Annotated in this window: 56 protein-coding genes and 1 riboswitch (1 of these 57 only partly in view); of the genes, 30 read left to right on the plus strand and 26 right to left on the minus strand. The window is 71.2% G+C overall.

From position 1 onward, the window contains the following. Nucleotides 1-134 precede the first annotated feature (134 nt). Genes ACYVJ3_RS12105 through ACYVJ3_RS12115 form a run of 3 tightly spaced genes read right to left on the minus strand, consistent with a single transcriptional unit; the run spans nt 135 to nt 1367 of the window. The gene (locus ACYVJ3_RS12105; protein WP_460853256.1) at nt 135-548 is read right to left on the minus strand and encodes a barstar family protein; all 414 of its coding nucleotides are present in this window, start codon (nt 546-548) and stop codon (nt 135-137) included. Continuing rightward, the gene (locus ACYVJ3_RS12110; RefSeq protein ID WP_460853257.1) at nt 545-988 is read right to left on the minus strand and encodes a guanyl-specific ribonuclease; all 444 of its coding nucleotides are present in this window, start codon (nt 986-988) and stop codon (nt 545-547) included. The genes ACYVJ3_RS12105 and ACYVJ3_RS12110 overlap by 4 nt, the downstream gene beginning before the upstream one ends. 1 nt (nt 989) lies before the next feature. Continuing rightward, nucleotides 990-1367, minus strand: coding sequence for an Rv2175c family DNA-binding protein (locus tag ACYVJ3_RS12115; protein WP_460853258.1), 378 nt, complete (start codon nt 1365-1367; stop codon nt 990-992). Nucleotides 1368-1496: 129 nt separating this feature from the next. Between ACYVJ3_RS12115 and pknB the strand changes: the two genes are divergently transcribed. The 4 genes from pknB to ACYVJ3_RS12135 all read left to right on the plus strand — a co-directional run bounded on the left by pknB (nt 1497) and on the right by ACYVJ3_RS12135 (nt 6046). After that, nucleotides 1497-3569, plus strand: a complete 2073-nt coding sequence (gene pknB, locus ACYVJ3_RS12120) for a Stk1 family PASTA domain-containing Ser/Thr kinase (RefSeq protein ID WP_460853259.1) — start codon at nt 1497-1499, stop codon at nt 3567-3569. Further along, nucleotides 3569-4453 (plus strand): deoxyribonuclease IV, encoded by an 885-nt coding sequence (locus ACYVJ3_RS12125; RefSeq protein ID WP_460853260.1) that lies wholly within the window; start codon nt 3569-3571, stop codon nt 4451-4453. The genes pknB and ACYVJ3_RS12125 overlap by 1 nt, the downstream gene beginning before the upstream one ends. 64 nt (nt 4454-4517) lie before the next feature. Continuing rightward, nucleotides 4518-4997, plus strand: coding sequence for an SRPBCC family protein (locus ACYVJ3_RS12130; protein WP_460853261.1), 480 nt, complete (start codon nt 4518-4520; stop codon nt 4995-4997). A gap of 47 nt (nt 4998-5044) precedes the next feature. Further along, entirely contained in the window at nt 5045-6046 is a 1002-nt protein-coding gene (locus tag ACYVJ3_RS12135) for a discoidin domain-containing protein (RefSeq protein ID WP_460853262.1), read from the plus strand. Here ACYVJ3_RS12135 and ACYVJ3_RS12140 read toward each other — a convergent pair. Then, nucleotides 6035-7372 carry a class II 3-deoxy-7-phosphoheptulonate synthase gene (locus ACYVJ3_RS12140; RefSeq protein WP_460853263.1) on the minus strand — a complete coding sequence of 446 codons (1338 nt, stop codon included), beginning with the start codon at nt 7370-7372 and terminating at the stop codon, nt 6035-6037. The genes ACYVJ3_RS12135 and ACYVJ3_RS12140 overlap by 12 nt on opposite strands. Before the next feature lie 253 nt (nt 7373-7625). On the opposite strand from ACYVJ3_RS12140, the gene ACYVJ3_RS12145 reads away from it, so the two are divergent. Beyond that, nucleotides 7626-8858 (plus strand): HNH endonuclease signature motif containing protein, encoded by a 1233-nt coding sequence (locus tag ACYVJ3_RS12145; RefSeq protein WP_460853265.1) that lies wholly within the window; start codon nt 7626-7628, stop codon nt 8856-8858. A 471-nt stretch (nt 8859-9329) separates the two neighbouring features. Here the strand turns inward: ACYVJ3_RS12145 and ACYVJ3_RS12150 are convergent, their stop codons facing one another. Next, nucleotides 9330-10220: a hypothetical protein gene (locus tag ACYVJ3_RS12150; RefSeq protein ID WP_460853266.1), complete on the minus strand. Its 891-nt coding sequence runs from the start codon at nt 10218-10220 to the stop codon at nt 9330-9332. 90 nt (nt 10221-10310) lie between these two features. On the opposite strand from ACYVJ3_RS12150, the gene ACYVJ3_RS12155 reads away from it, so the two are divergent. Continuing rightward, the gene (locus ACYVJ3_RS12155; protein WP_460853267.1) at nt 10311-11453 is read left to right on the plus strand and encodes an oxygenase MpaB family protein; all 1143 of its coding nucleotides are present in this window, start codon (nt 10311-10313) and stop codon (nt 11451-11453) included. Between the two features lie 77 nt (nt 11454-11530). Here the strand turns inward: ACYVJ3_RS12155 and ACYVJ3_RS12160 are convergent, their stop codons facing one another. Genes ACYVJ3_RS12160 through ACYVJ3_RS12175 form a run of 4 tightly spaced genes read right to left on the minus strand, consistent with a single transcriptional unit; the run spans nt 11531 to nt 14543 of the window. After that, on the minus strand, nt 11531-12187 hold the full coding sequence (locus ACYVJ3_RS12160) for a response regulator (protein ID WP_460853268.1): 657 nt from the start codon (nt 12185-12187) through the stop codon (nt 11531-11533). Between the two features lie 24 nt (nt 12188-12211). Then, nucleotides 12212-12724, minus strand: coding sequence for a flavin reductase family protein (locus tag ACYVJ3_RS12165; RefSeq protein ID WP_460853269.1), 513 nt, complete (start codon nt 12722-12724; stop codon nt 12212-12214). Continuing rightward, nucleotides 12721-13797 carry a MacS family sensor histidine kinase gene (macS, locus tag ACYVJ3_RS12170; protein ID WP_460853270.1) on the minus strand — a complete coding sequence of 359 codons (1077 nt, stop codon included), beginning with the start codon at nt 13795-13797 and terminating at the stop codon, nt 12721-12723. The genes ACYVJ3_RS12165 and macS overlap by 4 nt, the downstream gene beginning before the upstream one ends. Nucleotides 13798-13838: 41 nt before the next feature. Beyond that, nucleotides 13839-14543, minus strand: coding sequence for a lysophospholipid acyltransferase family protein (locus ACYVJ3_RS12175; protein WP_460853271.1), 705 nt, complete (start codon nt 14541-14543; stop codon nt 13839-13841). 56 nt (nt 14544-14599) lie between these two features. Here ACYVJ3_RS12175 and ACYVJ3_RS12180 point away from each other — a divergent pair, with 56 nt between their 5' ends. Both ACYVJ3_RS12180 and ACYVJ3_RS12185 read left to right on the plus strand, forming a co-directional pair. Further along, the gene (locus ACYVJ3_RS12180; protein WP_460853272.1) at nt 14600-15382 is read left to right on the plus strand and encodes an alpha/beta hydrolase; all 783 of its coding nucleotides are present in this window, start codon (nt 14600-14602) and stop codon (nt 15380-15382) included. Further along, the gene (locus ACYVJ3_RS12185) at nt 15379-15813 is read left to right on the plus strand and encodes a hypothetical protein (protein WP_460853274.1); all 435 of its coding nucleotides are present in this window, start codon (nt 15379-15381) and stop codon (nt 15811-15813) included. The genes ACYVJ3_RS12180 and ACYVJ3_RS12185 overlap by 4 nt, the downstream gene beginning before the upstream one ends. Here ACYVJ3_RS12185 and ACYVJ3_RS12190 read toward each other — a convergent pair. The 5 genes from ACYVJ3_RS12190 to ACYVJ3_RS12210 are packed head-to-tail and all read right to left on the minus strand — an operon-like array spanning nt 15810 to nt 19694. Then, the gene (locus tag ACYVJ3_RS12190) at nt 15810-16715 is read right to left on the minus strand and encodes an ROK family protein (RefSeq protein WP_460853275.1); all 906 of its coding nucleotides are present in this window, start codon (nt 16713-16715) and stop codon (nt 15810-15812) included. The genes ACYVJ3_RS12185 and ACYVJ3_RS12190 overlap by 4 nt on opposite strands. Next, nucleotides 16712-17617, minus strand: coding sequence for an ROK family glucokinase (locus ACYVJ3_RS12195; protein WP_460853277.1), 906 nt, complete (start codon nt 17615-17617; stop codon nt 16712-16714). The genes ACYVJ3_RS12190 and ACYVJ3_RS12195 overlap by 4 nt, the downstream gene beginning before the upstream one ends. 4 nt (nt 17618-17621) lie before the next feature. Continuing rightward, on the minus strand, nt 17622-18041 hold the full coding sequence (locus ACYVJ3_RS12200) for a hypothetical protein (RefSeq protein ID WP_460853278.1): 420 nt from the start codon (nt 18039-18041) through the stop codon (nt 17622-17624). Beyond that, nucleotides 18038-19228 carry an ArsA family ATPase gene (locus ACYVJ3_RS12205; RefSeq protein WP_460853279.1) on the minus strand — a complete coding sequence of 397 codons (1191 nt, stop codon included), beginning with the start codon at nt 19226-19228 and terminating at the stop codon, nt 18038-18040. The genes ACYVJ3_RS12200 and ACYVJ3_RS12205 overlap by 4 nt, the downstream gene beginning before the upstream one ends. Before the next feature lie 13 nt (nt 19229-19241). After that, the gene (locus ACYVJ3_RS12210) at nt 19242-19694 is read right to left on the minus strand and encodes an SRPBCC family protein (RefSeq protein ID WP_460853280.1); all 453 of its coding nucleotides are present in this window, start codon (nt 19692-19694) and stop codon (nt 19242-19244) included. Nucleotides 19695-19717: 23 nt separating this feature from the next. Between ACYVJ3_RS12210 and ACYVJ3_RS12215 the strand changes: the two genes are divergently transcribed. The 13 genes from ACYVJ3_RS12215 (at nt 19718) to ACYVJ3_RS12275 (ending at nt 33071) form a co-directional block, all read left to right on the plus strand. Continuing rightward, nucleotides 19718-21505, plus strand: coding sequence for an AMP-dependent synthetase/ligase (locus ACYVJ3_RS12215; protein WP_460853281.1), 1788 nt, complete (start codon nt 19718-19720; stop codon nt 21503-21505). Between the two features lie 283 nt (nt 21506-21788). Further along, entirely contained in the window at nt 21789-22820 is a 1032-nt protein-coding gene (locus tag ACYVJ3_RS12220; protein WP_460853282.1) for a hypothetical protein, read from the plus strand. A 376-nt stretch (nt 22821-23196) separates the two neighbouring features. Next, the gene (cpaB, locus tag ACYVJ3_RS12225; RefSeq protein ID WP_460853283.1) at nt 23197-23934 is read left to right on the plus strand and encodes a Flp pilus assembly protein CpaB; all 738 of its coding nucleotides are present in this window, start codon (nt 23197-23199) and stop codon (nt 23932-23934) included. Between the two features lie 2 nt (nt 23935-23936). Next, nucleotides 23937-25133: an AAA family ATPase gene (locus ACYVJ3_RS12230; protein ID WP_460853284.1), complete on the plus strand. Its 1197-nt coding sequence runs from the start codon at nt 23937-23939 to the stop codon at nt 25131-25133. A 1-nt stretch (nt 25134) separates the two neighbouring features. Continuing rightward, entirely contained in the window at nt 25135-26751 is a 1617-nt protein-coding gene (locus ACYVJ3_RS12235; RefSeq protein ID WP_460853285.1) for a CpaF family protein, read from the plus strand. Then, a complete protein-coding gene (locus ACYVJ3_RS12240) occupies nt 26751-28661 on the plus strand; it encodes a type II secretion system F family protein (RefSeq protein WP_460853286.1) in 1911 nt (636 codons plus the stop codon). Before ACYVJ3_RS12235 ends, ACYVJ3_RS12240 begins: the two co-directional genes overlap by 1 nt. Beyond that, nucleotides 28661-29587 carry a type II secretion system F family protein gene (locus ACYVJ3_RS12245; RefSeq protein WP_460853287.1) on the plus strand — a complete coding sequence of 309 codons (927 nt, stop codon included), beginning with the start codon at nt 28661-28663 and terminating at the stop codon, nt 29585-29587. The genes ACYVJ3_RS12240 and ACYVJ3_RS12245 overlap by 1 nt, the downstream gene beginning before the upstream one ends. Before the next feature lie 47 nt (nt 29588-29634). After that, entirely contained in the window at nt 29635-31164 is a 1530-nt protein-coding gene (locus ACYVJ3_RS12250) for a sensor histidine kinase (protein WP_460853288.1), read from the plus strand. A 61-nt stretch (nt 31165-31225) separates the two neighbouring features. Further along, nucleotides 31226-31879 carry a response regulator gene (locus ACYVJ3_RS12255; protein ID WP_460853289.1) on the plus strand — a complete coding sequence of 218 codons (654 nt, stop codon included), beginning with the start codon at nt 31226-31228 and terminating at the stop codon, nt 31877-31879. A gap of 137 nt (nt 31880-32016) precedes the next feature. Continuing rightward, nucleotides 32017-32196 carry a Flp family type IVb pilin gene (locus tag ACYVJ3_RS12260; protein WP_460853290.1) on the plus strand — a complete coding sequence of 60 codons (180 nt, stop codon included), beginning with the start codon at nt 32017-32019 and terminating at the stop codon, nt 32194-32196. Between the two features lie 111 nt (nt 32197-32307). Beyond that, entirely contained in the window at nt 32308-32451 is a 144-nt protein-coding gene (locus ACYVJ3_RS12265) for a Flp family type IVb pilin (RefSeq protein WP_460853293.1), read from the plus strand. A 185-nt stretch (nt 32452-32636) separates the two neighbouring features. Then, nucleotides 32637-32816, plus strand: a complete 180-nt coding sequence (locus ACYVJ3_RS12270) for a Flp family type IVb pilin (RefSeq protein ID WP_460853290.1) — start codon at nt 32637-32639, stop codon at nt 32814-32816. A 111-nt stretch (nt 32817-32927) separates the two neighbouring features. Next, a complete protein-coding gene (locus ACYVJ3_RS12275; protein WP_460853293.1) occupies nt 32928-33071 on the plus strand; it encodes a Flp family type IVb pilin in 144 nt (47 codons plus the stop codon). A gap of 3 nt (nt 33072-33074) precedes the next feature. Here the strand turns inward: ACYVJ3_RS12275 and ACYVJ3_RS12280 are convergent, their stop codons facing one another. From ACYVJ3_RS12280 to ACYVJ3_RS12300, 5 genes are all read right to left on the minus strand, one after another. Continuing rightward, entirely contained in the window at nt 33075-34337 is a 1263-nt protein-coding gene (locus ACYVJ3_RS12280) for a M48 family metallopeptidase (protein WP_460853294.1), read from the minus strand. Nucleotides 34338-34342: 5 nt separating this feature from the next. After that, the gene (locus ACYVJ3_RS12285) at nt 34343-35551 is read right to left on the minus strand and encodes a hypothetical protein (RefSeq protein WP_460853295.1); all 1209 of its coding nucleotides are present in this window, start codon (nt 35549-35551) and stop codon (nt 34343-34345) included. Between the two features lie 16 nt (nt 35552-35567). Continuing rightward, a complete protein-coding gene (locus tag ACYVJ3_RS12290) occupies nt 35568-36551 on the minus strand; it encodes a C40 family peptidase (protein WP_460853296.1) in 984 nt (327 codons plus the stop codon). A 13-nt stretch (nt 36552-36564) separates the two neighbouring features. Next, a riboswitch (cyclic di-AMP (ydaO/yuaA leader) is annotated at nt 36565-36721 on the minus strand. A gap of 109 nt (nt 36722-36830) precedes the next feature. Continuing rightward, entirely contained in the window at nt 36831-37037 is a 207-nt protein-coding gene (locus ACYVJ3_RS12295) for a hypothetical protein (RefSeq protein WP_460853298.1), read from the minus strand. Between the two features lie 38 nt (nt 37038-37075). Next, entirely contained in the window at nt 37076-37945 is an 870-nt protein-coding gene (locus ACYVJ3_RS12300) for a glycosyltransferase family 87 protein (RefSeq protein ID WP_460853390.1), read from the minus strand. A gap of 65 nt (nt 37946-38010) precedes the next feature. Between ACYVJ3_RS12300 and ACYVJ3_RS12305 the strand changes: the two genes are divergently transcribed. The 3 genes from ACYVJ3_RS12305 to ACYVJ3_RS12315 all read left to right on the plus strand — a co-directional run bounded on the left by ACYVJ3_RS12305 (nt 38011) and on the right by ACYVJ3_RS12315 (nt 44131). After that, entirely contained in the window at nt 38011-39750 is a 1740-nt protein-coding gene (locus tag ACYVJ3_RS12305) for a DEDD exonuclease domain-containing protein (RefSeq protein WP_460853299.1), read from the plus strand. A gap of 92 nt (nt 39751-39842) precedes the next feature. Continuing rightward, nucleotides 39843-40121 (plus strand): Lrp/AsnC family transcriptional regulator, encoded by a 279-nt coding sequence (locus ACYVJ3_RS12310; RefSeq protein ID WP_460853300.1) that lies wholly within the window; start codon nt 39843-39845, stop codon nt 40119-40121. Between the two features lie 128 nt (nt 40122-40249). Next, nucleotides 40250-44131: a phage tail protein gene (locus tag ACYVJ3_RS12315; RefSeq protein WP_460853301.1), complete on the plus strand. Its 3882-nt coding sequence runs from the start codon at nt 40250-40252 to the stop codon at nt 44129-44131. Between the two features lie 26 nt (nt 44132-44157). Here the strand turns inward: ACYVJ3_RS12315 and trpD are convergent, their stop codons facing one another. From trpD to ACYVJ3_RS12330, 3 genes are read right to left on the minus strand one after another with little or no spacing between them, the layout of a single operon-like run. After that, nucleotides 44158-45192, minus strand: coding sequence for an anthranilate phosphoribosyltransferase (trpD, locus tag ACYVJ3_RS12320; RefSeq protein ID WP_460853302.1), 1035 nt, complete (start codon nt 45190-45192; stop codon nt 44158-44160). Next, nucleotides 45189-45599 carry an Rv3143 family two-component system response regulator gene (locus ACYVJ3_RS12325; protein ID WP_460853303.1) on the minus strand — a complete coding sequence of 137 codons (411 nt, stop codon included), beginning with the start codon at nt 45597-45599 and terminating at the stop codon, nt 45189-45191. Before ACYVJ3_RS12325 ends, trpD begins: the two co-directional genes overlap by 4 nt. A gap of 10 nt (nt 45600-45609) precedes the next feature. Beyond that, complete coding sequence (locus ACYVJ3_RS12330; protein WP_460853304.1) at nt 45610-46602, minus strand: cytochrome c oxidase assembly protein; 993 nt, start codon at nt 46600-46602, stop codon at nt 45610-45612. 89 nt (nt 46603-46691) lie between these two features. On the opposite strand from ACYVJ3_RS12330, the gene ctaE reads away from it, so the two are divergent. The 5 genes from ctaE to ACYVJ3_RS12355 all read left to right on the plus strand — a co-directional run bounded on the left by ctaE (nt 46692) and on the right by ACYVJ3_RS12355 (nt 52369). Continuing rightward, complete coding sequence (ctaE, locus tag ACYVJ3_RS12335) at nt 46692-47345, plus strand: aa3-type cytochrome oxidase subunit III (protein ID WP_460853305.1); 654 nt, start codon at nt 46692-46694, stop codon at nt 47343-47345. A gap of 34 nt (nt 47346-47379) precedes the next feature. Further along, the gene (gene qcrC, locus ACYVJ3_RS12340) at nt 47380-48258 is read left to right on the plus strand and encodes a cytochrome bc1 complex diheme cytochrome c subunit (protein ID WP_460853306.1); all 879 of its coding nucleotides are present in this window, start codon (nt 47380-47382) and stop codon (nt 48256-48258) included. Beyond that, the gene (qcrA, locus tag ACYVJ3_RS12345) at nt 48255-49349 is read left to right on the plus strand and encodes a cytochrome bc1 complex Rieske iron-sulfur subunit (RefSeq protein WP_460853307.1); all 1095 of its coding nucleotides are present in this window, start codon (nt 48255-48257) and stop codon (nt 49347-49349) included. Before qcrC ends, qcrA begins: the two co-directional genes overlap by 4 nt. A gap of 1 nt (nt 49350) precedes the next feature. Beyond that, complete coding sequence (gene qcrB / locus ACYVJ3_RS12350; RefSeq protein ID WP_460853308.1) at nt 49351-51054, plus strand: cytochrome bc1 complex cytochrome b subunit; 1704 nt, start codon at nt 49351-49353, stop codon at nt 51052-51054. Nucleotides 51055-51133: 79 nt separating this feature from the next. Then, nucleotides 51134-52369, plus strand: a complete 1236-nt coding sequence (locus tag ACYVJ3_RS12355) for a CoA transferase (protein ID WP_460853309.1) — start codon at nt 51134-51136, stop codon at nt 52367-52369. 8 nt (nt 52370-52377) lie between these two features. Here the strand turns inward: ACYVJ3_RS12355 and ACYVJ3_RS12360 are convergent, their stop codons facing one another. The 3 genes from ACYVJ3_RS12360 to ACYVJ3_RS12370 form a co-directional block, all read right to left on the minus strand. Beyond that, entirely contained in the window at nt 52378-53562 is a 1185-nt protein-coding gene (locus ACYVJ3_RS12360) for a L,D-transpeptidase (protein ID WP_460853310.1), read from the minus strand. Nucleotides 53563-53709: 147 nt separating this feature from the next. Further along, nucleotides 53710-54144, minus strand: coding sequence for a cytochrome c oxidase subunit 4 (locus tag ACYVJ3_RS12365; RefSeq protein ID WP_460853311.1), 435 nt, complete (start codon nt 54142-54144; stop codon nt 53710-53712). Further along, nucleotides 54141-54452, minus strand: coding sequence for a DUF2249 domain-containing protein (locus ACYVJ3_RS12370; RefSeq protein ID WP_460853312.1), 312 nt, complete (start codon nt 54450-54452; stop codon nt 54141-54143). The genes ACYVJ3_RS12365 and ACYVJ3_RS12370 overlap by 4 nt, the downstream gene beginning before the upstream one ends. 70 nt (nt 54453-54522) lie before the next feature. Here ACYVJ3_RS12370 and ACYVJ3_RS12375 point away from each other — a divergent pair, with 70 nt between their 5' ends. Next, complete coding sequence (locus ACYVJ3_RS12375) at nt 54523-55224, plus strand: helix-turn-helix transcriptional regulator (protein WP_460853313.1); 702 nt, start codon at nt 54523-54525, stop codon at nt 55222-55224. 44 nt (nt 55225-55268) lie between these two features. Here ACYVJ3_RS12375 and ACYVJ3_RS12380 read toward each other — a convergent pair whose 3' ends face one another. Continuing rightward, a protein-coding gene (locus ACYVJ3_RS12380) for a cytochrome c oxidase subunit 4 (RefSeq protein WP_460853314.1) crosses the window boundary here: on the minus strand, nt 55269-55653 show its 3' portion. 68 nt of this gene lie beyond the right edge of the window; the window shows 385 of its 453 coding nt (coding positions 69-453); its start codon lies beyond the right edge, outside the window; the stop codon is at nt 55269-55271.

Consider the following 55653-nt stretch of genomic DNA (forward strand, 5'->3'; position numbering starts at 1 on the left):
TCTTGCTCGAGGCAAGACCCGACGCGACGCCCTCCGCCTCCTCAAACGAGCCATCATCCGCGAGCTCTACCCCGCCTTGACTCAATAGGAGCTTCGAGACCCCTCGTGGGTGGGCCTCGATACGCCTCGCTCGGCTACTCGACCAACGAAGGCGCTGCGTCCTCGGGTCCGTCGCCGAGGAGGACGACCTCGAACGCGGGCTGGTTGGCGGCCCGGCCGGCGAGGACCAGGAGGAGCCGGCGCAGGGCGGGCGGGTCGGAGTCGGCGAGCGCGTTCCAGCCGTCCCAGACCAGGACGGTCGGCGCGGACACGTCGCGCAGGCAGTCGTGCAGGCCGTCCAGGCTCCGCCCGGTGAAGTACGCCGGGAACGCGAGCGCCTCGCCGATCGCGAGCATCACCGCCGCGCGGGAGGTCAGGGTCGCGCCGTCGACGTACGCCGTGCTCCAGCCGGCGCCCGCGGCCTCGGCGCGGACGTCGTCGGCGGAGGCGTCGGCCAGACGATGCACGCCGCAGTCGGCGTCGCCGGCGAGGATCTCGCCGAGGGTCATCGGGAGATCACCGCGAAGCTCTCGTAGTGGTCGGCCGTCCAGTAGAGCGTGCCGTCCTCGCCCTTGATGATCCGTCGGGCGCCGCGATCCGACGAGCCAGGCGTGATGACGGTGTACTCGCGGTAGTAGCCGTCGTCGTGCGCCGGCAGCAGACCGTCGGAGTTGTGGAAGGTCTTGTCGTCGTGGTCGGGGTACGGGAACGGCCCGCCCTTGTCGATCAGCGCGACCGTGTCTGCCGCCTCGCGCGGCAGCGACGAGAGCGCCACGGTGCCGCTGCTGTGCTGCTCGCCGCCGTTGTCGTGCTGGGAGTACGACGGACCGGACGGGTGGTGCGAGGGCGTCGACGCGCCGCCGTGCTGGCTGATCCACCAGCCGGCGAGGGCGATGAGCGCCGCGACGACGGTGGACAGGGCGCTGTTGCGCCGCCCGAGACGAGCCATCTCAGAAGCCGGCCAGGACCTGGGCGCGACGCTTGACCTCGGAGCCGCGGTTCTCGCGCAGCGCGTCGATCGGACGACCGGGCAGGTCGTCGTCGAGGAAGATCCAGGCGATGCACTCGCGGTCGTCGAAGCCGTTGTCGTGCAGCATCGTCAGCAGCCCGGGCAGGCCCTTGACCGGCAGCCCCTCGTCGTCGATGAACAGCGCGGGGATGCCCTGTCGACGGCCCTTCGCAGGGACCGCGGCGGCGAGCTGGTGCTCGCGGACCATGGTGCGGACCGACGCAGGGGTCACGCCGAGCAGCTCGCCGGCCCGCTCCCAGTCGAGCCAGTCGGCCACCAGTTCGGACAGGTCCAGGTCGGCCAGGCGCTGTTCACTCATAGGCCCCATCCTGCCGCACGCCGACCCGCCAACGACGGCGTGGCTGCAGGTCGGCCCACCCGCCCGCCGTACCATGGCCTCTCCGGTCACTTCCCCGACCGGAGCCGTTGAGCACAGGAGGGTCGCGCCTTGAGCAAGCACGGCCCGAGCACCCCCGGCAACGGCGCGGACCACAACACCGGCCGCGTCCTCGACGGTCGCTACCGCATCGGCGGCCGCATCGCGCGCGGCGGCATGGCGGGGGTCTACGAGGCCACCGACCTGCGTCTGGACCGCACGGTCGCGGTCAAGATCATGCATGCCGGGCTCGGCGACGCGACCACCTCCGAGGACGAGTTCGCCGCCCGCTTCGTGCGCGAGGCACGGGCCGCCGCACGGCTGAACCACCCGAACATCGTCTCGGTCTTCGACCAGGGCACAGATCTGACCGGAACGGGACCGGTGATCTATCTCGCGATGGAGTACATCCCCGGGCACACGCTGCGCGACACGATCGCCAAGGAGGCGCCGATGGCGCCCGAGAAGGCGCTCACCCTGCTCGACCCGGTCCTCTCCGCGCTCGCCGCCGCCCACCGCGCCGGCCTGATCCACCGCGACGTCAAGCCCGAGAACGTGCTCATCGCCACCGATCCGCACTCCGGGACCAGCCGGATCAAGGTCGCCGACTTCGGCCTGGCCAAGGCCGTCAGCGCCGACACCCAGCACACGCTGACCCAGGGCGTGCTGATCGGCACCGTCTCCTACCTCGCGCCCGAGCTGGTCGTCGAGGGGATCGCCGACGCACGCGTCGACGTGTACGCCGCCGGCGTGATCCTCTACGAGCTCCTGACCGGCACCAAGCCGCACACCGGCGACACCCCGATCCAGGTCGCCTACGCGCACGCCCACAACGACGTCCCGCTGCCGAGCGAGAGCGTGCCCGGCATCCCGGCGTACGTCGACGCGCTCGTCGCCCGCGCCACCACCCGCGACCGTGGCCAGCGACCGGCCGACGCCGGCGTCCTCCTGCACCACGTGCGCCGCGTCCAGTCGGCCCTGCGCCAGGGCGTCGACGATCCCGAGCTGGTCGACGACCTGATGCCACGCGGCCGACTGGCTGCGGCCACCGGCACCGCCCACGAGCCGACGACCGAGATCTCCACCGACATCGCGGCGCCGGCGGCGTACCTCGACCAGCAGCACCAGCGCACCGAGGTGATCGAGCGTCCCGGCGACCTCGACCACCGCACCCTGGAGACCCCGCGACCCCGGCGGCTGCCCCCGCCGACGCCCGTCCAGCCCCAGGCGCCGCGCGAGCAGCGCGAACGCCGGTGGCGCGGGCCGCTCGTCTTCCTGCTGATCCTGCTGCTGGCCGCTGCGATCGGCGGGTTCGGCTACTGGTTCCTCTGGGCGCGCTACGAGACGACGCCCGACCTGCGCAGCGACACGCGAGCACAGGCGACGAGCGAGCTCGACCGCGCCCACCTCGACGCGACGTTCGGTGCCCCTGTCTACTCCGAGACCGTCCCGGCCGGCCGCGTCGTCACGACCGACCCCAGTGCGGGCAGCCGGATCCTCCCCCACCACACGGTCACGGTGACCCTGTCCAAGGGCCCCGAGCTTCACGACCTGCCAAACCTGCGCGGCAAGACGGTCGCCGAGGCGACCGACGCGCTGCGTGCGGTGAAGATGGTCGTCAGCCACCAGACCGGCAAGTGGTCGGAGACCGTCCCGGCCGGCCAGGTCCTGTGGACCGAGCCGCGGTTCGGCACCCCCGACGCCAAGAACCTGCCGATCAACACCGGTGTGGGCCTCGTGGTCAGCAAGGGCCGGCAGCCGATCAAGGTGACCAGCCGGGTCGGGCAGTCCGCCTCGGCGGCGGAGACGTACTGGACCAAGAAGGGCCTGAAGGTCGAGAAGTCGAGCGACTACTCCGACACCGTCAGCTCCGGCGACATCATCAGCCAGGACCCGACCTCGGCCACCCTGCACAAGGGCGACACGATCACGATCGTGGTGTCCAAGGGGCCGCCGTACGTCACGGTCCCCTCGGTCTGGGGCAAGACCACCTCCGACGCCACCAGCGTCCTCGAGCGGCTGGGGCTGCACGTCCGGGTCGCGCACTCGTCGTTCTGGGTCGGCGCCGGTCGGGCCGTGAACACCGACCCGGCCTCCGGCCAGTCGATCCGCAAGGGCTCCACCATCACCGTCTACATCGTCTGATGCAGGTCCCGGTCAGGCGTCCCGTGGGGACGCACGTCCCCGTGGGCAAGAACCTGGTCCAGGGCGCCTTCCGCAACGCCCTCGACCTCGGCTGCGAGGCGGTCCAGGTCTTCGTCGGCAACCCGCGCGGCTGGGCGCTGTCCGCGGGCGACCCGCGCATCGACGCGCAGTTCCGCGAGGCGACGGCCGAGGCGGGCATGCGGGTCCTCATCCACACGCCGTACCTCGTCAACCTCGGCAGCCCCACGCCGTCCACCTATGAGAACTCGGTCTCCGTGACCGCCCACAACCTGATGCGGGGCGTGCAGATCGGCGCCGAGGGCGTCGTCCTCCACACCGGCTCGTACGTCGACCCCGACGGCGGGCCCGATCGGCACGCGGCCGCGCTCAGGCAGGTCCGCGAGGGGCTCCTGCCGGTCCTCGACGCGCTCGACGAGGACTCCCCCTGGCTGCTCCTCGAGCCGACGGCCGGCCAGGGCCGCTCGCTGTGCGCGGGCGTCGAGGACCTGGTCGACTACCTCGCCGCGCTCGAGCACCACCCCAAGGTCGGCATCTGCCTGGACACCTGCCACGTGTTCGCGGCCGGCGCTCCGCTCGACGAGCCCGGCGGCGCGACCGCCACCGTCGACCGGATCGTCGAGATCGCCGGCGCCGACCGGCTGCGGCTGATCCACGCCAACGACTCCAAGGACGTCCGCGGTGCGTTCAAGGATCGCCACGAGAAGATCGGCGCCGGTCACATCGGCGTCGACGCGTTCCGTGAGCTGTTCGCCCATCCGGCCACCGACGGCGTGCCGTTCGTCCTCGAGACGCCCGGCTCGCGCGACGCCGACGACCCCGACCTCGAGCTGCTCAAGCAGCTGCGTGCAGAGGTCGCGGGATAGGTCTGGATTTCGGCTCTGCCGCGGCGCACCATGGAGACTTGGGGGTCACCCGAGGAGCCCAGCCATGGCAGGTCACATCATCTACACCCACAGCACCATCCCGGCCCCGCCGGAGACGGTCTGGGACGTCATCACCGACGTCGCCCACGCCGACACGGTCCTGCGCAGCGTCACCGACGCCGAGGTCGGTCCCGACGCGACGTACACCGTCGGCACCACCTGGCGCGAGAAGCGCAACGTCTTCGGCCACCACGGCGCCGAGGAGCTGCACGTCGTGGAGTGCGAGCCGCCGCGGCGCGCACTGGTCGAGGCGGAGGCCGGCACCGACGTCATCCGCACCGCCTACCGGCTCACCCCGGCCGACGAGAACGGCTCGACGACACGGCTGGCGATGACCACCACGATCGACATGAAGCGGCGCACCGGCGTCTCCCGCGCGATGTGGAAGATGTTCGGCAACCACACCTTCGAGCACACCCGCAAGGTGCTCGAGCACGACCTCGAGGACATCGAGGCGGAGGCCGTACGCCGTACCGCCCGCTGAGGCCCGTCTCGCATCCGACCGCGGACTCGGGCACACTGGCCCGCGTCATGAACTACTGCTCGAGCTGCGGACACGCCCTGGGGGTCGGTCGCTTCTGCACCAACTGCGGGACCCCGGTCCCCGGTCGCCACCCCGACGCCGCCGCGAGCACCCCCGCGCCGCCGGCCGCACCCCCGTCGCCGCCGGCCTCGCCGTCGCCGCCGGCGCCGCCGGCGAACGGCCTGCCGTCCGCACCGCGCTACCCGTTGTACGCCGACTCGCCACTCGGCCAGATCCCCACGGCGCCGCCCGCGCAGCCCGCCACCGCGCCCGTCCCGCCGGTGCTGCCTCCGCCGCCGGCACCGCAGCCGCCCGCCCCGGCGTACGCCTCGGAGCCCGGCCGCAACCGCCGCGGCCCGCTCGTCCTGGCGGCTCTGCTCGCGCTGGTCGTGGTCGTCGCCGCCATCGTCGCCGTCAAGCTGCTCAGCTCGGACGGCTCCGACAAGGTCGCCGACACCGCCCGGCCGAAGCACCACGCCACGGCGAGGACCGTCCACACCCCGTCCACGCGGCCGTCCGAGATCAACCGCGGCCCCGGCAGCGACCTGACCGGGGACATCGACGATATCCAGGTCCCCGGCACCGCCACCCCCAGCACCGACCTGCGCGGCCGGCCGGTCACCTTCGGCGCCGCCCACCTGATCGATGGCGACCCGCAGACCGCCTGGCGGATCGACGGCGACGCCGCCGGCAAGTCGCTGACCATCACGTTCCCGCAGCCGGTCCAACTGACCTCGGTCGGGCTGATCAACGGCTACGCCAAGAAGTACCCCGGCTACAACGGCTACCTGCGCAACCGTCGCATCACCGAGGTCCGCTGGACGTTCGAGGACGGCTCGACCATCACCCAGGACCTCGCGAAGACCACCGCCCTGCAGACCACGGACGTGCACCCGGGCCCGACGTCGAGCGTCAAGCTGGAGATCGTCTCGACCGAGGCCACCCCCGGCCCGAACTACCGGCCCTTCACGGCCATCAGCGAGCTGGCGCTCGTCGGCTCAACGAGCTGAGATGAACTCCGCGACCTGGAACGCCATCTCCAGGGACTGGACCCGGTTCAGGCGCGGGTCGACGACCGACTCGTAGCGGTGCGCGAGGCCGTGCTCGTCGAGCTCCTCGCCGCCGCCGATGACCTCGGTGACGTCGTCGCCGGTGTTCTCCACCAGGATCCCGCCGGGCACCGTGCCGAGGCCGCGGTGCACCTCGAAGAAGCCCCGCACCTCGTCGAGGACGTCCTCGAAGCGGCGGGTCTTGTAGCCGGTGGAGGCCTCGAAGGTGTTGCCATGCATCGGGTCGCAGATCCACGCGACGTCGACACCCTCGGCGGTCACCTTCTCGACCAGCGGCGGCAGGCCGTCACGGACCTTGCCCGCACCGAAGCGGGTGATGAACGTCAGCCGCCCGGGCTCGTTCTCCGGGTTCAGCTTGGCAGCCAGGTCGAGCGCATCGTCGGCGGTGGCGTTGGGGCCGAGCTTGCAGCCGATCGGGTTGCGGATCGAGCGGAAGTACTCGACGTGGGCACCGTCGAGCTGACGGGTCCGCTCGCCGATCCAGACGAAGTGGCCCGAGACGTTGTACGGCGAGTCGGTGCGCGAGTCGATCCGCGTCATCGCGTGCTCGTACTCGAGAATCAGCGCCTCGTGGCTGGAGTAGAAGTCGACGCGGTGGAACTCGTCGGGGTTGGCGCCGATGGCCTGCATGAAGGTCAGCGCGCGCTCGATCTCGCCGGCCATCGCCTCGTAGCGGGCGCCCGCCGGGCTGTTGCGCACGAACTCGGAGTTCCACGCGTGGACCTGGCGGAGGTCGGCGTACCCACCGGTGGTGAAGGCGCGCACCAGGTTCAGCGTGGAGGCGCTGTGGTGGTAGACCTCGAGCAGGCGCTGCGGGTCGGGGATGCGCGACTCGGGGGTGAACTCGAAGCCGTTGACGGCGTCGCCGCGGTAGGCCGGCAGGGTCACTCCGTCGCGGGTCTCCATGTCGGAGCTGCGCGGCTTGGCGTACTGGCCCGCCAGGCGGCCGATCTTCACGACCGGGACCGAGGCGGCGTAGGTCAGCACGACCGCCATCTGCAGCAGCACACGCAGCTTGTTGCGGGTGTTGTCGGCGGTCGCGTCGACGAACGTCTCGGCGCAGTCACCGCCCTGGAGGATGAACGCCTCGCCCCGCGCGGCGGCCGCGATCTTCGCCTTGAGCTCGTCGCACTCACCCGCAAAGACCAGCGGCGGAAGGGTCCGCAGACGCTCGACGACGGCGGCCAGGGCCGCGGGGTCGGCGTACGTCGGCTGCTGGAGCGCGCCGATGGCGTGCAGCTGCTCGAGGGTGGGGACGGAACTCACAGGTCAAGGCTACCTTCGGCGCCTGACCTTCTCGATCGTGGCTCGGTCCGCAGATGGCGCTCTGGCAGGTCGCTGCTGGCCGGTGCGCCGCGTCGTCGACTGGCGGCCGTGCTTGTCCGACCGACTCCGCCGGAGTCCGCCGACAGCGAAAAGGTCCTCTGACCTGCACGTTTGGTCGAATCTTGCATTGAGAAACCGTTCGAACACATGTATGATGAAGGTACGAATCAAGCCTCATCTCTCGGGAGTCACCATGGCGACAGCATCGGTGTCAGAGCACCCGATGCTGCGTGCCGTCAACAGCTCGAGGCGGGCCTTCGCCGACGTCGCGTCAGTCGAGCCGGTCTACATGACACCGGGCGACAAGGCCACGGCGTTGCGAGGGCTGGCGGCGTTGAAGGCCCAAGTCGAAGAGGCCGAGATGCGGGTCCTCGCCGCCTCCGGTGACCTCGCTCAGGACACCGGTGCCCGCGACGCCGGGATGTGGCTGGCCCACGAGGCCCACCTGGATCCCCAGAGCGTGCGTGCCGAGCTGAAGCTGGCGGAAGCGATCGACGAGAAGTGGCACGTTGTGGCTGCCGGCATGCGAGCCGGCACGGTCAACCGTGCCCAGGCACAGGTCATCGTCACCGCACTGGAGAAGCTGCCCCCTGAGATCGACCAGGTCACCCGCCGCCGCGCGGAGAAGCACCTCATCGAGCTGGCCGGCCAGTTCGGTCCGCGTGAGCTGCGGACCCTGGGCGACCGGATTCTTTCGGTGGTCGCCCCCGAGATCGCGGACGAAGCCGACGCCAAGGCGTTGGAACGCGAGGAACAACGCGCCCGGGTGAGGACCTCGCTGCGGTTCAAGCGCCTCGGCGACGGCCTGACGCGGATCGTGGCGTTGGTGCCGGATGCAGTCGCCGCCCGGCTGGAGACGTACCTCGACGCCTTCTCCTCCCCGCGGCAGGACGCCGAACACGCACCCCGATCGCAGAAGCTGGGCCACGCGTTCTGCTCGCTGCTCGAGCACCTCGACCCCAAGCAGTTGCCCGACCACGGCGGCGACTCCACCACCGTCATGGTCACCGTGACGCTCGACGAACTGCGTCGCGACCTCGCCACCGCCGGCATCATCGGCTCGATGGAGGGCGACCTCCGCATCAGCGCCAACGAGGCCCGCCGGCTGGCCTGCACCGCGAAGATCATCCCCGTCGTCCTCGGCGGCAAGGGCGAGATCCTCAACCTCGGCCGAGCACGACGCCTCTACTCACCGGCCCAGCACAAGGCCCTCCGCCTGCGTGACAAGCAGTGCCGCGCCGAAGGCTGCTCGATCCCCGCCACCTGGTGCGAAGCACATCATTCACAACCCTGGTCCCGCGGCGGGAAGACCGACCTCGCTGACGGCGTCCTGCTCTGCAGCCATCACCACCACGTCGCCCACGACCCCCACATGACTCACGAGCTCACGTCGACGGGTGCCTGGCGGTTCCACCGACGGCCCTAGACATCGTGTGGATCTGGAGCCACCACGTGGCCACGAATCCACACGATGTGGCCGCCGAAGGCGCCCGCATCGCGTCGGCGCGAGCCAGCGAGCCAGCGCCACGTCGCCCACGACGCCACCGACCGGCGCCTGGCGATTCCACCGATGGCCCTGGACCAAGATCGTGGAGTCCCAGAGCCACCTGGCGACCCCAGAACTCCACGATGTCGAGCCAAGGCCCAACCAGTTGCCGATGGGGCCGCCGAAGGCGGCCGCATCGCGTCGGCGCGAGCGAAGCGAGCCGCCGACAACCGCGCCACCAGCGCGCCGCCAGGGACCCGCAGTCAAGGACGCCGAAGGCGCCGCGAAGCGGGCCGAGCGCAGCGAGGATCCTTGACGGCGGGGAGCGGCGCGCTAAGCGCGGCCGCCACACCGACCCGACAGGACCAACCCGGCTGGACCAACCCGCCAGCACCAACCCGGCAGAAGGGTTCAGCCGAGCCGATCCAACGCCGCCTGGGCACTGTCACGATCGGCGGTGGCGGTCCGGAGAGCGGCGGCGGTGCCGTCGCGGACCTCCTCGGCCTCGGCGAGGTCCTCGTCGAGGCCGTCGGACTCCTCCTCCAGCTCGGACAGGCGGCGGCGGAGCTCGTCGATCTCGGCCTGCAGCTGCAGCGATCGGGCCGAGAGACGGTCGACCTCGCTAGAAGCCGACGCGTGCTCCTCGGCGGCCTCCTCGAACGCGTCGGTCGCGGCAGCGAGCCGCTGCTCGGCCAGTGCTCGTGCCTTGGCCGTGCGATCGGGGTCCGGCACCAGGTGCAGGTCGGGACGGTGCGGCTCGGGGGCGGCCTGCGGGCTGGCGGCGAAGCCGAGAGCGTCCGGCAGCGCGACCGCTGCGACGATGACGTCGGGCGCGAGCGGCTCGATCCCGGTGGTCCGCAGACCGCGGACCAGGAGGCCGCTGCGCACGGCCCGGCCGCACTCGGCGTCGATCATGGCAGCGGTCAGCGTGTCCTCGACCTCGGCGGCGACCGCCTCGGTGACGCGATATCCCTCGTCCAGGGCGAGGCGACGTACGTGCTGGGTGACGGCGGCGGTGACCTGGCGGCGCTGCTTGGTGAGGGCGCGCAGCTCGCCGGCCGACATCGCCTGCTGCGCCTCGCGCAGGGCCGCGCCGACGGCGAGGAGCTGGTCGACCTGACCGGGTTCGCGGCGTACGAGCAGGTTGACCAGCCAGGCCGCGGTCGACGGCTTGCGCAACGCCTTCAGCCCGGCGGCGAGGTCGGTGCCCTTGGCGGCCTTGACCCGCGCGTCCCGCGCCGGAGTGAACTCGGCGAGCGGTACGGCGTACAGCTCGTCGGCGGCCTCCAGCAGGGCGTTCATGGGGCGAGTCTGCCCGACGGCACCCCTCCTGCGGCGGGCGGCACAGAACGCGACTGGTAAGCGAATGCTGCTCGTACTTAGCCTCGAGGCGTGAGCGTCGACCAGTCCCGCCAGACCATCCCGACCAGCCTGCGGCGTCTCGACGAGGCGCGCGAGCGACATGGCGCGTTCACCGACGCCTACCTCGCCGGGATGTGGCAGGGAGACCCGCTCGCCGACGCCTTCGTCGCGGACTTCGCGACCGTCGGCCACGGTCGGGCGATGCGGATGCTGCGCACCGCCTGCCGCGAGGGCATCGCGGCGGTGCCCGGCGCACCGGAGTCGCTGCAGGCCCTCATGGCCCAGGTGTACGCCGCCCCCGCGTGGCTGGACACAGCCGCCATCGAGGAGGCCAGCCGCTACACGTCGCGCTACTCGCTGGCGTCGGGGATCGTGCTGGGCGCGGCGTCCCTGGTCAGCGGCTACGCCAACTCGGTCGCCTCGCGCCCGCTGGAGATGACCGGGCGCTACATCGAGAACGCGGGCGCCCGCACCATCGAGGTGGGCTCGTGGCTGAAGGCCGTCAACCAGCCGGGTGGCCTGGAGCCGGGCTCCGAGGGCTTCGAGTTGACCGTCCGGGTGCGGATCATCCACGCGTTGGTCCGCGCTTCGCTCCGCGACCGTGACGACTGGGACCACGAGGCGTGGGGGCTGCCGATCTGCCAGTCCTACCTGGCCTACACGCTCGTCGAGTTCACCCTCATCCCGCTGCGGGGCATGCGGCGCATCGGGGCGCCGTACCTGCCCCCCGAGGAGGCCGCCGCCTACGCCCGCTGGCGCTGGCTCGGCCACCTGCTGGGCATCGAGGAGGCGCTGCTCCCCCGCGACGCGGCCGAGCAGGAGCGGCTCGAGTCGATCTACCTGCTGACCCGGCCGGTCACCGACGACTTCTGCCGCGCACTCGTCGCCGGCATCAACGCCGACTTCCTGGTGCCCGAGATCGAGGGGGTCCTGCCGACCGCGCTCGGCAACCAGGCGCCGCGGCTGGTGCACGCGCTGGAGCGGCTGTTCCTCGGCGACGAGATCGCCGACGAGCTCCAGGTGCCGCACACCCGGCTGACCCGCGTCCTCGCGACGGCAGGACCGATGCTGAAGCCGGGTCAACCACCTCCGCGACCGCAGCAGGAGGTCGCTGGAGCGGCGTACGGCCAAGGGCAAGGCCTACGAGGACGAGCAGGAGATCCGGCTGCGTAGCGAGTGGGGCGTCCAGCACGACCTGGTCGACGCCTCCCCCGCCGGCGATCGGCCGCACCCGGCCCGCGGGGAGTGAGTCAGTCGTCCAGGCCCTGCTCGATGACGTAGCGGGTCAGCTCGACCCGGTTGCGCAGCTGGAGCTTGCGCAGCGCGTTCTGGGTGTGGTTCTGGACGGTGCGGTGGGAGACGACCAGGATCTCGGCGATCTGGTGCGAGCCCATCCCCTTGGCGACCATCTTGAGGATCTCGGTCTCGCGCGGCGTCAGCTTCTCGCCGGGCGGCACGGAGGGGCCGTCGGCGGCGCGGTCGATCCGGCGGAACTCCCCGAGCACCATGGCAGCCAGGCCGGGAGTGAAGACGCTGTCGCCCGCGGCGACCTTGGTGACCGCGTCGACCAGCTCGGCGCCGGAGGCCGACTTGACCAGGTAGCCCGTCGCGCCGGCCTTGACCGCCTCCAGCACGTCGTCCTGCTCGCCCGACGCGCTGAGGATCAGCACCCGCGCGCTCGGGTCGTCCTGGAGCACCTTCGCGGTCACCTCGACGCCGTTGGGACCGGGGATCTGCAGGTCCAGGACGACCACGTCGGGTCGGGCGGCCGGGAAGCGGGCGATGGCGTCGTCGCCGTTCGATGCCGTCGCCACGACGTCGAAGCCTGCGGCGGCCAGGTCGCGCTCGACCGCCTCGCGCCACATGGGGTGGTCATCGACCACCATCACCCGGATCGGCTCGCTCATGGGTGGAGCGTAGGCGCTGACCGCTCAGAGGCGGTGGAACCGGCCGCGGTGGTGCAGGAGCAGGTCGGTGGGCTCGCCGATCTCGACGTGCGCGATCCGGCAGCGGACCTCGACCGACCACCCGACCTCACGGGTGTCGACGAGCTCGACCCCTGCCCACGTCGTCGCCGACCCGAGCCGCGGTCCCCACGCGGTGTCCTCGAACGGCGCCTGCCGGAACGGGCCGCCGGGCGCGGGCGCGGTCCCGGCGAAGGCCTCGGCCAGGCCGCGGTCCTCCCAGGTGAGGGGTACGACGAGAGCCCGACCGGTCGAGACGAGGGCGTCGTGGAGGTCGGAGTCGGGATCGAGGAGTGCGAGCGCGTGCGCCTCGGCGCCGAGCGCGACCATCACCGAGGACACGGTCAGCCCGGCGGCCTCGGCATCCGCACCCTCACGTGAACCGGCCGTCCACAGCGTGACGCCGCCGCCGATCCGGCCGCGGAAGCGGCGTACGGGATCCGACTCGGTGGGGAACGGGTGGCCGGAGTGGATGGTCATGGACGCTCCTTGGGTACGACGATCTCCCACTCGGTGCCATGGGGACCGGTGGTCAGCTCGGCCGTGCCGCCGAGGTCGGCGATGCGACCCCGGATCGACCCGGAGACGCCCAGGCGGCCGCCGGCCTCGGCTATCTCGAGGCGACCCTCGGGGATGCCGGGTCCTTCGTCGCGCACGGAGAGCCCGACGACGTCGCCGAGGTCCTCGAGGAACACCCAGGCACGCGCGTTCTCGCCGACGTGGGTGCGGATGTTGTCCAGGCACGCCGAGACCGCGGCGAGGATCTCGTCCATCCGGTCGACGGGCATCGTCACGGCGCCCGCCGGCAGGGCGACCTCGACCCCGGGCCGCCCGGACAGCGCACTGAGCGCGGTCACCAGGTCGCCGTCGCCCACCACGACGGGCGCTGGGTTCTGCACGCGGATGAGCGAGCGCAGCGACGCCTCCTGCTCCCCCGCCAACCGGCCGAGGTCCGCGTCGCCGCCGGGCTCACCTCCGCGACGCTGGGCCAGCGCCAGCACCTGGAGCACGCCGTCGTGGACGGCCCGCGCGAGACGGGCCCGCTCCGACGCGGCCGCCAGCTCGCGCTGCGCCCGATCACGCTCGTCGGCCATCCGCTCGAGGGATCCGCACAGGAAGCCGAAGATCGCGCCGGCCATCATCAGCAGGAAGGTGTTGCCCCAGTCGGTCTGGTCGCGGTGGTCACGGGCCAGCAGGTCGGCGGCGCCGATCAGCGCACCCGCACCCAGGCCACCGGGCCACCCGAACCGGATCGCCCACGCCACCAGTGCGGCGATGATCCAGTAGCTCGGAACGCTCGCATCGAAGTGCGGCCCACGGACGAACGGCGTGGAGGCAAGCGCCGCGACCGCGGCCACCAGGTCGACAAGGAGCAGGAGCAGCAGACGCCGCTCGGGGGCGGCGTACAGGTAGATCGCGGCCAGGGACCAGAGGACCATCAGGGCCACACAGGCCCAGCCGGCGACGGGATGGCTGAAGTCGTGACGTCGGGCGTTGACCGCCACCGCCCAGATCGTCACGGCGATCCGGACGTAGGCCAGCGCGCGGAACATCCGGCTCTCGATCTCGAGAGCCGCCGGACCGCGCGCCAGGCTCAGGACGCGATCCGCTCGTCGCCCTCGCCCTTGCCGGACTTCTTGGCGTCGGCGGCGTAGGTGTCCTTGACGTAGTCCTGGCGGCAGAGCTTCTGGATCTCGTCCATGATCTGGTCGGTGATCATCCGGAGGACCTCGCGGTCGTTCTCCTGACCGCGGTACGCCGAGAAGTCCATCGGCTCGCCGAAGCTCAACGTCGGGCGATGCACCTTGCCGAACTTCTTGCCGTTCGGCGCGATGATGTCGGTGCCGATCACGCCGACGGGCACGACGGGCGCGCCGCTCTCGATGGCGAGCTTCGCCACGCCGACCTTGCCCTTGTACAGCCGGCCGTCGTGCGAGCGCGTGCCCTCGGGGTAGATGCCGAACAGGGCGCCCTCGGCGAGCACGCCCTTGGCGGAGATCAGCGCGCCCTCGGCGGCATTGGCGCCGGAGCGGTCGATCGGGATGTTGCCGGTGCTCGTGAAGAAGAAGCGGGAGAACGCACCCTTGATCCCCGTGCCGGTGAAGTACTCCGCCTTCGCGACGAAGCGCACCATGCGCGGCATCTCGAGCGCGAGGAAGAGCCAGTCCATGTAGGACAGGTGGTTGCTGGCCAGGATGACCGGGCCGGAGGCAGGCACGTTCTTCTTGCCGCTGGTCTTGGGCCGGAAGACGACCTTGAGGAACGGGCCGAGCGCGACGTACTTCAAGAACGTGTACACATCCTCATCTTAGGGGTTGTGAGACGACCGGCCGATGGCACGGCAGAATCGTGGGCGTGAACGAACCCGAGGTCCTCGCCAGCGCCCAGCCTCTCCACGTCGTGGCCCGTCCCGAGCTGACCGGCGGGCGCCGCATCGGCGTGCTGCTGAGCCACGGCTTCACCGGCTCGCCGGCCTCGATGCGGCCGTGGGGCGAGCACCTCGGCTCGCTGGGGTACGGCGTCCTGACGCCCCGCCTGCCGGGCCACGGCACGACGTGGCAGGACCTCAACACCCGCACGTGGGCCGACTGGAACACCCACCTCACCCGCGAGTTCGACGCGTTCCGCGCCGAGCACGACGCGGTCGTCATCGGTGGGTTGTCGATGGGTGGCGCCCAGGTGCTGCAGCTGGCCGCCGACCGCGCCGACCAGATCGCCGGCGTGATGGTGGTCAACCCGGCCGTCGCGACCAAGCGCCTCGACGTCAAGCTGCTGCCGGTGATCAAGCACCTGGTCAAGTCGTTCCCCGGCATCGCCGACGACATCGCCAAGCCCGACACCAGCGAGTACGGCTACACCCGCACCCCGCTGAAGGCCACCCACTCGATGATGCAGGCGTGGCCCGCGCTGATCGCCGCGCTGCCGCGGGTCACCGCTCCCCTGCTCTACTTCCGCTCCGACGTCGACAACGTCGTGGACGCCTCCTCCGAGCCGATCATCTGGAACGGTGTCGCCTCGACCGACAAGACCCGCGTGGCGCTGCCCGACTCGCTGCACGTCGCCACGCTCGACAACGACCTGCCGCTGATCTGCTCGCAGTCGGCCGCTTTCGTCGCACGCGTAACCTCGGACGCGTGAGCGAGCACCCGCCGGAGGAGCCCGTCGACACCGACGCCGCCTGGCGCGACATCGTCGACAACTACGGCGATCGCGCGGTCGTCGCCCCGGAGGAGTACGTCGAGCCCGACGAGCCGCGCGTGGTCAGGGGCCCCGACGAGCCGGTCGCGCCGGCCGAGCGCGAGGCGCCGGACTGGGACGACGAGGACGAGGACGGCTTCGTCCCGCCCGCGCCTCCGCCGGTCCCTGCGACCACACCCGTCCGCTACGCGGCCTGGGTCGGCGTCCTCGGCGTACCCGCCGTGGTGCTGGTCCTGATGATCGCGGGCATCAGCCTGCCGTCGATCCTCGACTGGTTGCTGGTCGCGGGCTTCATCGGCGGCTTCGGCTACCTCGTCGCCACCATGCCGCGAGAGCCCCGCGACCCCTGGGACGACGGCTCGCGCGTCTAGCGACCGTCGCGCGCCAGCAGCGCGGCGCCGATCGCGCCGGCCTCGGGCCCGAGCTCGACCGGCACGATCGCGGGGATGCGACGGTGGCCCGCGCCCTGGACGGAGTCGGCCAACGCTTCGCGCGCCGGGTCGAGCAGCAGGTCGCCGACGGCGGAGACACCGCCGCCGATCATCACCAGCTCGGGGTCGAAGGCACCGACCAGGCCGGCCAGCCCGACGCCGAGCCAGGTGCCGACGCTGGCGATCGCCTGCCGGGCGACGTCGTCGCCACCACGGGCGAGGCGGCCGACCTCGCGGCCGTCGAGATGACGGCCGATCGCCACGCGCATCACCCGCTCGAGCGCACGACCGGAGCAGTACTGCTCCCAGCAGCCGTGCAGCCCGCACTCGCAGCGCAGGCCGTCGGGCACGACCTGCATGTGCCCGAACTCCCCCGCCATCCCCTGGCTGCCGCGGAAGACCTGCCCGCCCACGACCAGCGCGCCGCCGATCCCGGTGCCGAGGGTCACCAGGATCGCGTCGCGCGTACCGCGGCCGGCGCCCATCTGGAGCTCGGCGTACGCCGCGCAGTGGGCGTCGTTGTCGAGGACGACCGGGGTGCCGAGCCGCTTCTCGAGGTTGGCGCGAACGGGCTCGTCGCGCCAGGGCAGGTGGGCGCAGAACCGCACCCGCTCGCCCGCGGCGTCGACCAGCCCGGCGCTCGAGATGCCGACCGCGGTCGGCTCGATGCCTCCGGCGGCCTGCCGTACGGCGGCCACCAGCGCTCGTTCGACGTCCTCACCGGGCACGTCGCGGCCGGGCATCGGGACGGTCGCGCTGGCGACCATCCCGCCCTCGGGGTCGATCGCCACGGCCAGCACCTTGGTGCCGCCGACGTCGACGCCGACGTACGTCGCACTCACGCGCGGGTGGTCCGGGCGAGGTCGGCCGCGCCGATCACCCCGGCGTCGTTCCCGAGCTCGGCGTGCACGATCGGCGCCTCGGGCCGGTGGCCTCGGCCGGTCAGCTCGGCGCGGAACGCGGCCCGCGCGGGCTCGAGGACCAGGTCACCCGCCTCGCCCACTCCCCCGCCGACCACGATCAGCGCCGGGTCGAGGACGGCGACCAGCGAGGCGAGACCGTGGCCGATCCACCGGCCGATCTCGGCGTACTGCTCGATCGCGAAGGGGTCGCCCGCCTGGGCCCGGCGCATCACCTCGGGGCCGGTCAGGCTCGGGTCGCCGGAGGCCGCACGGGCGTTGCGGACCAGCGCGGTGCCGGAGGCGTACATCTCCAGGCAGCCACGGTTGCCGCAGCCGCACAGGTGCCCGTCGGGCACGACACAGAGGTGACCGACCTCGGCGCCCGCGCCGTACGCCCCCCGCAGCAGGCGGCCATCGATGACGACGCCGCCACCGACACCCGTGCCGAGGGTGATCATCAGCTGGTCGTCGGCATCTCGGCCGGCCCCGTGGCGGAACTCACCCCACGCGGCGGCGTTGGCGTCGTTCTCGACCACGACGGGCAGGCCGACGAGGTCGGCCAGGTCGGAGCCGAGCGGCTCGTCGCGCCAGGCGATGTTCGGCGCGAAGCGGACCGTGGACCGGTCACGGTCGACGAACCCGGCCGCGGCCACTCCGACGGCCCGGATCGGGTGCTGGGCGGCGAGGGAGCCGACCAGCTCGGCGACCGCGCGCTTGAGCGCGGCCGGGTCGACCGCCGGCGACTCGATCCGGTCCGCGGCGAGGATCTCGCCGTCGGCCGACACCACGGCACCGGCGATCTTGGTGCCGCCGATGTCGATGCCGCAGGTCGCCGCCGTCATGTGCTCAGGCGTCGCCGTCGGGGTTGTCGAGGTCGATCCGCTCGACCTCGGCCCCGCGCGGGCTGCTGCCCTGGGCGCCCTCCGGCGGCGGGATGGTCTCCATCAGGCCCATGGCGGCCTGGAGCAGGGAGGTCGCGGCGGTGTAGAGGTGGGCCTTGACCTCGGGCGTCGTCGAGCGAACGAGGTGGACGGTGCGGCAGATCGGGCAGTACTGGCACTCGGCGCTGTCGGTCGCGAGGTGCTCGTTGACGTTCTTGGCGAAGCCGGCCGCGTGGCCGGCCATCGAGCCGAGACCGCCCACGGAGTCGCCGCTGTGCTGCTTGGCGACGTCCGCGAGCGCGCCGAAGAGCTTGGCGGCCTCCTCGCCGAGGCTGCCGACATCGGGTGCCCCGTGGGTCCCACCGGGGTGCTGGTCGTCGCTCATCGTCCACCAGTTTCGGGCTCGCGGAACCTGACCCGCAACTCGCCGTTCGTCACACCGGCACCCGCCACCCGCAGCCGGGACAGCCCCGCAGGCAGGGTGAGCAGCCGGCGGTGTGACCCGACCGTCACCACGAGCTCGTCGCCGTTGCGCGCCAGGTCGACCTGCTCACGGCGTACGAACGGCAGGGAGAGGTGCAGCACCGCGTCGCCGTCGTCGGTCCTGCTGACCGTCAGGGGCCCGGGCCCCTCCGGGCTGGCGACCGGGTCGGCGCCGGCGTACACCTCCGCGGCGAAGGCCGCCAGGGCAGGTACGCCGACGGGCTCGCCCGGCTGGTAGAGCCCGCGCCCGATCGGCAGCCCTGCGAAGGACTCCTCGACGGCCTCGAGCACCCCGCGCTGCGCCTCGACCCAGCCGGTGCGCCACGGATCGGCGTCCGGGTCGACGGCCGGGAAGATGCGGTTGGCGACCACGCCGTCGACGCGGTAGCCGAACAGGCAGAGCGAGGTGTAGGCGCGTCGCGCCTCGGCGAGGACCACCCGCTCGGGCGTCAGGACCAGGCGCACGGAGGCGTCCGGACCCGACAGCAGGGCGTGGACCTCGTCCAGCTCGGCGTGCAGGCGCGTGATCGCGTCGAAGACCGAGTCCTCGGGCATGGGTACGCCGGCCGCGCGGGTGAGCACCGGCTTGAGGACCTTCACCAGGCGCCGCTGGATCGGGAGCAGCCGCTCGATGTACCAGCCGAGCGCCTCGGGCAGCGCCAGCAGGCGCAGGGTCTCGGCGGTCGGGGCGCAGTCGATGACGATGACGTCCCACTCGCCGGAACGGGCGTGCAGGCGCAGCTCGAGGAGCGCGAGCACCTCCTCGGCGCCCGGGATGACCGTCATCTCCTCGGCCGCGACCGGCTCCATGCCGGCGGCGTCGAGGACCGAGAGCAGGTAGCGCTGGATGTCGGCCCACGACTGCTCGAAGCGCTTCTGCGCGTCGACCTGGAGCAGGAACAGGTGCGGAGCCAGCTCGGTCGGCTCGCTCGCGGTGACGCCGACGGCGTACGCGTCGGACAGGGAGTGCGCGGCGTCGGTCGAGATGACGAGCGTGCGCAGGCCCTGGGAGGCCGCGAGGGCGGCGGTCCCGGCGGCGACCGTGGACTTGCCGACGCCGCCCTTGCCGGTGAAGAGGATGATCCTCACGGGGTGTGGCGCCTCAGGCGCCGGTCTCGACGCGCTTCTTGAGGCCCTTGAGCGCGGTGTCGATGAGGATCTTCTCGCCGCGGCGCTTGAGCATGCCGATCAGCGGGATGGCCAGCTCGAGCGCCAGGCGGTAGGTGACCTCGGTGGAGCCGTTGCCCAGCTCGCGCAGGACGTAGGCGCCGTCGAGCGCACGGAGCATCTTGCCCTCGGCCAGGGTCCAGGTGACCTCGGTGTCGTCGGACCAGACGTAGGCGAGGGTGTACTCGTCCTTGATCGGAGGTACGTCGAGCGCGAAGAACACCTCGCGGGCACGACCGCCCTGCTCGGTCTCGGGGTACGACGAGCGCACCTCGGCACGGATGACGCCCTTGGCCCAGCGGGGGTACGCCGCGAAGTCCGCGATCACCGCCATCACCTGGGCAGCCGGGGCGTCGACGACGATCGACGAGGACGTCTGTTCGGCCATGCGTGCAGGCTATCGTGCGACCCGTGCGCGAGTACTCCACCCCGCCGACCGTGGCCGTCGCCGACACGGGCAACCTGACCGATGACGTCGTCGTGAACGCGGCCGAGGCTCCTGAGGCGGTCGTCTTCCGGCGTACGACGGCCGACGGATGGGTCGATGTCACCGCTGCGGCGTTCCACGACGAGGTCCGAGCGGTCGCCAAGGGGCTGATCGCGGCCGGCGTCGGTGCCGGCGATCGCGTCGCCCTGATGTCGCGCACGCGCTACGAGTGGACCCTGCTGGACTACGCGATCTGGTTCGCGGGCGCGATCACCGTGCCGATCTACGAGTCGTCCTCGGCCGAGCAGATCGAGTGGATCGTCTCCGACTCGGGTGCTGTCGCGATGGTGGTCGAGGACGAGGCGATGGCTGCCCGGCTGGACGGCGTACGAGCCTCGCGGCCGGGGCTGGCGCACGTGTGGTCCTTCGCCGACGCGGCCGTGACCGTGCTGTCGGGCCTCGGGGCAGGGATCTCCGACGACGAGGTCGAGGACCGTCGGGCGGTGGCGCTGCCGAGCGACGTCGCGACGCTGATCTACACGTCCGGGACGACCGGCCGGCCGAAGGGCTGCCGGGTCACCCACGGGAACCTGATGTGCGAGATCGGGGTCGCGGTCTCCTCGCTGGAGGCGCTGTTCGAGGGGTCGGGCGCACGGACCGTGCTGTTCCTGCCGTTGGCGCACGTGTTCGCGCGGATCATCCAGATCGGCTGCGTGCGGACGCGGACCACGCTGGCCCACACCTCCGACATCAAGAACCTGCTCGCGACGTTCCGCGAGCTCGAGCCGACGTTCATCCTCGCCGTGCCGAGGATCTTCGAGAAGGTGTTCAACACCGCCTCGCAGCAGGCCGCCGCCGACGGCAAGGGGCGTGCGTTCAACCGTGCGGTGAAGGTCGCGATCGACCACTCCCGTGCGCTCGAGGCGGGCCGGGTCCCGCTGCGTCTGCGCGGCGAGCACGCGGTGTTCGAGCGGCTCGTCTACTCGCGCCTGCGGGAGGCGCTCGGCGGCTCCTGCGCCTTCGCCATCTCGGGCGGTGCTCCGCTAGGTGACCGGCTCGGGCACTTCTACCGAGGAGCCGGGGTCACCGTCCTCGAGGGCTACGGCCTGACCGAGACCACCGGCGCGCTGACCGTGAACCTCCCGGACGCCCAGAAGGTCGGCACCGTCGGCCGGCCGCTGCCCGGGACCGGCGTACGCGTCACCGACGACGGCGAGCTCGCCTTCCGCGGCGGCCAGGTCTTCGCGGGCTACTGGAACAACGCGGCTGCGACCGCCGAGGCGGTGGGCGACGGCGGCTGGTTCCACACCGGCGACGTCGGCGAGGTCGACGACGAGGGCTTCGTGCGGATCACCGGCCGCAAGAAGGAGATCCTGGTGACGGCCGGCGGCAAGAACGTCGCCCCCGCCGTGCTGGAGGACCGCGTCCGCGCGCATCCCCTGGTCTCGCAGTGCCTGGTGGTCGGCGACGGCCAGCCGTTCATCGCCGCCCTGGTGACGCTGGACGCCGAGGCGCTGCCGGCGTGGGCCTCCGCTCGGGGCAAGTCGTCGGCCGCGGCCGACCTCGTCGACGACGCGGACCTCCTGGCCGAGATCCAGTCCGCCGTCGACGACGCCAACCTCGCCGTGTCCAAGGCCGAGTCGATCCGCAAGTTCACCGTCCTCCCGTCCGACTGGACCGAGGACGCCGGCCAGGTCACCCCGAGCCTCAAGCTCAAGCGGAACGTCGTCATGCGCCAGTGCCGCGTCGAGATCGCGGACCTGTACGCCTGAGGGGCGGCGCGGGGAAGAAGTAACACGTCGTTCGCCGGTCTACCGCCCGGCTTTCCGCTCTTCCACGCCGTCACGACAGCGTGGAAGAGCCTCCAACGACGTGGAGGACCTTCGGACAACGTGTTACTCGCGCGCCCGTCTCGCGGGCCGTGACGTTCCCACCAGCCCCACCAGCAACGTGATGGACCGACAGTCATCCACAGGCGCCCCGCCGACGAACGCTCTCCACAAGGCGAGTCGCGACGCGGTCCGACCGTCGGCGCGCACGCCGAGGGTCAAGGACATGAATCACAAGGTGCGGGCTCGCATGGCGACCCAGAACGGACTGATCACTCGACGGCAGGCGATCGACCTCGGCATGACGACCGACCAGATCGATCGGCTGCGACGCCGCCGCGCGTGGGTCGCCGTCCAACCAGGCGTGTACGCCGAAGCGGCGTACCTCGCGCAGGTGCGTGCGCATGCCGACCGCCGGCTGGTCATCGATCGGGCCGCCAGCCTCCGAGTGGGCTTTCCGCATGTCATGAGTCATCACTCGGCGGCCTACGAGCTGGGGTTGGAAGTCCTGCACGAGCCACGGCCGATCACGCGGATCACCAGGCCCGGCCTCGTCGGCACCCACCATCGGCGGCGGATCGTGCACCACCTCGCGCCGTATGACGAGTCGGACGTGGTCGACATCAACGGCAGGCGCGTCCTCAGCGCGGCGCGTGCAGCCGCCGACATCGCGCGCGAGCACGGATTCCAGCAAGGCTTGGTCGCGGCGGACTCCGCCTTCCGCGCCGGCGCCACAGCGCGAGAGCTCGACCTGGTGATCGCGCGGATGGCGCACTGGCCCAACGTGACGGTCGTTCGCGACGTCCGCGATTCCGCCTCGGACGACACCGACAGCATCGGCGAGACCCTGTCCCGCGACCTGGTCACCAGCCTCGGCTACGGCGTACCGCAGGTCCAGTTCGGCCTGGCGGCCGATGGCCAGGTTGCCTGGTGCGACCTGCGGCTCGGGCGCCACATCATCGAGTTCAACAGGGCCGTCAAGCTCCTGCCTGTCGAACAGGGCGGATTCTCCTCCGACCCGATGGAGTCGATCTTCAGTGCCAAGCGGCGCCAGGACTTCGTGTGCGGCTTCAAGCTCGGTATGTCCCATCTCGAGTGGCACGACGTGTTCGGCGCAGGCATTCCGGCCGCCCGCGAGCGGGTACGCCGCGAGTACCTCGACACCTGCTCTCGTTTCGGTACCGACGTCTCCGACCTCGGACGGTTCATGCCGCGACTCCCCCGTCGGCGACCGACTGGCCAGTCGAGGGCTGCCTGATCCTCCGTCTCACGTGGCCGCGAGCGGCCGGTTCCCGTCACGCGCCAAGTAACACGCCGTCCATCGGTCTGTCGCCCCATTCTCCGCTCTTCCACGTCGTCACGACAGCGTGGAAGAGCCTCGAACGACGTGGAAGACGCTCGAACAACGTGTTACTCAAGCCCGACCGACCAACCCACCGAACCGCCCCCAACCCCCGACAACCCCACCCTCGGACAGTCCCCGTAGTCCCAAAGGACCACCCCCAGAAAGCGACCGATCAGAAAGGTCGCACAAGGGTCCCGACACCCGTTCTCCGTCACTAGCCTCGGGCCATCGCAGGCCTCGAGAACGAGCCTGCACCCACGGATTTTTCCGCAAGTGTTGGAGGCAAGTCATGGATCGTCGCAGGCTTCTGCTCGTCGTCGCCGCGGTCGTCGCGGTCCTCGGGGTGCTGCTGGTGTTCGTCTACGCCAAGGGCGCGGAGAGCCGGGCGGCGAAGAAGTTCGACACCGTCGAGGTCATCACGGCCAGCCAGGAGCTGCAGCCGGGCGAGAGCTTCGACGACGCCCAGAAGTCCGGGAAGATCCGGCTCACCCCGGTGACACGCAACCAGCTGCTGTCCGGCGCGACCGCCGACTCGGACGGGTTCCGCGGCAAGGTCGCCCTCACCACGATCTACCCGAACGAGCAGATCATCCCGACGAAGTTCGGCGGCGCCGACGAGGTCGAGGCCCGGGCGAACCTGCCGATCCCCGAGGGCAAGATCGCGATCTCGATCCTGATCAAGGACGACGGGTTCCGGGTCGGCACCTTCGTGGCTCCCGGGTCCACGGTCGCCGTGTTCAGCACGCAGGACGGGACCTTCAGCCGGGTGCTGCTCCCGCGCGCGCTGGTGCTGGGCTTCGGCCAGTCCTCGAACGCCGACAACGCCGGCACCAACTCGACCACCGCCCAGCGCAGCAGCGACCCCGACCTCCCGTACCTCGTGACCATCGCCGTCACGCAGAAGGAGGCCGAGCAGGTGCGCCTCGCGGGCACGATCAGCACGCTGTCGATCGGCATCCTCAACCGCACCAGCCACGTGACGGCCGACTCGGGCACCGGCACCGGCAGCCTGTTCGGGAAGAACTGATCATGCCGATCCTCGTCGAGACCGACCCGGGCAACCTCGCCCGCCTGCAACCCAGCATGCCGCCGGGATCCCAGGCCGTCACCGGCCTGGACCCGATGGTCGCCTGGCTCGACCAGCACTCCGACGAGTACGTCGTGGCGCTCGGCCCGAGCATCTCCCTCGAGCACGCCCTGGCGATCTCCGAGGACCTGCGCATCCAGCGCCCGACGGTGAGCGTGGTCCTGGTCCGCGACCACCTCGACACCGACATCCTCACCCGCGCCATGCAGGCAGGCGTCCGGGACGTCGTCACGACGTACGACGACAAGGGGCTCACCAAGGCCGTCGAGCGGGCGCACCAGCTGTACGCCGCGCTGCGCGGCCCCGGCGGCGCACGCAACCAGGGCCGCATCGTCACGGTCTTCTCCCCCAAGGGCGGCGTCGGCAAGACCACGACCTCGGTGAACCTGGCCCTGACGCTGTCCGACCGGGGCGCGCGCAAGGTCTGCCTGGTCGACATGGACCTCGCCTTCGGCGACGTCGCGATCACCATGCAGCTCTTCCCGACCCACTCCATCGAGCAGGCCGTCGGCTCGGAGGACTCCGTCGACCTGGCGATGCTCGAGAGCCTGCTGACCCGTCACGAGTCGAGCCTCAGCGTGCTGGCGGCGCCGGCCCACCCGGACGTGCGCGAGCGGGTCAGCCCGCTGCTGATCTCGCGCATCCTGCGCGCCCTCAAGGACGGCTTCGACTACATCGTGGTCGACACCTCGCCGTCCTTCGACGACGCCACTCTGACCGCCCTGGACGAGACCGACGAGTGCGTCATCGTCGCCACGCTCGACGTACCGACCCTCAAGAACGTCAAGGTCGCGCTTGAGACCATGGACATGCTCAGCATCGCCCGCGGCCACCGGCACCTGCTGCTCAACCGCGCGGACGCCGAGGTCGGCATCAGCATCGAGAAGGTCGAGACCATCCTCGGGATGCCGGTCGCCGCGCAGATGGCGACCGCCGTCGAGATCGCCGCGTCCACCAACACCGGTACGCCGATCGTGGCCGACAAGCCCGGGCACGCCGCGAGCGTGGCGTACGCCGAGCTCGCAGCGGCCGTCACCGGCGAGCCGATCACCGCGGGTGCGCCGTACGCCGCCGCCTCGGCCGGCGCCGAGCAGCCCGACCACCGCAACCGCGGCCTCTTCCGCCGCGGAAGGAGCTGAGATGAGCAGCCTGTCGGAGCGCCTGGAGGCCGCCCGCCGCGAGGCGCGCGAGGCCACCGGACGCCACAACGCGGAGGAGCCGACGGCACCCGCGCCCGCTCCCGCGGCGATCGACCCGCTGACCGCGTCGTACTCCGACGTGCTCCTCGCCCAGACCCCGGAGCCGGCGCCCTCTGCGCCGACAATGGCGCCGGCTCCGGCCCCGCCCGCTGCAGCCGCGCGGGTCGCGTCCGCCACGCCCGCGCCGCCTGCGACGCCCGGCCCGCTCGGCGCCCGGACCGCGACCGCGGCCGCGACCGGCGACAACCGCTCGGCCCAGCGCCTGGCGCTCGCCAACCACGAGCAGGACCGGCTCGAGGACCTCAAGATCAGCGTGCACACGGAGCTGCTCAAGCAGCTCGGTCCGCACCTGTACGACGCCGACATGGACCAGAACGAGCTGGACCAGCGGGTCCGCAGCGTCCTGTCCGAGGTGCTCGGTTCCCAGGACCGTCCGCTGAGCACCGCGGACCGCGCCCGGGTGACGAGCGAGATCAGCGACGACATCCTCGGCTACGGCCCGATCGATCCCTTCCTGCGCGACCCGGACGTCTCGGAGGTCATGGTCAACGGCCACGACAGCGTGTGGCTGGAGAAGAGCGGCCGGCTGGTCAAGTCCGACGCGCACTTCGCCGACGAGGCCCACCTGCGCCGCACGATCGACAAGATCGTGTCCCGGATCGGCCGCCGCGTCGACGAGTCCAGCCCGATGGTCGACGCCCGCCTCCCCGACGGCAGCCGCGTCAACGCGATCGTCCCGCCGTTGGCGATCGACGGCTCGGCACTGACCATCCGGAAGTTCTCCGCCGACCCGCTGACCGTCCAGGACCTGATGAGCTTCGGGTCGCTGAGCCCGGTCACCTCGAACTTCCTGGACGCCTGTGTGCGGGGCCGCCTCAACATCATCGTCAGCGGCGGTACCGGCGCCGGCAAGACGACCACGCTCAACGTGCTGTCCAGCTTCATCCCCAGCGACGAGCGCATCGTCACCATCGAGGACGCCGCCGAGCTGCAGCTCAAGCAGGAGCACGTCGTACGTCTCGAGAGCCGCCCGGCCAACATCGAGGGCAAGGGCGCGGTCACCATCCGCGACCTGGTCAAGAACGCCCTGCGCATGCGGCCCGACCGCATCGTCGTCGGCGAGGTCCGCGACGCCTCCGCACTCGACATGCTGCAGGCGATGAACACCGGCCACGACGGCTCGATCTGCACCCTGCACTCCAACGGTCCGCGCGACACGCTCGCCCGCATGGAGACGATGGTCCTGATGGCCGGCATGGACCTGCCGATCCGCGCCATCCGCGAGCAGGTGGCCTCCGCGGTCGACCTGATCGTCCACCAGGCCCGCTTCAAGGACGGGTCGCGCCGGATCACCCACATCACCGAGGTGGAGCGGATGGAGGGCGACGTGATCACCCTCCAGGACGTCTTCGTCTTCGACCACAGCGCCGGCTTCGACGAGAACGGTCGCGTCATGGGCCGGCTGCGCTCGACCGGCCTGCGCCCCAAGTTCATCGAGAAGCTCGCCAACTCCAACGTCATGGTCGACCCCTCGCTGTTCCGCATGGAGCGGGTGTGATGCGCCGCGTCCTGGCCACGGTCGCCCTCGCCGTCGCCACGCTGTCCCTCAGCACGCCGGCCCACGCGGCCGACGGCGACGCACAGATCGCCCACGTGCAGACCGACGGCGGCAAGCTGAGCCTGCTGGTCAGCCTGCCTGCCGGCACGCAGCCGGACCTGAGCGGCGTCACCGCCAGCCTCGACGGCACCCCTCTCGACGCGACCGCGACGTCGACACAGAGCGGTACGACGATCTCCCGGACCGCCGTCCTGGCCATCGACACCAGCGAGTCGATGGCGGCCCAGGGTCGCTTCGGCGCCGCCAAGACGGCCGCGCTCAGCTTCCTCGACGCCGTCCCCGCCGACGTGAAGGTCGGCGTGGTCACCTTCGACAACACCGTGACGGTCGCCCTCGACCCCACCACCGACCGCGGCCAGGCACGCGGCGTGGTCGGCGGCCTCGCCCTCCACCGGGGCACGCACCTGTACGACGGCCTGCTGGCCGCCGTCAACGCCGCGGGGACCGACGGGCAGCGCTCCGTCGTGCTCCTCTCCGACGGCGCCGACACCGGCTCGAGCGCCAAGCTCGCCGCCGCGGCCCAGGCGGTCACCAGCACGCACACCGCACTGGACGCCGTCGCCCTCGGCCTGACCACCGGCCAGAAGCAGGTCCTCGGCCGGCTGGCGGCCGCCGGCAAGGGCAGCGTGATCCGGTCGACCGGCTCCGCACTCACGCAGGCGTTCCAGGCCGAGGCCGACGTGCTCGCCCACCAGGTGCTCGTCACCGCTCCCCTGCCTGCCGGCCTCAAGGGTCACCAGGCGAACGTCGCCGTGACCGTCCCGACGTCCACCGGCACCCTGTCCGCCTCCGTCCTGGCGCCGATCACGCCGACCGCCGCCACCCCCGCGACGGCACCGTCCCTCGCCTCCGACAGCGGCTGGGGCGCCCCCGGCTGGCTCCTGTACGCCGGCACGGCCGTCCTCGCGCTCGGCCTGGTGGGCGCGGCGCTGCTGCTGGTCCCCGGCAAGCCGGCTCCGATGTCGATCACCGACCGGCTGGCGGCGTACACCTCGCAGAGCTACGCAGCCAGCGGCATCCCCTCCGCCCAGAAGCCGGCCTCCGAGCCGATGCTGGAGCAGGCCAAGGCGGCTGCCGCCGGCCTCCTCGAGCGCAACGAGCAGCTCGACCAGCGGCTGACCCAGCGGCTCACCGCGGCCGGCAGCCAGCTCAAGCCCTCGGAGTGGCTGCTGCTGCACTTCGGCATCGTCGTCGGCGCGGTCCTGGTCGGCGCGCTCCTCGGTGGCGGCAACCTGCTCGTCGGCCTGCTCTTCGGCGTGATCGGCGCGGTCCTCCCGCTCGTCTACCTCCGCTGGGCCGCGGGTCGTCGCCGCAAGGCGTTCGACGCCGCACTTCCCGAGACGCTCCAGCTCCTGGCGGGCGCACTCTCCGCGGGCCTGAGCCTGCCGCAGGCGGTCGACACGATCACCCGTGAGGGGCCCGACCCGATCAACGGCGAGTTCAAGCGCGTGCTGGTCGAGACCCGCATCGGTGTCTCGGTCGAGGACGCCTTCGAGGGTGTCGCCGAGCGGTTCAACAGCAAGGACTTCGCCTGGGTCGTCATGGCGATCCGGATCCAGCGCCAGGTCGGCGGCAACCTCGCCGAGCTGCTGACCACCGTCGCCGGGACGATGCGCGAGAGGGCGTTCTTGCGCCGCCAGGTCAACTCGCTCGCCGCCGAGGGCAAGCTCTCCGCGATCATCCTGAGCGTGCTCCCACCGGGCGTCGCCGCGTTCGTGTTCCTGACCCAGCCCGGGTACCTCACGCCGATGTACAGCTCGCCCCTCGGCTGGGCGATGCTCTGCGGCGCCGTCGGCTGGCTGAGCCTCGGGATCTTCTGGATGAGTCGCTTGGTGAAGGTGGAGATCTGATGGCCCTGTTCCTCGCCCTGGTCCTGATCCTCGGTGCCGTCGGCCTGGCCGGCCGCGCCCTGGTCAAGGAGCAACACCCGGCCGGTCTGGCCCGCTCGCTGCAGGCCCTCGAGCAGATGGGCAGCGCCGGCGCCAAGGACCTCGCCGCCGAGGCCGACCTCCCCTTCGCCGACCGTGTGCTCGCGCCGCTCCAGGCCCGGGCCCTCACCCTTGGCCGCCGGTTGGCCGGCGCCGACAAGTCCGAGCGGATCCGCCACAAGCTCGACCTCGCCGGCAACCCGCGCGACTGGTCGGTCGACCGGGTCCTGTCGCTGAAGGTGATGGCCGCCGCCGTCATGCCGATCGTCGGCGCGGCGTACTCGATGATGCTCGGCTGGTCGTTCACCACGACCGTCCTCCTGGCGGCGGCCATGGCCGCAGCCGGGTTCATGGGCCCGAACATGTACCTCTACCAGCGTGCCTACGACCGGTCCGAGGAGATCAAGCGGACCCTGGCCGACGCCGTCGACCTGCTCACCATCAGCGTGGAGGCCGGTCTCGGCTTCGACGCGGCACTGCAGCAGGTCGCCCGCAACACCGGCGGCCCCCTGGCCGAGGAGTTCTCCCGCGTCCTGCGCGAGATGCAGCTCGGCATGGGGCGGGCCGAGGCGCTCAAGGCGCTCGGCGAGCGCACCAACGTCGACGACCTCAAGGCGTTCGTCGGCGCCATGGTCCAGGCCGACTCGTTCGGCATCTCCATCGCCCAGGTGCTCCGCGTCCAGGCCGTCGAGATGCGCGTGAAGCGACGCCAGTACGCCGAGGCGAAGGCCCAGCAGGTCCCGGTCAAGATCATGGTCCCGCTCGTGCTGTGCGTGCTTCCGTGCCTGTTCGTCGTCATCATGGGTCCCGCAGCGATGAGCATCTCGAAGCAGTTCGGCGGGGGCTAAAGAGAGATCGGCCCCCGAAAGGGACGCAGGTGCACGAGAATCAGGGAATGCCGAACAACCAGGCCTACGCCGTCCTCGCGACGGCCCGGCTGTTCGCCGTCCTGGCTATCGGTGCACCCGCACTGTGGATCCACCAGTCCAACGCGCTGCTGGTCGCGCTCGCCATCGGCGTGCTGTGGCTCTACCAGGCCATCACCGCGATCCGGCGCGAGCTCGAGCTGACCCTGACCCCGGCCGTCGAGGCCGGCGCCGTGGGCGTGCTGTGCGCGCTGGGCATGCACTACTCCTCGGCCACGCTGGCGGCGCTCGTCGTACCTCCCCTCGCGGCGACGCTCACCACCGGCACGAAGTCGATGTACCGCGTCGCCGCGATCCAGGCCGTGGCCACGGTGAGCATCGGCCTGATGTGGTTCCAGAAGATCTCCTCCGACCTCGGCGTCTCGATCTTCACCTGGACCATGGCCGGCATCGGGCTGAGCCTCATCGCCGGCGTCACGCTCTCCAGCGAGCGGCAGCCGCGGGACGCCCTGCAGCCCTACCGCGACGCCCAGCACCTCATCCGCCAGCTGATCGACCTCTCCGGCAACCTGCGCGGCGGCCTGGACGTCACCGCCCTCGGCGGCGAGCTGCTCGAGACCGTCGGCGACCACCACCCCTGCCGCACCCTGCACGCCTTCGTCCCCCGTGGCGACGGGCTGACGCCGGTCGCCTCGATCGGCGAGGACCCCGCCGACACCGAGCTCTGCGAGAGCATCGCCGCGCAGGCCTGGGCCCGCGACGAGCCGGTGATGGAGGGGACCGCCTTCGCCTTCCTCGCCGGTGAGCACGCCGTCGTCGCCGGCGTCTCCAGCGCCGAGTTCCTCTCCGACCTCGCCAGCCTGGACCTCAAGCAGCTCTCGGCCTCCATGGCGCCGACCGCCGTACGTCTCGACACCGCGCTGCTCTTCACCCAGTTCCGCGACGCCGCGACCGCCGACGAGCGTCAGCGGCTGGCCCGAGAGATCCACGACGGCGTCGCCCAGGACATCGCCTCGCTCGGGTACGTCGTCGACGCGATCGCCGGCCGCGCCACGGACCCCGTCCAGATCGAGCAGCTGCAGAAGCTGCGCGATCGGGTGAGCAAGGTCGTCGGAGAGGTACGCCGGTCCGTGATGAACCTGCGCACCAGCATCGGTGAGGCGGCCAGCCTGGGCGCGGCGATCAGCGCGATCGCACGACCGCTGTCGGAGGCATCAGGCATCCCGATCCGGGTACGGCTCGATGAACAGCCCGCGCGCCTGCGCCCCGAGGTCGAGGCCGAGCTCTTCCGGATCACCCAGGAAGCCATGAACAACGCCGTCAAGCACGCCCGTGCGAACTCCATCGAGGTCGCCTGCCACGTCTACCCGCCGCAGGCGCGGATCACCATCACCGACGACGGCATCGGCCTGCAGGGAAGCCGCAACGACTCCCACGGCCTCAAGATCATGAAGGAACGCGCCCGCCTGGTGGGCGCCGACCTCACGGTGCGCGACAATGCCAGTCGGGGGCTCACCGTCTCGGTCGCGCTGCGCTCCCCGGTGGGCAGCGAACACTGAACCACCACGCAGGCTCCACGCTCCAGCACCGAAGGCTCCACGCACAGAAGGCAGGGAAACCATGACCGACGCGAAGATCACCGTGCTCCTGATCGACGACCACGAGCTGATCCGCGACGGGCTCGGCACCGTCATCGACATGGAGCCCGACCTCGACGTGGTGGGCACCGCCGCGACGGTCGCGGAGGGCCTCGCGGCGTACGAGCGGCTCAAGCCCGACGTCGTCGTCACCGACCTCCAGCTCCAGGACGGCACCGGCCTGGACGTCGTACGCACCCTGCGCAAGCAGAGCAACGACGTCGGTCTGGTCGTGCTCACGATGCACTCCGGCGACGACCAGATCTTCGCGGCCATGCAGGCCGGCGCGTCCGGATTCGTCGGCAAGGACGCCCCGTCCACCGAGGTGATCAAGGCCGCGCGGCACTCCTCGGTCTCCCCCAAGTCGTTCGTGTGCGCCGGCCTGGTCGGCGCCATGATGCGCCGCCAGAACAGCGAGTCGACGGCCCTGACCGAGCGCGAGCACGACGTCCTGCTGCTGCTCGCCGACGGCCTCAACGCCGCCCAGATCGGCGCGAAGCTCTACCTCTCGGAGTCGACGACCAAGAGCCACATCGCGCGGATCTACCAGAAGCTCGGCGCGGTCAACCGCGCCCAGGCCCTGGTCACCGCGATGCGGATCGGCCTGCTCTCGACCGTGGCGCCCTCCGCCCGCTGAACCCGACTAGTCACTCAGGACCACTCCACTCGGGACGTTCTCCCGATAGTGGCGGGCCTCACCCTCCGGCAGAGTTCTGGTCATCGGGGATCCACCCCCGGGGACACACAATCAGTACTCACTCAAGGAGAACCCCGATGGTTCAGTACCTCCAGATCCTGCTCAACGCCCGCTTCGCCAAGATGGAGGAGCGCGGCGCGTCCGCCGTCGAGTACGGCCTGCTCGTCGCCCTGATCGCCGGCGTCATCATCGCCGTCGTCGCCGCGCTCGGTACCGCCCTGTCGGGCAAGTTCAGCGACGTCACCAGCCAGCTCTGAGCTGACGAAGACAGCCTGATGGCGGCCGCGCCCGGTGGGGGCGCGGCCGCCTTCGCTTTCTCCACCACCCCACCGACGTCTCGGAACTCTCGGAAACCTGAGGAGCCACCCATGACCAACGCCGGCCACCCGGAGCGCGGCGCATCGTCGGTCGAGTACGCCCTCCTGATCGCACTCATCGCGGCGGTCATCATCATGGCCGTCGGAGCCCTCGGCACCACCGTCAGCGGACTGTTCAACGTCCCCGGCCTCTGAGGCCAGCTGCCGGCGCTGCCACCGACCGCGGCACCCTCCGCCCGCTCGGCCGGAGTAGTCACTCAGGACCATCCCACGACGGTCGTTCTCCCGATAGTGACCGGCTTCACTCTCCGGCAGAGTTCTGGTCATCGGGGATCCACCCCCGGGGACACACAATCAGTACTCACTCAAGGAGAACCCCGATGGTTCAGTACCTCCAGATCCTGCTCAACGCCCGCTTCGCCAAGATGGAGGAGCGCGGCGCGTCCGCCGTCGAGTACGGCCTGCTCGTCGCCCTGATCGCCGGCGTCATCATCGCCGTCGTCGCCGCGCTCGGTACCGCCCTGTCGGGCAAGTTCAGCGACGTCACCAGCCAGCTCTGAGCTGACGAAGACAGCCTGATGGCGGCCGCGCCCGGTGGGGGCGCGGCCGCCTTCGCTTTCTCCACCACCCCACCGACGTCTCGGAACTCTCGGAAACCTGAGGAGCCACCCATGACCAACGCCGGCCACCCGGAGCGCGGCGCATCGTCGGTCGAGTACGCCCTCCTGATCGCACTCATCGCGGCGGTCATCATCATGGCCGTCGGAGCCCTCGGCACCACCGTCAGCGGACTGTTCAACGTCCCCGGCCTCTGAGGCCTAGCGAGCCGCCCCAGCAGCGATCTGCCGCGCTATCGCGATCCGCTGCAGCACCGTCGGGTGCGAGCCGAACCACCACTGCGACAGCGCCGGTGGCGTGGGATCGGCGACCGAGCTGAGCGCGAGTCGCCGCTGCATGTCGATGAACGGCCCGGGCGCACGCGTCACCTGGAGCGCGGTGACGTCGGCATGGGTCTCGATCTGCCGGCTGATCGCGTTCTGCGCCGGCAGCGCCAGGAAGCTGCCGACGGCGATCAGGCCGAGCAGGAGCGGCACCGAGGCCGGGTTCCTCGCTCCCGGCCAGCCCCTGCGCTCGAGCAGCAGCACCACCGAGGCGAGCAGGCCCAGCCCGAAGACGCCGCCTGCCGCACCGACCGCCGTGCCGATCAGGACGTCGTCGTGCTTGGCGTGGGCGAGCTCGTGGGCCACGATCGCCTCGATCTCGCCGGGCGGGAGGGTGTCCACGACGTTGTCGTAGAGCACCACCCGCCGGGTGCTGCCGAACCCGGAGACATAGGCGTTCAAGGTCGTCGTACGCCGGGACGCGTCGGCGACCAGCACGTCCTGGACCGCAACGCCCTCGCGGTCGGCGAGCTGCAGGATCGAGCTGCGCAAGGACCCCTCGGGCAGCGGGTGGAACTGGTTGAACATCGGCTCGACGAGCACGGGGTAGACGAACGAGCCGACGAAGACGAGGACGCCGAGCACTCCCCCAGCGATCGCCGGCCACCAGCGTGGCCACCAGCCGGCGCTGCCGATCAGGAGGACCACCCCGATCGCGGTGACGACCATCTCCAGGGTCGTGCTCTTGGCCAGGTCGGCGGACCACGCTCCCCAGGAATCGGTGGCGAGGCCGTGGTCGAGGAACAGCTGCTGGCTGCCGATCGCGAACGGCAGCGACACCAACCGCCCGACCATGACCACGGTCATCACCAGGGTGATGGTGCGCACGGGCCACGGCCCGCGGCGCCGCTCGGCCCACCGCTGGACGCGACGACTGACGGCCAGGGTGATCGACACGGCCAGCGACACGGCCAGCGCGCTCCAGCTCCAGATCCGCGCCCACAGCGCGAAGTGCTCGCCGCGGTCGACCTGCGCGCCGGTGAAGACCGAGCGCGCGGCGACCGGGTTCGGCATGCCGCCGGGCACCGGGTGCCACGGCACGAGCAGCCCGGCCAGGAGCACGAACAGGGCGCCGCCGACCAGCATCGTCGCGAGTGCCACGCGCCCCGGTCCGTCGGCTCCGGTGCGCTTCTTTCCCACGCGCCTCAGGATAGGGACGCGGCGGTTACCGCGAGGCGGGAACGCCAGGCCTGGGTGAGTGATCCGAGCGACAGCCCGGTGTCGTCGGCGAGGGCCCGCTCGATCGGCGTACCGCCGAGGGCGTCGTGGTAGAGCCTGATCAGCGCCGCGCCGCCGGCGTGGTCGGCGATGGTCACGCACACCAGCCACGCCGCTTCGTACGTCGCCCCGAGGTGGCGGGCGTTGGCGAAGTCGCCGTCGGCAGGCAGCGCCCGGGGTGCGCCGTGCTGGCGGACCCGCTCGGAGATCTGGCCGGCGGTGCGGCTCAACGGCAGCGCGGAGGCCCTCCCTCCGCCGAGCGCGACCCAGTCGGCGAACCCTTCCACCAGCCACAGCGGTGCCCCCGTCGTGAGCGGGGCGTCGGTGACGGCGTGCACGCTCTCGTGGGTCATCACGACCTGCGCGGCGACCGGCTTCATCATGCGGTAGACGCTGGGGTTGATGAAGACGTGCACCGGCGTCCCGGGCAGGCGGTTCCCGTCGACAGGCGCGGTGACGCCGGCGATGTCGGCGTAGTCCGGCGGACGTACGCCGAGCGCTCGCTGCAGCTGGGCGACGCTGCGCGGCACCTCCACCACGACCCGGCTGCCGGCACCGAGCACCGCGTGGTCGCGGGCGATCGCGACCTTGCTCTCGGCGAAGACCCGGTCGGTCAGCGTCGTCGACCCCGCTCCGAGGACCAGCACGTCGGCGGTCCGGCGTACGTCGATCGGGCCGGTGAGCCACAGCGGCGTCTGGTGCTCGTCGTCACCGACCGCGCTGATCCGGTGACCGCCGTCGGCGAAGGAGACATCGACCTCGGTCGACGCACGACGCCGGTCGAACCCCTTGACCCGCCAGGTGACCTGGACCGTGGCACCCCAGGCGCCGTCGAAGGATCCGCCGCCGTTCTCGGTCAGGTAGATCAGCGACACGTCGGCCAGACCGATCGCACGGACGTTGGAGGCCATCGCGGCCAGCTGCTCGCCGGACCCGTCGTCGGAACCGAGCGCACGCGCGGCGTCAGCGTCGCCGCGGCGTACTGCGGTCTGGAGGGCGGCGAGCGTCGCCGTCGCCTCGCCCGGGTCGATGCTCGCGGCGGCCGTCGGCTTCGGGGCGACGTAGGTCTGGTCGCCGCAGCCGGCGAGCAGCCCGGACAAAAGCGCGAGGAGCGCCGCGAAGCTCGCGGCGCTCACTCGGGTGGTGCGGGGCTCAGCCAGGGCGGACCGCGCCGACGTACGGCATCGCGTGCAGGCTGGTGACCTTGACGCCGACGCTGGGGTTCTCGGCGTTCACGATGAGGCCGTTGCCGATGTACATGCCGACGTGGCTGATCGGGCTGTAGTAGAAGACCAGGTCGCCCGGGCGCAGCTCGCTCTCGGGGATGTGCGGGCCCATGCCGAACTGGGCGGACGAGGAGTGCGGCAGGCTCACGCCGGCACGCGCCCACGCGGCCATGGTCAGGCCGGAGCAGTCGAACGCGCTCGGGCCGGCGGCACCCCAGACGTAGGCCTTGCCGACCTGCGCCATGGCGTACTGGACCGCAGCAGCGGCGCGGCCGCTGGCGCTGATCGCACCGGGGTCGATCGGGCCACCGCCGAGGATCGCCTCGCGCTGCTTGGCCTCGAGGCCGTCGAGGACGTCCTTGGCCTTGGCGAAGTTCTCGTCCGCGGTCTTCTTGTTCGCGGCCAGCTCCTTGCGGAGGGCGGCGATCTTGTCGATGCGGTCCTGGGTCTGCGCCTGGCGGATGCTGTAGGCCTTGACCTGGGCGCCGTAGTCGGCGAGGAGATTGTTCTGGAGGTCGTTGACCGTGGTCACGGTCGAGACCTGACCGAGGAACGCCTCCGGCTTGGTGTTGAGCAGGCTGCCGGCGCTGCCGAGCGTCTCGCCCTGGTACTGGGCGATCACGGAGTCGCGTACGTCGGAGCGGACGCCGTCGAGGGTCGAGCCCTCGCGCGCCTGGTCGGCCTGCAGCGACTTGAGCTCGCGGTGCAGCTGGCCGAGCTGGACGTTGATGGTGTTGTACTTCTCGGCGGCGGTCTCGGCGACGTGGTCGAGGGCCTCGACGCGATCACGGACCTTGTTGATGTCCGGGTCGGCGTGGGCACTCTGGATCGAGGTCACGGTCAACGTGGCGGCGCCGCTCAGGGCGAGCGCTGCGAGTCCTGCGGTGATGCGGTTTCGGCCGTTCAGCACGAGCTGGCGGGTCCCCTCTGGTGTCGTACGCCTACCGGGTGAGCTGACGGGTTCGGGCACGACTTGCCCTACCCGTACTCCACGCTTGCGCGCCTCGTACGGGATTCACCCCAGAGTGATGGTTCCCCGGCTCTGGACCCCGAGTGGTCCAGACTCAACGCGGTGTCCGCGCGGACCGGTCGGACCACTTCCACGGACACCTGAGCAAGCAGAATAGTCCTGTCTCCGAGGGCCGTCCAAACCCCAGCGCGTGTCGTCCCGAGACGCAGATCACTCCCGTCACGCCGATTCGACGATGGGCCCGTCCACCGGCCGGACCAGTCGCAGCGGCGGCACCAGGCCCCCATCGGCCAGCAGGTCCAAGCAGGCCAGCTCGTCGTCGCCGATGCTCAGCTCGGGCGGCGGCCCGAGCAGAACCGTCACCACGCAGTCGTGGCAGGCCAGACCGCGCACCACACATGTTCCGCAATCGATCCTCGTCGTCATGGGTACGACGCTCCCAGGGACCGCCGACACAAACCCGCCTACGACGAGCCGTCCGCCTCCGATGCGTTGCGCTGGTCGTGCCAGATCCGCACCATCGGAGGGACCATCGCCAGGAGCTGGTTCGCCGTCCACCCGAACACAGGCACCGCGAGGACCATCACCAACGGCAACGGCCAGCGGACGTCCTTGCGGGCGAAGAAGGCCGCTAGGACGACGGCGATGCCCAGGCGGATGCCGATGTCGAGTCGCTGGTTGGCGAGATGCCACTGACCGCGCGGCAGGTGGTCGGTCGAGTGCGAGGTGAGGTAGGTGAACCAGTCCCTCCACAGCCCGGGGTCGAGGAGGTAGGACACCGCGACCACGGCGACCAGCGCGACGGCCATCCGGACCAGCGCCCGCCACTCCCCTCGCGCCAGGAACCAGACCGCGCCCACCCCGGCGGGCGTGATCTTGGTGAGTGCCGGGAACACCCAGCACTCCGGCCGCCGGAAGCCCAGCACCACCACGGCGCCGAGGACGGCGTTGATGTTGCCGAGCGCCAGCTCCGGCACGCACATCAGCAGCACCGGCACCCGCCAGCGCCACCCGAGCCCTCGCGTCATCCACCAGAAGATGAGCGCCTCGACGGCCGACCACCCCACCGCGAAGACCGTGAACGGCAGGTGCGTCAGCGGTCGGACCAGCTGGAGGAACACCGGGGAGTACTCGAACGCGTCGGGCTCACCCGGCGCCGCGAGCTGGTAGGGGCTCGAGGAGCGCCCGGCCAACCAGTAGGCGTGAGCGTTCGCGCCCATCCAGTCGCGGTGGAGGTACGACGCGATGACCGTGACCGCGAACAGGCCGGTCAGCAGCCACAGGGTGAGGAACCCGGAAGTGCGGGCAAGGCGGCGCCAGTCCTCCCGAGTCATGCTCACCGGACGAACGCTAGCCGTGGCGGCCGGGTTGTGTCGGTGATTCGCCGTACCTTCAGAACATGAGCACGGCCGCCGTCACCACTCGACTCGCCGAGCAGCTCAGCTTCGACGAGATGGGGCGACCGCTGCGCGACGTCACGTTCTGCGTCGTCGACCTGGAGACGACCGGCGGCTCGCCCGCCGACGGCGACCGGATCACCGAGATCGGCGCGGTGCTGGTGCGCGGCGGCGAGGTGCTCGGCGAGTTCCAGACCCTGGTCAACCCGCACACGAGCATCCCCGCGTTCATCGCGGTGCTGACCGGCATCACCAACCGGATGGTCGCCGACGCTCCCGCGATCGACAGCGCGCTGCCGGCGTTCCTGGAGTTCGCGCACGGCGCCGTGCTGGTGGCGCACAACGCCCGCTTCGACGTCGGCTTCCTCAAGCACAACGCGGCCGAGCTCGGCATCACGTGGCCGGCCTTCGAGGTGCTCGACACGGTCAAGCTGGCCCGCCACGTGGTGAGCAAGGACGAGACGCCCAACCACAAGCTGTCCTCGCTGGCGCGCGTGTTCCGGGCCGGCACGACGCCCAACCACCGCGCCCTCGAGGACGCCCGCGCGACCGTCGACGTGCTGCACGGCTGCATGGAGCGACTCGGCGGCCTCGGCGTGCACACCCTCGAGGAGCTGCAGAGCTACTCCTCCAAGGTCGCCGGCGCCCAACGCCGCAAGCGTCACCTGGCCGACCACCTTCCCCATGCCCCGGGCGTCTACCTCTTCAAGGACGAGCGCGGGAAGGTGCTCTACGTCGGCACCTCCCAGGACCTCCGCAAGCGCGTCCGCTCCTACTTCACGGCCTCCGAGACCCGGTCACGGATGGGCGAGATGGTGGCGCTCGCCTCGACCGTCCAGGGCATCGAGTGCGCCACGCCGCTGGAGGCCGAGGTGCGCGAGCTGCGGCTGATCGGCGAGCACAAGCCTCCCTACAACCGCCGCTCGCGCTACCCCGAGAAGGTCACCTTCCTCAAGCTCACCAACGAGGCCTGGCCGCGGCTCTCGCTCGTCAAGAAGGTGATGGACGACGACGCCGACTACCTCGGCCCGTTCTCGTCGCGCGCCTCGGCCGAGAGCTGCCTGGTCGCGCTGCACGAGGTCTTCCCGATCCGTCAGTGCACCGACCGGCTCGGCGCCGCGCCGAGCCGCACCGCCTGTGCCCTGGCCGAGATGGCCCGTTGCCTGGCGCCCTGCGACGGCAGCGTCGACCTGATGACCTATGCCGCGGTCGTGCGCCAGCTGCGCGACGCGGTGCTGCGCGATCCCGACGACGTGGTCGAGCTGATCAACGCCAAGATGGCCGAGCTCGCCGCGCAGGAGCGCTTCGAGGAGGCGGGCGTCCACCGGGACCGGCTCGCCTCCTTCGTGCGCGGCGCCGCGCGCACCCAGCGCCTGGCCCCCCTGACCCACTGCCCCGAGGTGATCGCCACCCGGCGCGACGACCAGGGCCGTTGGGCGGTCCACGTGGTCCGGCACGGCCGGCTCGCGGCGGCGGGCGTCATCCCTGGCGGGGCCGACGCGTCGGCGTACGTCGAGCAGCTGCGTGCCTCCGCCGAGACGGTGATCCCGGCCCTCGGGCCCGTGCCCGCGGCGAGCGCCGAGGAGTCCGAGCGGATCCTGCGCTGGCTGGAGCTGCCGGGCATCCGGCTGGTCGACGTACGCGGCGAGTGGACCTGCCCCTCGGCCGGCGCGGGACGGCACGTCGAGCGCTTCCGCCTCGCTGGGCCGAGCGCGTCTTCTGCTGTGACCGCCTCACGATGACAGGAACATCGTCGGCTTGCGGCCGGATGCGGCGGCCCCAGCCTCCCGCCGCACTGCCGGCTTGATCGCAGCCTCCCCATTACTGTGGGCGCATGATCACCGCCATCGTCTTCGTGCAGGCCGAGACCGCTCGGATCCCCGAGGTCGCCGAGGCCATCGCCGCGCTCGACGGCGTCAGCGAGGTCTACTCGGTGACCGGCCAGATCGACCTGATCGCGCTGGTCCGGGTCAAGCACCACGACGACATCGCCGCGGTGGTCTCCGACCAGCTCAACAAGGTCGAGGGCGTCGTCGACACCGAGACCCACATCGCCTACCGCGCCTACTCCCGCCACGACCTGGAGTCCGCGTTCGCCATCGGCGTCGACTGACCGCTCCACTAGTCCGGAGGGACTAGTTGTCCGGGACAAACGCCTGATCCGTCCGGAATCGCGGCTACCTAGAGTCCTGGTGCGGGCCCGATCGGCCCGCTCTCAGTGACATCCGTGGGGAGCAAGTGGTGCAGGTCGGACGACTCGGGCGGCTCATCGTCGCCCTCGCGATGGTGGTCGGCCTCTCGGCCACCCAGGTCGGCGCCGCCAGCGCGACCACCCTTCCCGCGCCGATCACGCTGCACGCCACCGCGAGCAACCCGCCGGTCCTCTCCTGGTCGACCGTGGCGGGCGCGGTGAGCTACCAGGTGCAGGTCGACAACGAGCCGGGCTTCACCTCCCCGGCCCTCGACCGGACCACCGTCAACACGACGTACGTCGGCAGCGACCTGCTCTCGGCGGGCGACTACTACTGGCAGGTCCGAGCGCGCGACGCCGACAACCAGTACTCCGACTGGACCGCGGGCAGCGGCTTCACGATCGCGCCCGTGGCCGCACCGACCGGTCTCTCGCCGGCAGGTGCCACCCTCACCCAGCCCGACCAGCCGGTCCGGCTCCAGTGGAGCCCGGTCGCGGGAGCGACGTCGTACACCGTCGAGGTGGAGGTCGGGAACGACCCCAGCTTCGTCGGCGCGAAGTCCTACACCTCCCAGGTCAACGCGCTCGTCGTGCCGGACGCGCTGCAGGCGACCGACTACTCCTGGCACGTCAAGGTGGCCCTGGCGCCCGGCATCGAGTCGGCGTACTCGAGCCCGGCGACCTTCACCGTCGGCAGCATCGCCGTCCCGTCCGGGCTGCGCGTCGTCGCGGCCGACGGCACGAGCACCGCGGACCCCACCGACGTCCAGGACGTCGTGCTCGGCTGGACGCCGGTCGCCGGCGCCCGGTCCTACGACCTGCAGGTCTCCAAGGACGACAGCTTCACGCCCTCAAGCCTGGTGGAGGACCGCACCAGGCTGTACGCCGCGCGCTACTCGCCGGCCACGACGTACGACAACAGCCAGTACTTCTGGCGCGTGCGCGCCAACGACCTGAGCGGCAACCCGACGGCCTGGTCCGACGCGGCCGCCGGTGCGGCGACCTTCCGGCGCCAGTGGACCGAGCGACCGAGCGCCGTCTTCCCCGATCCTGCCGTCGACGCGGTCGTGGTGTCCGAGCCGCTGCGACTCGAGTGGACCCCGATCCCGCACGCCAGCCACTACCAGGTGCAGCTCGGCTCCGACCCCAACTTCTCCCCCGGCACCTTCCAGCAGTGCCAGACCGCGGGGACGACGTACACGCCGGGCGGGTTCAGCTACAACGTCACCTCGGGCCTCGCCAGCCGCACCATCGACGACCAGTGCCTGGCCACCCCCGGCGCGGTCAGCTACTGGCGGGTGCGCGGGCTCGACTCGCCCTTCACCAGCGCGAACGGCAACGGCGTGCAGGGCCTGTGGTCCGACACCCACTCGTTCATCGCCAGCACCGACGCCGACCGCCTGACCGGTGTCACGCCGACCAACGGCGCGACCGTCGACGTACCCGTGCTCGCGTGGGCGCCGGTCCGTGGCGCCGAGACCTACACCGTCGTGGTCAAGAGCGGGTCGAGCACCATCGCGTCCGTCACGACGCACAGCACGTCGTACGTGCCCCAGCAGGCCTCGGGCGCTCCCCTGACCGCCGGCACCTACACCTGGAGCATCGTGGCCAAGGATCCGTCCACCAGCTCCACCCCGCTGTCCCTGACCGAGACCCGCAGCTTCACCGTCTCGGGCTCGATCCCGGACGGCACCGGCACGCCCCTGACCGCGACCGCCGCAAGCGCTTCGTCGGTGACGACGCGGGCGCCGAAGCTGAGCTGGACGCCCTACCCGGCGAGCGGCTCGCAGAAGATCACCTACAAGATCGACGCCGGCCAGCACGGCACCGGCACCTGGTTCGACCCCTCGGACCTCTCCCTCTCCGGCAACCTGCTCGGCAAGACGCTGGGCTACCCGACGGTCACCGACCCGTCCACTGTCTTCGCCAAGCCGGGCAGCTACGACTGGCAGGTCACGGCGTACGTCGACGGGGTGGCCACCGCGACCAGCGACGTCAACACGTTCACCATCGCCAACCTCGCGGCCGTCCCGAACCAGCGGCTGGCCCTGACCGGCACCGCCTTCGAGAGCGGGCCCAGCTGTGCCGCTGCCGTCGGCGCCAGCACGGCGTGCAGCTCGGTCCCGGTCACTCCCGTGCTCGACTGGCAGCCCGTCGAGGGCGCGTCCTTCTACGTCGTCTACATCGCCGACGACTCCCACTTCACCAACCGGCTCGAGCACGACTCCGCGATGCCGGCGACCACGAACACGCGCTGGGCGCCGACGTTCGCCCAGCTCAAGTCCGCCCTGCCGGACAGCAAGGTCGGCGAGTCCTACTTCGTGCACATCCGGGCGTGCTCCTCGCTGAAGTCCTGCGGCGCCGACCCCACGTCGTCCACCGGTCGCGCGAGCATGCAGTTCACCAAGACCTCACCCCAGGTGCAGCTGCAAAGCCCGGCCGCGGGCGCGACGGTCACCTCGCCGGTCGTGAGCCTCACCTGGCAGGACTACCTCGACACCAACACCGCGACGAAGTGGCCGAGCGCCACGGGCGCCGCGTCGGCGTACCAGTCGGCCAAGCAGTACCGCGTCCAGGTCGACGACGACCCGAGCTTCGGCAGCCCGATCGAGGACGTCAAGGTCGACCAGGCGACGTACACCTCGCCGACGCGGCTCTTCCCGGAGGGCACGCTCTACTGGCGGGTCCAGGCGATCGACGCCGACGACAACGACCTCAGCTGGTCGGCGCGGCGCAGCTTCACCAAGGCCACCACGCCGCCCACCCTGCTCAGCCCGCTCAACGGCTCCGCCGTGGGCGAGACGGCGGTGCTGTCCTGGCAGCCGCAGCCGTACGCCGCGAGCTACGACGTGCAGCTGTACCGGGGTGGCGACACCGCGCTCTCGACGACCAACAAGGTGGTCGACACCAACGTCAAGCAGGCGGCGTACGTCTGGGACAAGCCGCTGCCGGCCTCCGGGTCGCCGTACGTCTGGCGCGTCCGCGCCGTCGACCCGAGCGGCAACAACGGTCCGTGGACCACCGTCTCGGCACCGCGGACGACCTTCACCGTCACCGGGGCGGCGCCGACGCTGACCTCACCGGCCGCGGGCGCCACCGTGCCGACCGGCCAGGTCGTCCTGCGCTGGAGCCCGGTCCCCCGCGCCACGACGTACCAGGTCAACGTGCAGAAGCACTCCGGCTCGACCTCCATCGACTCGGCCTCGACGTCGGCGACGGCGTACGCCCCCTCGTCGTCGACCCTGATCGAGCCCGGCCTCGTCGACTGGCGCGTGGTCGCCAAGGACAGCGCGGGCAACGAGCTCGGCAACTCGGGCTGGCGCTCGGTGAACGTCAGCGGCCTGAGCGCCCACCTGACGGCCACGACGTCCCCGCGCCTGACCGGTACGCCGGCCGTCGGCTCGCCCTTGAACGTGAGCACCGGGACGTGGAGCACGGCCTCGCCGTGGCTGAGCTACCAGTGGTTCCGCGACGGCGTCGCGATCACCAACGCCACCGGCAGCCAGTACCTCCTGCCGCTCGCCGACGCGAGCCACCGGATCTCGGTGCGCGTGACCGCCAAGAAGGCCGGGTGGGGCGACGGGACGTGGACCAGCGGCTCGGTGCTCATCGCCAGGGCCCCCTCGACCACCAACCTCCTGGCCGGTCTGGCCACGATCAAGCAGGGCACCCGCGACACGCTCTACGTGTCGATCTCGGTGCCGTCCGGCGTGACGACCCCGACGGGCCGGTTCCGGATCCTCGACAAGCTCGGCACCCACGCCGCCAAGGTGCGGACGACGCTGACGCTCACCACGGCCATGGGCGGACATCGGACCGTCAACCTCAAGCTGTACGGCATCGGGCTGCACCGCCTGCGCGTGACCTACCTCGGTACGTCGACCGTCGCCGGCTCGTCGTCGGAGTGGGCGAAGGTGCGCACGACCCGCTGAGCGCCGAGCGCTGAGCAGGGACTGGATCAGGCCGAGGCTGCGGCGGCGACCCAGCGGTCGAGCGTCACGCCGGCAGCGCCGGAGTCGATCGCCTCGGCCGCTCGGGCCATGCCGGCACGGAGCGCGGTGAGGTGGTCCTCGCCCGGCCCGTCGTACACGGCCAGCGCCGCGCCCGCGTTGAGCAGGACGGCGTCGCGCACGGCACCGGTCTCGCCACCCAGCAGGGAGCGGACGACCGAGGCGTTGTAGGCGACGTCGCCACCGCGGAGGTCCTCGGCGGAGGCGAGGGGCAGGCCGAGCTCGGTCGGGTCGACGGTGAAGGTGGAGATCTCGCCGTCGTGCGCGGCCCAGACCTGCGACGTGGTGGTGGTCGTCAGCTCGTCGAGGCCGTCGTCGCCGCGGAACACCCACGCATCGACACCGCGCTCGGCGAACACGCCCGCCATCACCGGCGGCTTGCCGGCGAAGGCGCAGCCGATCGCCTGGGCGGCGGGCTGGACCGGGTTGGCCAAGGGGCCGAGCAGGTTGAACAGCGTCCCGATGCCGAGCTCGCGGCGCGGGACGGCGGCATGCCGCAGCGCCGGGTGGAAGGCGGCGGCGAAGCAGAAGGTGATGCCGGCCTCCTCGGCGACCGCGACGACGCGGTCGACCGGCAGGTCGAGACGTACGCCGAGCTCCTCGAGCACATCGGCCGTGCCGGCCTTGGAGGACGCCGAGCGGTTGCCGTGCTTGACCACGCGCGCGCCCGCTCCCGCCGCCACGATCGCGGACATCGTCGAGACGTTGACCGAGAACGAGCGGTCACCACCGGTGCCGACGACGTCCAGGCACCGCCCGGGGATGCTGATCGGGGTGGCGACGGCGTACATCGCGTCGACGAGCGCACCGAGCTCGGCGCTGGTCTCGCCCTTGGCCCGCATCGCCACCGCGAACGCGGCGATCTGCACCGGTGTGGCGTCGCCGGCGAGGATCTCGCCCATCGCCCAACGAGCCTGCTCGGGCGCGAGGTCGCTGCCGGAGACCAGTCCGTCGAGGACCTCCGGCCAGGTCGGCGCGGTCACGAGACGGGGGCGGGCACGCGGTCGCGCAGCAGCGCGGTCACGGCCTCGGCGAGCTCGATCGGATCGATCGGGTGGCACACCGACGCCTCGGCACGCGACCAGGTCGCCAGCCAGGCGTCCTGGGGGCGCCCGATCAGCACCACGACCGGCGGGCAGTCGCGGATCTCGTCCTTGAGCTGCTTGGCGATGCCCAGGCCACCGGCCGGGACCGCCTCGCCGTCGAGGATCGCCACGGCGATGTTCCCGGCATCGAGGTTCTGGATGACGACCGGCTCGGTCGCGACCTCGACGTACTCGACCTCGGGCAGGTCCGGGTGCGGACGGCGGCCGAGCGCCAGGATGACCTGTTCGCGCGTGTGTACGTCGTCGCTGTAGACGAGCACCTTCAGCGGCTTGGGGCTGCTCACGCGGTGAACCCTACTCGTTCGGGCCCTGGCCGGCCTGCTGCTGGAGCCGGGCGTTCATCGCGAGGCGCGCCTGCTCCTGCGCGTGCAGCCGGTCGAGACGGTCCAGGCGCCGGTCCTCACGCTTGGCCTCCTTCATCGAGGACTGCACCCACTGCACGAACAGCACCACGAAGAGGACCAGCCCGACCACGTCGCCCGAGCCCCACAGCAGGCCGCCGGCGAGGTGCTGGTCGGAGGCCGCCGAGGGCAGCCACGGGTCGATCCGGTGGAGGTCGGGGTACCAGGAGCCGCCGAGCAGCTTCTGCTGGTTCATGATCGTGATGCCCAGGAACGCGTGGAACGGGAGCGTCATCACGGCGAGCAGCACCCGGAACGGGTGGTCGACGCGCCCGGGGATGGGGTCGACGCCCACCAGCGGCCAGAAGAAGAGGCTGCCGACGACCACGAGGTGCACGTGCATCATCTCGTGGATGTAGGGATGGTGCAGCGAGGCCGGGTACCAGCCGGAGAAGTACAGCGCCCACGGCGAGATGACGTAGAGCAGGAACGCCAGCGGCGGGAACGAGAGCACCTTCATCAGGCGCGAGTGCACGATCCACAGCACCCAGCGCCGCGGAGCCGACGGCAGCGTGCGCAGCGCGAGCGTGACCGGGGCGGCCAGCGCCAGCGAGAGCGGCACCACCATCGAGAGCACCATGTGCTGAGCCATGTGCACGCTCAACAGCGTCGTGTCGTACGTCGCGAAGCCCGAGCTGGTGATCAGGTAGAAGGCCGTCCAGCCGACGACCCATGCGATCGACCGGCCGACCGGCCACCGGTCGCCCCGCCGGCGCATGACCACCACGCCGACGGCGTACAGGCCGAGCGCCCACACCGTCAGGATCGTGGGCAGCGGGGCCAGCGACCACTGGCTGAACAACGTGCCCCAGGAGAACGCCGGAAGCGGCTCGATGGAGCCGGTCCGAGCGGCCGCGAGGTGGACCAGGGATGCGGCACTCGACACACCCTGAGCGTAGGACCCCGCCCAACCCAGGAATCAAGTAGCCCATTTCCTGGGGGTCGGGATGCCGAGGATGCTCGCGTCAGGCCATAATGACGCCCGTGGCGACTTCTGCAACGGCATCCCTTCCTGCCTCGCGCCTGCACGGCCAGCACGACCGACCGAGCATGGTGGCGGTCGGCACGATCATCTGGCTGTCCAGCGAGCTGATGTTCTTCGCGGCGCTCTTCGCGTCGTACTTCACGATCCGCGCGGTCTCGGCCCCCGTCTGGGCGGCCAACACCTCCCATCTGGACGTGCCGTTCGCGTCGGTCAACACCACGATCCTGGTGTTGTCCTCGCTGACGTGCCAGATGGGCGTGTTCGCGGCCGAGCGGGGCCAGGTGTCCCGCACCGGATCGTTCTTCTCCCCCATGAAGTGGGGCCTGCGTGAGTGGTTCTTCCTGACCTACATCATGGGCGCCATCTTCATCGGCGGTCAGGCGAAGGAGTACGCCGCGCTGATCTCCGAGGGCGTCACGATCCCGCACGACGGCTACGGCACGATGTTCTACCTGACCACGGGCTTCCACGGCCTGCACGTCACCGGTGGTCTGATCGCCTTCCTCTTCGTCCTCGGGCGCACCTACGTCGCCAAGCGGTTCACGCACGAGCAGGCCGTCAGCGCCATCGTCGTGTCCTACTACTGGCACTTCGTCGACGTGGTGTGGATCGGCCTGTTCGCGACGATCTACCTCGTCAAGTGACCACCAGCTCCCACCGGACCAGCAAGGACTGAATGTGCGCCTCCTGAACCGCTCCGCCGGTCGCCTGTCGCGGTACCGCCGCGGCCCGATCGCCGGCCTCGTGGTGCTGCTGCTCGGCCTCCTCCTCACCGGAGGCCTGTACGCCGCCTTCTCCCCCGCCCAGGCTCATGACGACACCACGGTGTCCGCTGCCCAGATCGAGAAGGGCCGCGAGCTCTTCACGGTCTCGTGCGCGTTCTGCCACGGCCAGAACGGCCAGGGCGTGCTCACCCAGGGCGGCAGCCAGTACGGCCCCGCGCTGACCGACGTCGGCGCCGCCGCGGTCGACTTCCAGGTCGGCACCGGCCGCATGCCGATGGCCAACCCCGGCGTCCAGGCCCCGCGCAAGGAGCCGGTCTTCTCCCAGGAGGAGATCGCCGACCTCGCGGCGTACGTCGCCACGCTGGGCACCGGTCCCGCCATCCCGGACACCGAGATGTACTCCACCGACGGCATGTCCAAGTCGCAGGTCGAGGAACTCGTCCAGCGCGGAGGCCAGATCTTCCTGGCCAACTGCACCGCGTGCCACAACTTCGAGGGCTCCGGCGGCGCCATGCCGCGCGGAGGCTTCGCCCCCCGGATCCGCGACGTCGACTCGAAGTACATCTACGAGGCGATGCTGACCGGTCCCCAGTCGATGGACACCTTCTCCGACGGCAACATCCCGCCTGAGGACAAGAAGGCCGTCATCGCCTACCTGCGTCACCTGCAGCACGACCCGAGCTACAGCGGCCTGACCCTCGGTGGTCTCGGTCCGGTGTCGGAGGGTCTCATCGCGTGGGTGGTCGGCCTCGGTCTCCTGGTCGGCTTCGCCGTGTGGATCGCGGCTCACACCACGCGCACGACCAAGAAGAAGGACGGTGCTTCGGCGTGACCGACCACACCCCCAGCCACGGAGGCGAGCTCGAGCCGGTCGGCCCGATCGCCGACCCGGGCCTTCCCGAGCACGTCTGGCGGCCGACCGACGTCGACCCCAAGGCCGAGAAGCGCGCTGAGCGTCAGGTCGCTGCCCTGTTCGGCCTGTCGGCCGTCTGCACGATCCTGTTCATCGTCGCCTACTTCACCCTGCACATCGGCGACAACTGGACCATCTGGGCCGGTCACGGTGCCTCCACCATCGCCCTCGGCGTGACGCTGGGCCTGGCCCTGCTGCTCATCGGCGTCGGCGTCATCCAGTGGGCCCGCAAGCTCATGGGCGACCACGAGATCAGCGAGCTGCGCCACCCGGCCCGCTCCGACGACGAGGCCCGGGAGACCACGCTCGCCGCGCTGGCCGCCGGCCTCGAGGAGTCGGGCATCGGCCGCCGTCCCCTGATCCGCAACTCGCTGCTCGGCGCGGTCGGCGTGCTCAGCCTGGCGCCGATCGTCGCGCTGCGCGACCTCGGTCCGCTGCCGGGCGACAAGCTGTACCACACGATCTGGGGCATGGGCACCAAGCAGCACCCGATGCGGGTGGTGCGCGACGCGATCTGGACCCCGATCACCCCGGGCGACCTGGAGATCGGCGACCTGGTCAACTGCCAGCCCGACGCGTACAAGAACTACGAGCGCTACGGCATCGACCCCGCACTCGTCGAGGGTGCCGAGCTCCAGGCCCAGAAGACCAAGGCCTCGCTCATCCTGCTCCGCATGGACCCGGCCGACATCAAGCCCGGCAAGGACGTCAACGGTGACTCGACGGCCAACTGGGACGTCGAGGGCATCGTCGCCTACTCCAAGATCTGCACCCACGTCGGCTGCGCGATCTCGCTCAACGAGCGGACCACCCACCACCTGCTGTGCCCGTGCCACCAGTCGACCTTCGACCTGTCCAACTCGGGCAAGGTCGTCTTCGGCCCGGCCGGTCGTCCACTCCCCCAGCTGAAGCTGACGGTGGACTCCGAGGGTTACCTCTGTGCGGCACAGGACTTCGACGAGCCGGTCGGACCGAGCTTCTGGGAGCGGGATTACTATGAGCACGTCTGACATGAGCAAGGTCGCCACCTCCAACGGCACGAAGCCGGCGACCGTGGCCCCCGGCGGCAAGGCCGCGGGTGTCGTGGCCAACTGGGCCGACGAGCGCCTCGGCCTCGGCAACCTGATGAAGAAGAACCTGCGCAAGGTCTTCCCGGACCACTGGTCCTTCATGCTCGGCGAGATCGCCCTGTGGAGCTTCGTCGTCCTGCTGCTCACGGGTGTCTTCCTCACCCTGTGGTTCGACCCGAGCATGTCCGAGGTCACCTACAACGGCTCCTACGCTCCCCTGCGGGGCGTGGATGTCTCCTCGGCGTACGCCTCGACGATGGACATCTCCTTCGACGTCCGCGGCGGCATCCTGCTCCGTCAGATGCACCACTGGGCGGCGATGCTCTTCATCGCCTCGATGATGATCCACCTCATGCGCGTCTACTTCACCGGCGCGTTCCGCAAGCCGCGCGAGGTCAACTGGGTCATCGGCTGCCTGCTGCTGCTCCTCGGCACGCTCGAGGGCTTCACCGGCTACTCGCTGCCCGACGACCTGCTCTCCGGCACCGGCGTCCGCGCCGCGGACGGCTTCATGAAGGCGACCCCGGTCGTCGGCACGTACCTCTCGTTCTTCCTGTTCGGAGGCGAGTTCCCGGGCCACGCGATCATCCCGCGCCTCTACTCGATGCACATCCTGCTGATCCCCGGTCTGCTCCTGGGCCTGATCGCGGCGCACATGATGCTGCTCGTCTACCACAAGCACACCCAGTGGGCCGGTCCCGGCCGCACCGAGGAGAACGTCGTCGGCTACCCGATGCTCCCGGTGTACGCCGCCAAGGCCGGTGGCTTCTTCTTCATCGTGTCCGGCGCGATCGCCCTCCTGGGCGGCCTGTTCTCGCTGAACCCGGTCTGGAAGTTCGGCCCCTACGACCCGTCCAAGGTCACCGCCGGCTCGCAGCCCGACTGGTACATGGGATGGCCCGACGGCCTCCTGCGCATCATGCCGGCCTGGGAGACGCACCTCTGGGGCCACACGGTCTCCTGGAACATCATGGTGCCGATCCTGGTCGCTCCCCCGGCGCTGCTGACCTTCTTGATCCTGCTCCCGTTCATCGAGAACTGGATCACCGGTGACAAGCGCGAGCACCACCTGCTCCAGCGCCCGCGCAACGCTCCGACCCGCACGGCCCTGATGGTCTCGCTGATGACCTTCTACGGCCTCGCCTGGGCCGCCGGTGGCAACGACATCATCGCGATCAAGTTCCACCTGAGCATCAACGAGATCACCTACTTCATGCGGGGTGCGGTCTTCATCGGTCCCGCGATCGCGTTCTTCATCGCGCGTCGTTGGTGCATCTCGCTGCAGCGTCACGACCACGAGAAGCTGCTGCACGGCTACGAGTCCGGCGTGCTGGTCCGCTCCGCGCAGGGTGCGTACGCCGAGAAGCACCTGCCCCTCCCGGCAGGCAAGGCCTACATGCTCACGCAGCGCTCCTCGGACACCTACCTCTCCGAGGAGGAGATCGCTGCCGACGAGGCCGCCGGTGGTCGCGGAGCCAAGCTCAAGGCCAAGCTGCGTCGCTTCTACTTCGCCAACGACGTCCAGAACGTCACCGTGGCGGAGCTGCACGACGCGTCGCACCACGCCGAGCACGAGCTCCACGAGCTCGAGGCGCAGATCGAGGCCGGTCCCAACCGCCACGGTCCGACCGTCAGTCACCACTGATCGGCTGATCTGAACCGAAGGCCCGCTCCCCCGCCGGGGAGCGGGCCTTCGGCATTCCCCGGCCTCCTACGATGAGGACGTGACCGGGTCCGTCGAACGCTGGTGGGGCGGCCCGCTGGACGCGGAGTCGCTCGCGCTCACGGCCGTGGAGGCGGCGGCCGCGAGCGTCCGGTTGCTCGGGACGTACGCCGTGACCGTCCGCCCGCGAGCCGTGGCCGGATCGTTCGCGGCGGCCGAGCACCTGGTCGTCGACGGCCGGCCCGCGGCCGGCTGGGCGCCGCTGTCCGGGTTCGTCCAGGCGGCCGACGGCTGGGTTCGGCTGCATGCGAACTACCCGCACCATGCCGCAGCCCTCCGGGCGGCGCTGGGTGTCTCCGACCGCGCGGCGCTGGACCAGGTCGCCGGGTCGTGGACCGCCGCCGAGATCGAGGCGTCCGTCCTCGCCGCCGGCGGCATCGCGACGGTGGTGCGCACCAGCGCCGAGTGGCAGCGCCACCCGCACCACCTGGCGACCCGTGCGCTGCCGTGGCTGAGCACCGAGGAGGGCGGCGAGCGGACCCCCGTCCGCTCCCGTCCCAGCCCGCTTGCCGGCGTACGCGTGCTCGACCTGACGCGCGTCATCGCCGGGCCGACCTGCTCGCAGCTGCTGGCGTGCCTGGGCGCCGACGTGCTCCGCATCGATCCGCCGGCCCGTCCGGAGCTGCTCGACCAGTTCCTGTCCAACGGGATGGGCAAGCGCTCGGTCGAGCTGGACCTGGGCACCCACCTCGACGTCGTACGCCGGGACCTGCTCCCCCGCGCCGACGTGGTGCTCCTCGGCTACCGGCCGGGGTCACTCACCCGCTTCGGACTGGACCCGGTGACGCTGTGGGCCGACCATCCCTCCCTGGTCGTCGGCTCCCTGTCCGCGTGGGGCGAGACCGGCCCGTGGGGCTCACGCCCCGGGTTCGACTCGATCGTCCAGGCGGCCACCGGCATCGCGGACCTCCACCGCACCGACGACGGCCGGCCCGGCGCGCTCGCCGTGCAGGCACTCGACCACGCCACCGGCTACCGTCTCGCGGCCGCTGTCATCGACCTGCTGGCCCGCGGTAGCGCCGGCACCGTCCGGGCGAGCCTGCTGGGCGCGGCTCGGACGCTGCTCGACCTCCCCCGCCCTGCCGCCGGCGTGGCGACAGCCCTCGCCGTCGAGACGGTGAGGGTCGCGTCGGCGTACGGGCCACTCGACGCGGTCGCGCCGCCCCTGGAGGTCGACGGCCACAGCCTCGCGGCCCCGGTCGAGCGCTACGGCTCGACAGAACCCCGCTGGCGCTGAGCCCGGGCTCAGACGGCGGAGCCGGTCTTGTACTCCCGGTAGGGGATGTTCCAGTCGCCGTAGCCGTTGGTGGGCTCCATGGAGCGATCGGTACCGACGTACTCGACGACGTCGCCGACCTGGGAGAGGTTGAACAGCCAGCCGGCGTTGGCGGTGCTCATGCCGGTGCAGCCGTGCGAGACGTTGGCGTGTCCCTGCGAGCCCACGGACCACGGCGCCGCGTGGATGAACTCGCCGGAGTAGGTCAACCGCATGGCGTACTCGACGTCCTTGAGGTTGTACCCGTTCGCGCTGTTCGGGTCGATGCCGATGGTCTCGGAGTTCATGTCGTGGAAGCGGTCCTTCTCCACGATCACCTTCACGCCCGAGCGGGTCGTGAACTCGGGCTGCTCCCCGGTCGTGATCGGGATGGTGCGGAGCAGCTTGCCGTTGGAGTAGACCTTCATCTGGTCGGTTCGGGTGTTGACCTTGTAGACGTGCGCGTCGCCGACGTGGAAGGCGACGCTCTTGTCCATCTGGCCGTAGATCCCGCCACCGGCGTCGACACCGTTGATGTCGGCGGCGACGGAGACCTCGGTGCCGGCCTTCCAGTAGCTCTTGGGGCGCCAGTGCGCCTCGGTGCTGCTCACCCAGTGCCACGAGCCGGGCTGGGCCGGGGTCGCGGTGACGTGCATGTTCTTCTCGATCGCGGCGCGGTCGGTGACCGGCACGTCGAAGTGCACGACGACCGGCATGCCGATGCCGACGGTCTGGCCCGCGAGCGGGGAGATCGAGGCGAAGGTCTGCTGCGCGAGCGTGAGGTCCTGGGTCGTGAAGTGCGAGCGCTGGGTGGCCGCGGCGCCGGCGTCGTCGGTGCCGCGGACCACGACGGCGTACCGCGTCCCGGGCTCGAGGCGCTCGGAGGCGGTCCAGGTGGCGCCATCCGCGGACAGCGCGCCGGCGACCCGACCAGCCGAGGAGGCGACCTTGACCGAGGAGATCTTGAGGTGCTCGGCGCCGACCTTCAGCAGGGTCGAGACCGGGACGGCCTTGGCGCCCTTGTGCACGTTGAGCGACACGACCGGGGTCTCGGCGGCGACGCCGGTGGTCTCGTCGGTCGAGTGGCCGGTCGCCTTCTCGACGACCTTGCCGGCGTCACAGCCCCCCAGGGCGAGCGCGGCAACGGAGAGCAGCGCGACTGCGCGCAGGCTCACGGAATCAAGCGTCTTCGGCACCTGATCAGGGTACCTTCCGGCGCCTCCACCCAGCGGATCCTCGCGCGTCGGAAACGTCACGTCGCCTGCGTGCAACCGACCCGCCCGCTGAGGCGTCGTACCTTGGCGAAAAAGGCCGGAGGACGCTCAGTGGGCATGCTCGCCACGGTAGTACTCGAAGACCATGCCGATCAGCGCGAGGGCACCGAGGACCACGCCGATGATCAGCAGCCACCAGGCCTTCATCGCCAGGGCGAACACGATGACGGCGAGGGCAGCAGCGCACCACAGGGGCCACCAGGAGTACGGCGGGAAGAAGCCCAGCTCGCCTGCGCCGTCGGCGACCTCGCCGGTCCTGCGGTCCTCGGGCCGGGCGTCCATGCGCTTGGCGTGGAAGCCCAGGAACAGGCCCACCAACGCTGCGAGGAGCGCCGTCATCGCCAGCGCGGACGTGCCCGTCCAGTCCGCGCAGTGGGCGCGCCCACCACAGTGCGTGCCGGAGTCGCTCATGAACCAGTAGGCCGGCGCGATGAGGGCGAAGAAGATCGCGCACAGCCCGAAGAGCCAGGCTTCGAGCTTCACCGGGGCGCCGCCGTACGCCGCACGAGGAGCACGCGCCACGTCTCGGGACCGCGGTCGAGGTACTCGACGGCGAACGCCGCCGGCGAGCGTCGCTCCAGCTGCGCCAGCAGAGGCACCGGGTCGTGCGGCGCGAGCAGCACCAGGCCCCGTTCCGGGCGCAGCGAGTCGAGTGCGCCGAACACCGCGGCGTGGCGGATCTCGTGCGGGATGGCGCGCGCATCCAGCTCGACGAGCCGCGACGCCTCACCGTGGCAGGCGCACTTCTCGGCGCCCTCGTGGCTGACGTTCGCAACGGGCAGTTCGTTCATCGGGACCTCCTGGAGCCGGTGTCGCCACGGCCGGTGGTGGCGATGGCGCGAATTTATTACCATGGATGCCGTGGAAAATAATCAGACCGGCGCCCCCGGCCCCCGGCCCACCGGCGTGGCCTCGTCGGCACACCTCTCCCCCGCCCGACGACGCCTCCTCGAGCTCCTGGCGGAGCAGGACGCACCCACGCCGCTGACCGTTCTCTGCCGGCTGTCCGGTTCGCACGAGAACACCGTGCGCGGTCATCTCACGGCACTGGAGTCGGCCGGCCTGGTGACGCGCGAGAGTCGGCCGGCGACCGGGCGCGGGCGCCCCGCATGGTTGTGGCAGGTCCGCCCCGGCGAGCCGGACGAGTACGCCGGCCTGGCGGCCACGCTCGCCCGGACCCTGCGCCGCACCAGCTCCCAGCCGGAGGACGACGCGCTCAGCGCCGGCGAGGACTGGGGCCGCGAGCTGGCGACACGGCGACACGGCAGCCATCAGGGCGCACCCCTCCGCAGGACCCGTGACCTGCTCGAGCGCCTCGGCTTCGCGCCGGAGGGCGAGGTGCTGCCGACCAGCCGGTCAGCCCGGCTCCGCCTCACCCGTTGCCCGCTGCTCGAGGTGGCGCACGAGGAGCCGACCATCGTGTGCAACGTCCACCGCGGCCTCGCGGCGGGCGTCCTCACGACGTACGGCGCCGAGGACCCCGAGGTCGACCTCGTCCCCTTCGCCGAGCCCGGAGCCTGCATCCTGACGCTCACGGCTCCGGTGCGTCGAGCCGAAAAATGACCGGAGCCGCCCCGAGGGGCGGCTCCGGCAAGGACGTGCGTCGCTCAGTGAGCGTGCTCGCCGCGGTAGTACTCGAAGACCAGGCCGCTCAGCGCCACCGCGCCGATGACGAACCCGATGATCACCAGCCACCACGCCTTCATCGCGAGCGCGAAGACGATCACGCCGAGGCAGCAGGCGCACCACAGGGGCCACCAGGAGTACGGCGGGAAGAAGCCCAGCTCGCCCGCGCCCTCGGCGATCTCGCCGGTCTTGCGGTCCTCGGGCCGGGCGTCCATGCGCTTGGCGTGGAAGCCCAGGTAGAGGGTGACCATGGAGCACAGCAGCGTGGTCATGATGAGGGCCGAGGTACCGGTCCAGTCACCACAGTGGAAGCTGCCGCTGGAGTCGGCGACGTGACCGCAGTGGTCGCCGGCGTCCGTGACCAGC

The organism is Nocardioides montaniterrae (assembly GCF_054782655.1).

Excerpts from the sequence above, each read along its gene's own strand:
- ACYVJ3_RS12125 (WP_460853260.1), top strand. The coding sequence starts at position 3,569 with ATGCAGGTCCCGGTCAGGCGTCCCGTGGGGACGCACGTCCCCGTGGGC.
- ACYVJ3_RS12295 (WP_460853298.1), bottom strand. The coding sequence starts at position 37,037 with ATGACGACGAGGATCGATTGCGGAACATGTGTGGTGCGCGGTCTGGCC.
- cpaB (WP_460853283.1), top strand. The coding sequence starts at position 23,197 with ATGGATCGTCGCAGGCTTCTGCTCGTCGTCGCCGCGGTCGTCGCGGTC.
- ACYVJ3_RS12300 (WP_460853390.1), bottom strand. The coding sequence starts at position 37,945 with ATGACTCGGGAGGACTGGCGCCGCCTTGCCCGCACTTCCGGGTTCCTC.
- ACYVJ3_RS12200 (WP_460853278.1), bottom strand. The coding sequence starts at position 18,041 with ATGAGCGACGACCAGCACCCCGGTGGGACCCACGGGGCACCCGATGTC.
- ACYVJ3_RS12220 (WP_460853282.1), top strand. The coding sequence starts at position 21,789 with ATGAATCACAAGGTGCGGGCTCGCATGGCGACCCAGAACGGACTGATC.
- ACYVJ3_RS12210 (WP_460853280.1), bottom strand. The coding sequence starts at position 19,694 with ATGGCCGAACAGACGTCCTCGTCGATCGTCGTCGACGCCCCGGCTGCC.
- ACYVJ3_RS12165 (WP_460853269.1), bottom strand. The coding sequence starts at position 12,724 with ATGACCATCCACTCCGGCCACCCGTTCCCCACCGAGTCGGATCCCGTA.
- ACYVJ3_RS12135 (WP_460853262.1), top strand. The coding sequence starts at position 5,045 with ATGAACTACTGCTCGAGCTGCGGACACGCCCTGGGGGTCGGTCGCTTC.
- qcrB (WP_460853308.1), top strand. The coding sequence starts at position 49,351 with ATGAGCAAGGTCGCCACCTCCAACGGCACGAAGCCGGCGACCGTGGCC.
- ACYVJ3_RS12105 (WP_460853256.1), bottom strand. The coding sequence starts at position 548 with ATGACCCTCGGCGAGATCCTCGCCGGCGACGCCGACTGCGGCGTGCAT.
- ACYVJ3_RS12145 (WP_460853265.1), top strand. The coding sequence starts at position 7,626 with ATGGCGACAGCATCGGTGTCAGAGCACCCGATGCTGCGTGCCGTCAAC.
- ACYVJ3_RS12270 (WP_460853290.1), top strand. The coding sequence starts at position 32,637 with ATGGTTCAGTACCTCCAGATCCTGCTCAACGCCCGCTTCGCCAAGATG.
- ACYVJ3_RS12310 (WP_460853300.1), top strand. The coding sequence starts at position 39,843 with ATGATCACCGCCATCGTCTTCGTGCAGGCCGAGACCGCTCGGATCCCC.
- ACYVJ3_RS12240 (WP_460853286.1), top strand. The coding sequence starts at position 26,751 with ATGCGCCGCGTCCTGGCCACGGTCGCCCTCGCCGTCGCCACGCTGTCC.
- ACYVJ3_RS12230 (WP_460853284.1), top strand. The coding sequence starts at position 23,937 with ATGCCGATCCTCGTCGAGACCGACCCGGGCAACCTCGCCCGCCTGCAA.
- ACYVJ3_RS12245 (WP_460853287.1), top strand. The coding sequence starts at position 28,661 with ATGGCCCTGTTCCTCGCCCTGGTCCTGATCCTCGGTGCCGTCGGCCTG.
- ACYVJ3_RS12260 (WP_460853290.1), top strand. The coding sequence starts at position 32,017 with ATGGTTCAGTACCTCCAGATCCTGCTCAACGCCCGCTTCGCCAAGATG.
- ACYVJ3_RS12110 (WP_460853257.1), bottom strand. The coding sequence starts at position 988 with ATGGCTCGTCTCGGGCGGCGCAACAGCGCCCTGTCCACCGTCGTCGCG.
- ACYVJ3_RS12255 (WP_460853289.1), top strand. The coding sequence starts at position 31,226 with ATGACCGACGCGAAGATCACCGTGCTCCTGATCGACGACCACGAGCTG.
- ctaE (WP_460853305.1), top strand. The coding sequence starts at position 46,692 with ATGACGCCCGTGGCGACTTCTGCAACGGCATCCCTTCCTGCCTCGCGC.
- ACYVJ3_RS12265 (WP_460853293.1), top strand. The coding sequence starts at position 32,308 with ATGACCAACGCCGGCCACCCGGAGCGCGGCGCATCGTCGGTCGAGTAC.
- ACYVJ3_RS12115 (WP_460853258.1), bottom strand. The coding sequence starts at position 1,367 with ATGAGTGAACAGCGCCTGGCCGACCTGGACCTGTCCGAACTGGTGGCC.
- ACYVJ3_RS12235 (WP_460853285.1), top strand. The coding sequence starts at position 25,135 with ATGAGCAGCCTGTCGGAGCGCCTGGAGGCCGCCCGCCGCGAGGCGCGC.
- ACYVJ3_RS12305 (WP_460853299.1), top strand. The coding sequence starts at position 38,011 with ATGAGCACGGCCGCCGTCACCACTCGACTCGCCGAGCAGCTCAGCTTC.
- ACYVJ3_RS12160 (WP_460853268.1), bottom strand. The coding sequence starts at position 12,187 with ATGAGCGAGCCGATCCGGGTGATGGTGGTCGATGACCACCCCATGTGG.
- macS (WP_460853270.1), bottom strand. The coding sequence starts at position 13,797 with ATGTTCCGCGCGCTGGCCTACGTCCGGATCGCCGTGACGATCTGGGCG.
- ACYVJ3_RS12275 (WP_460853293.1), top strand. The coding sequence starts at position 32,928 with ATGACCAACGCCGGCCACCCGGAGCGCGGCGCATCGTCGGTCGAGTAC.
- ACYVJ3_RS12130 (WP_460853261.1), top strand. The coding sequence starts at position 4,518 with ATGGCAGGTCACATCATCTACACCCACAGCACCATCCCGGCCCCGCCG.
- ACYVJ3_RS12150 (WP_460853266.1), bottom strand. The coding sequence starts at position 10,220 with ATGAACGCCCTGCTGGAGGCCGCCGACGAGCTGTACGCCGTACCGCTC.
- ACYVJ3_RS12370 (WP_460853312.1), bottom strand. The coding sequence starts at position 54,452 with ATGAACGAACTGCCCGTTGCGAACGTCAGCCACGAGGGCGCCGAGAAG.
- ACYVJ3_RS12250 (WP_460853288.1), top strand. The coding sequence starts at position 29,635 with ATGCCGAACAACCAGGCCTACGCCGTCCTCGCGACGGCCCGGCTGTTC.
- ACYVJ3_RS12195 (WP_460853277.1), bottom strand. The coding sequence starts at position 17,617 with ATGACGGCGGCGACCTGCGGCATCGACATCGGCGGCACCAAGATCGCC.